This window comes from Bradyrhizobium sp. CB2312 (genome assembly GCF_029714425.1).
GTDB lineage: Bacteria > Pseudomonadota > Alphaproteobacteria > Rhizobiales > Xanthobacteraceae > Bradyrhizobium.
On the sequence record NZ_CP121668.1, the window covers coordinates 5,472,126 to 5,528,850 of the forward strand.

The 56,725-nt window shown below is 63.7% G+C and carries 55 protein-coding genes and 1 pseudogene (2 of these 56 only partly in view); 22 read left to right on the forward strand and 34 right to left on the reverse strand.

Annotated elements, in window-relative coordinates; all coding sequences use genetic code 11:
- From QA642_RS26940 to QA642_RS26975, 8 genes are all read right to left on the reverse strand, one after another.
- Positions 1-1,741, reverse strand: the 5' portion of a protein-coding gene (locus tag QA642_RS26940; RefSeq protein ID WP_283079555.1) for a CusA/CzcA family heavy metal efflux RND transporter. The gene continues 1,451 nt to the left of window position 1, outside the view; 1,741 of the gene's 3,192 nt are visible here — the first part of the coding sequence; the start codon lies at positions 1,739-1,741; the stop codon falls past the left edge of the window.
- A complete protein-coding gene (locus QA642_RS26945; RefSeq protein WP_283079556.1) occupies positions 1,738-3,195 on the reverse strand; it encodes an efflux RND transporter periplasmic adaptor subunit in 1,458 nt (485 codons plus the stop codon). Before QA642_RS26945 ends, QA642_RS26940 begins: the two co-directional genes overlap by 4 nt.
- Positions 3,192-3,599: a FixH family protein gene (locus tag QA642_RS26950; RefSeq protein WP_283079557.1), complete on the reverse strand. Its 408-nt coding sequence runs from the start codon at positions 3,597-3,599 to the stop codon at positions 3,192-3,194. Before QA642_RS26950 ends, QA642_RS26945 begins: the two co-directional genes overlap by 4 nt.
- Positions 3,600-3,699: 100 nt before the next feature.
- A complete protein-coding gene (locus QA642_RS26955) occupies positions 3,700-4,059 on the reverse strand; it encodes a hypothetical protein (protein ID WP_283079558.1) in 360 nt (119 codons plus the stop codon).
- 535 nt (positions 4,060-4,594) lie between these two features.
- Complete coding sequence (ada, locus tag QA642_RS26960) at positions 4,595-5,686, reverse strand: bifunctional DNA-binding transcriptional regulator/O6-methylguanine-DNA methyltransferase Ada (protein ID WP_283079559.1); 1,092 nt, start codon at positions 5,684-5,686, stop codon at positions 4,595-4,597.
- Positions 5,687-5,844: 158 nt separating this feature from the next.
- On the reverse strand, positions 5,845-6,297 hold the full coding sequence (locus QA642_RS26965) for an ester cyclase (RefSeq protein ID WP_283079560.1): 453 nt from the start codon (positions 6,295-6,297) through the stop codon (positions 5,845-5,847).
- A 147-nt stretch (positions 6,298-6,444) separates the two neighbouring features.
- Entirely contained in the window at positions 6,445-7,644 is a 1,200-nt protein-coding gene (locus tag QA642_RS26970; RefSeq protein WP_283079561.1) for an FAD-dependent monooxygenase, read from the reverse strand.
- A 45-nt stretch (positions 7,645-7,689) separates the two neighbouring features.
- Positions 7,690-8,889, reverse strand: coding sequence for an ABC transporter substrate-binding protein (locus QA642_RS26975; protein WP_283079562.1), 1,200 nt, complete (start codon positions 8,887-8,889; stop codon positions 7,690-7,692).
- 129 nt (positions 8,890-9,018) lie between these two features.
- On the opposite strand from QA642_RS26975, the gene QA642_RS26980 reads away from it, so the two are divergent.
- Entirely contained in the window at positions 9,019-10,611 is a 1,593-nt protein-coding gene (locus QA642_RS26980) for a winged helix-turn-helix domain-containing protein (protein WP_283079563.1), read from the forward strand.
- Positions 10,612-10,825: 214 nt separating this feature from the next.
- Entirely contained in the window at positions 10,826-12,271 is a 1,446-nt protein-coding gene (locus tag QA642_RS26985; RefSeq protein WP_283079231.1) for an IS1182 family transposase, read from the forward strand.
- 213 nt (positions 12,272-12,484) lie between these two features.
- On the opposite strand, the gene QA642_RS26990 is transcribed toward QA642_RS26985, so the two are convergent.
- The 3 genes from QA642_RS26990 to QA642_RS27000 form a co-directional block, all read right to left on the reverse strand.
- Positions 12,485-12,814 (reverse strand): hypothetical protein, encoded by a 330-nt coding sequence (locus tag QA642_RS26990; RefSeq protein ID WP_283079564.1) that lies wholly within the window; start codon positions 12,812-12,814, stop codon positions 12,485-12,487.
- A gap of 590 nt (positions 12,815-13,404) precedes the next feature.
- A complete protein-coding gene (locus tag QA642_RS26995) occupies positions 13,405-14,448 on the reverse strand; it encodes an HlyD family efflux transporter periplasmic adaptor subunit (protein WP_283079565.1) in 1,044 nt (347 codons plus the stop codon).
- Positions 14,449-14,460: 12 nt separating this feature from the next.
- Positions 14,461-15,711: a glycosyltransferase gene (locus QA642_RS27000; RefSeq protein ID WP_283079566.1), complete on the reverse strand. Its 1,251-nt coding sequence runs from the start codon at positions 15,709-15,711 to the stop codon at positions 14,461-14,463.
- A 49-nt stretch (positions 15,712-15,760) separates the two neighbouring features.
- On the opposite strand from QA642_RS27000, the gene QA642_RS27005 reads away from it, so the two are divergent.
- The 4 genes from QA642_RS27005 (at position 15,761) to QA642_RS27020 (ending at position 21,862) form a co-directional block, all read left to right on the forward strand.
- Positions 15,761-15,889, forward strand: coding sequence for a hypothetical protein (locus tag QA642_RS27005; protein WP_283079567.1), 129 nt, complete (start codon positions 15,761-15,763; stop codon positions 15,887-15,889).
- 380 nt (positions 15,890-16,269) lie between these two features.
- Positions 16,270-18,021, forward strand: a complete 1,752-nt coding sequence (gene sulP / locus QA642_RS27010) for a sulfate permease (RefSeq protein WP_283079568.1) — start codon at positions 16,270-16,272, stop codon at positions 18,019-18,021.
- A 395-nt stretch (positions 18,022-18,416) separates the two neighbouring features.
- Positions 18,417-19,862 (forward strand): IS1182 family transposase, encoded by a 1,446-nt coding sequence (locus QA642_RS27015; RefSeq protein WP_283079231.1) that lies wholly within the window; start codon positions 18,417-18,419, stop codon positions 19,860-19,862.
- A 326-nt stretch (positions 19,863-20,188) separates the two neighbouring features.
- Positions 20,189-21,862: an arylsulfatase gene (locus QA642_RS27020; RefSeq protein ID WP_283079569.1), complete on the forward strand. Its 1,674-nt coding sequence runs from the start codon at positions 20,189-20,191 to the stop codon at positions 21,860-21,862.
- Positions 21,863-22,070: 208 nt separating this feature from the next.
- Here QA642_RS27020 and QA642_RS27025 read toward each other — a convergent pair whose 3' ends face one another.
- The gene (locus QA642_RS27025; protein WP_283079570.1) at positions 22,071-22,775 is read right to left on the reverse strand and encodes a GrlR family regulatory protein; all 705 of its coding nucleotides are present in this window, start codon (positions 22,773-22,775) and stop codon (positions 22,071-22,073) included.
- Between the two features lie 244 nt (positions 22,776-23,019).
- On the reverse strand, positions 23,020-23,169 hold the full coding sequence (locus QA642_RS27030; RefSeq protein WP_007609497.1) for a hypothetical protein: 150 nt from the start codon (positions 23,167-23,169) through the stop codon (positions 23,020-23,022).
- 105 nt (positions 23,170-23,274) lie between these two features.
- Between QA642_RS27030 and QA642_RS27035 the strand changes: the two genes are divergently transcribed.
- Positions 23,275-23,733 carry a hypothetical protein gene (locus QA642_RS27035; RefSeq protein ID WP_283079571.1) on the forward strand — a complete coding sequence of 153 codons (459 nt, stop codon included), beginning with the start codon at positions 23,275-23,277 and terminating at the stop codon, positions 23,731-23,733.
- A 1-nt stretch (position 23,734) separates the two neighbouring features.
- Here the strand turns inward: QA642_RS27035 and QA642_RS27040 are convergent, their stop codons facing one another.
- The 4 genes from QA642_RS27040 to QA642_RS27055 all read right to left on the reverse strand — a co-directional run bounded on the left by QA642_RS27040 (position 23,735) and on the right by QA642_RS27055 (position 27,228).
- Entirely contained in the window at positions 23,735-24,556 is an 822-nt protein-coding gene (locus tag QA642_RS27040; RefSeq protein ID WP_283079572.1) for a tetratricopeptide repeat protein, read from the reverse strand.
- Between the two features lie 32 nt (positions 24,557-24,588).
- On the reverse strand, positions 24,589-25,272 hold the full coding sequence (locus tag QA642_RS27045) for a substrate-binding domain-containing protein (RefSeq protein ID WP_283079573.1): 684 nt from the start codon (positions 25,270-25,272) through the stop codon (positions 24,589-24,591).
- Positions 25,273-25,293: 21 nt separating this feature from the next.
- Positions 25,294-25,995, reverse strand: coding sequence for a GrlR family regulatory protein (locus QA642_RS27050; protein WP_283079574.1), 702 nt, complete (start codon positions 25,993-25,995; stop codon positions 25,294-25,296).
- A 198-nt stretch (positions 25,996-26,193) separates the two neighbouring features.
- Positions 26,194-27,228 (reverse strand): glutamine synthetase beta-grasp domain-containing protein, encoded by a 1,035-nt coding sequence (locus QA642_RS27055; protein ID WP_283079575.1) that lies wholly within the window; start codon positions 27,226-27,228, stop codon positions 26,194-26,196.
- Between the two features lie 536 nt (positions 27,229-27,764).
- Here QA642_RS27055 and QA642_RS27060 point away from each other — a divergent pair.
- Entirely contained in the window at positions 27,765-27,968 is a 204-nt protein-coding gene (locus QA642_RS27060; RefSeq protein ID WP_027557666.1) for a DUF2735 domain-containing protein, read from the forward strand.
- A 111-nt stretch (positions 27,969-28,079) separates the two neighbouring features.
- On the opposite strand, the gene QA642_RS27065 is transcribed toward QA642_RS27060, so the two are convergent.
- Entirely contained in the window at positions 28,080-28,406 is a 327-nt protein-coding gene (locus QA642_RS27065; protein WP_283079576.1) for an MliC family protein, read from the reverse strand.
- 85 nt (positions 28,407-28,491) lie between these two features.
- Here QA642_RS27065 and QA642_RS27070 point away from each other — a divergent pair, with 85 nt between their 5' ends.
- Entirely contained in the window at positions 28,492-29,235 is a 744-nt protein-coding gene (locus QA642_RS27070) for a tyrosine-protein phosphatase (RefSeq protein ID WP_283086986.1), read from the forward strand.
- A 15-nt stretch (positions 29,236-29,250) separates the two neighbouring features.
- Here the strand turns inward: QA642_RS27070 and QA642_RS27075 are convergent, their stop codons facing one another.
- Entirely contained in the window at positions 29,251-29,970 is a 720-nt protein-coding gene (locus QA642_RS27075; protein WP_283079577.1) for an SGNH/GDSL hydrolase family protein, read from the reverse strand.
- Positions 29,971-30,089: 119 nt separating this feature from the next.
- Here QA642_RS27075 and QA642_RS27080 point away from each other — a divergent pair, with 119 nt between their 5' ends.
- Positions 30,090-30,770 carry an SDR family oxidoreductase gene (locus QA642_RS27080; RefSeq protein WP_283079578.1) on the forward strand — a complete coding sequence of 227 codons (681 nt, stop codon included), beginning with the start codon at positions 30,090-30,092 and terminating at the stop codon, positions 30,768-30,770.
- Here QA642_RS27080 and QA642_RS27085 read toward each other — a convergent pair whose 3' ends face one another.
- On the reverse strand, positions 30,771-31,118 hold the full coding sequence (locus tag QA642_RS27085) for a GrlR family regulatory protein (RefSeq protein WP_283079579.1): 348 nt from the start codon (positions 31,116-31,118) through the stop codon (positions 30,771-30,773).
- Between the two features lie 126 nt (positions 31,119-31,244).
- Between QA642_RS27085 and QA642_RS27090 the strand changes: the two genes are divergently transcribed.
- Both QA642_RS27090 and QA642_RS27095 read left to right on the forward strand, forming a co-directional pair.
- Positions 31,245-31,931: a DUF2161 family putative PD-(D/E)XK-type phosphodiesterase gene (locus QA642_RS27090; protein ID WP_283079580.1), complete on the forward strand. Its 687-nt coding sequence runs from the start codon at positions 31,245-31,247 to the stop codon at positions 31,929-31,931.
- A 95-nt stretch (positions 31,932-32,026) separates the two neighbouring features.
- Positions 32,027-32,332 (forward strand): hypothetical protein, encoded by a 306-nt coding sequence (locus QA642_RS27095; RefSeq protein WP_200468134.1) that lies wholly within the window; start codon positions 32,027-32,029, stop codon positions 32,330-32,332.
- Between the two features lie 77 nt (positions 32,333-32,409).
- Here the strand turns inward: QA642_RS27095 and QA642_RS27100 are convergent, their stop codons facing one another.
- Both QA642_RS27100 and QA642_RS27105 read right to left on the reverse strand, forming a co-directional pair.
- Positions 32,410-33,021, reverse strand: coding sequence for a GNAT family N-acetyltransferase (locus QA642_RS27100; RefSeq protein ID WP_283079581.1), 612 nt, complete (start codon positions 33,019-33,021; stop codon positions 32,410-32,412).
- 152 nt (positions 33,022-33,173) lie between these two features.
- Positions 33,174-33,572 carry a PaaI family thioesterase gene (locus tag QA642_RS27105; RefSeq protein ID WP_283079582.1) on the reverse strand — a complete coding sequence of 133 codons (399 nt, stop codon included), beginning with the start codon at positions 33,570-33,572 and terminating at the stop codon, positions 33,174-33,176.
- A gap of 119 nt (positions 33,573-33,691) precedes the next feature.
- On the opposite strand from QA642_RS27105, the gene QA642_RS27110 reads away from it, so the two are divergent.
- Entirely contained in the window at positions 33,692-34,480 is a 789-nt protein-coding gene (locus tag QA642_RS27110) for a cobalamin-binding protein (protein WP_283079583.1), read from the forward strand.
- 115 nt (positions 34,481-34,595) lie between these two features.
- Here the strand turns inward: QA642_RS27110 and kynU are convergent, their stop codons facing one another.
- From kynU to QA642_RS27135, 5 genes are all read right to left on the reverse strand, one after another.
- Positions 34,596-35,798 carry a kynureninase gene (gene kynU / locus QA642_RS27115; RefSeq protein WP_283079584.1) on the reverse strand — a complete coding sequence of 401 codons (1,203 nt, stop codon included), beginning with the start codon at positions 35,796-35,798 and terminating at the stop codon, positions 34,596-34,598.
- 8 nt (positions 35,799-35,806) lie between these two features.
- Complete coding sequence (gene kynA, locus QA642_RS27120) at positions 35,807-36,646, reverse strand: tryptophan 2,3-dioxygenase (protein ID WP_283079585.1); 840 nt, start codon at positions 36,644-36,646, stop codon at positions 35,807-35,809.
- 35 nt (positions 36,647-36,681) lie between these two features.
- A complete protein-coding gene (locus QA642_RS27125; RefSeq protein ID WP_283079586.1) occupies positions 36,682-37,491 on the reverse strand; it encodes an alpha/beta hydrolase in 810 nt (269 codons plus the stop codon).
- A gap of 250 nt (positions 37,492-37,741) precedes the next feature.
- Positions 37,742-39,019: an ArgE/DapE family deacylase gene (locus tag QA642_RS27130; protein ID WP_283079587.1), complete on the reverse strand. Its 1,278-nt coding sequence runs from the start codon at positions 39,017-39,019 to the stop codon at positions 37,742-37,744.
- A gap of 51 nt (positions 39,020-39,070) precedes the next feature.
- Positions 39,071-39,796 (reverse strand): pyridoxamine 5'-phosphate oxidase family protein, encoded by a 726-nt coding sequence (locus tag QA642_RS27135; RefSeq protein ID WP_283079588.1) that lies wholly within the window; start codon positions 39,794-39,796, stop codon positions 39,071-39,073.
- A 75-nt stretch (positions 39,797-39,871) separates the two neighbouring features.
- Between QA642_RS27135 and QA642_RS27140 the strand changes: the two are divergent.
- Both QA642_RS27140 and QA642_RS27145 read left to right on the forward strand, forming a co-directional pair.
- Positions 39,872-41,244, forward strand: a pseudogene (locus QA642_RS27140) (PLP-dependent aminotransferase family protein).
- A gap of 67 nt (positions 41,245-41,311) precedes the next feature.
- On the forward strand, positions 41,312-41,557 hold the full coding sequence (locus QA642_RS27145) for a DUF6719 family protein (protein ID WP_283079589.1): 246 nt from the start codon (positions 41,312-41,314) through the stop codon (positions 41,555-41,557).
- A gap of 4 nt (positions 41,558-41,561) precedes the next feature.
- On the opposite strand, the gene QA642_RS27150 is transcribed toward QA642_RS27145, so the two are convergent.
- Positions 41,562-41,927, reverse strand: coding sequence for a hypothetical protein (locus QA642_RS27150; protein ID WP_283086987.1), 366 nt, complete (start codon positions 41,925-41,927; stop codon positions 41,562-41,564).
- Between the two features lie 34 nt (positions 41,928-41,961).
- Positions 41,962-42,123 carry a hypothetical protein gene (locus tag QA642_RS27155; protein ID WP_283079590.1) on the reverse strand — a complete coding sequence of 54 codons (162 nt, stop codon included), beginning with the start codon at positions 42,121-42,123 and terminating at the stop codon, positions 41,962-41,964.
- A gap of 415 nt (positions 42,124-42,538) precedes the next feature.
- Here QA642_RS27155 and QA642_RS27160 point away from each other — a divergent pair, with 415 nt between their 5' ends.
- On the forward strand, positions 42,539-42,736 hold the full coding sequence (locus QA642_RS27160) for a hypothetical protein (protein ID WP_283079591.1): 198 nt from the start codon (positions 42,539-42,541) through the stop codon (positions 42,734-42,736).
- A gap of 11 nt (positions 42,737-42,747) precedes the next feature.
- Here QA642_RS27160 and QA642_RS27165 read toward each other — a convergent pair whose 3' ends face one another.
- Positions 42,748-43,296: a CreA family protein gene (locus QA642_RS27165; RefSeq protein ID WP_283079592.1), complete on the reverse strand. Its 549-nt coding sequence runs from the start codon at positions 43,294-43,296 to the stop codon at positions 42,748-42,750.
- Positions 43,297-43,504: 208 nt separating this feature from the next.
- Here QA642_RS27165 and QA642_RS27170 point away from each other — a divergent pair, with 208 nt between their 5' ends.
- From QA642_RS27170 to QA642_RS27185, 4 genes are all read left to right on the forward strand, one after another.
- Entirely contained in the window at positions 43,505-45,130 is a 1,626-nt protein-coding gene (locus QA642_RS27170) for a L,D-transpeptidase family protein (protein WP_283079593.1), read from the forward strand.
- A gap of 93 nt (positions 45,131-45,223) precedes the next feature.
- Complete coding sequence (locus QA642_RS27175) at positions 45,224-45,802, forward strand: glutathione peroxidase (protein ID WP_283079594.1); 579 nt, start codon at positions 45,224-45,226, stop codon at positions 45,800-45,802.
- Between the two features lie 165 nt (positions 45,803-45,967).
- Positions 45,968-46,972, forward strand: a complete 1,005-nt coding sequence (locus QA642_RS27180; RefSeq protein WP_283086988.1) for a polysaccharide deacetylase family protein — start codon at positions 45,968-45,970, stop codon at positions 46,970-46,972.
- Between the two features lie 3 nt (positions 46,973-46,975).
- Complete coding sequence (locus tag QA642_RS27185) at positions 46,976-47,539, forward strand: dihydrofolate reductase (RefSeq protein ID WP_283079595.1); 564 nt, start codon at positions 46,976-46,978, stop codon at positions 47,537-47,539.
- 93 nt (positions 47,540-47,632) lie between these two features.
- Here the strand turns inward: QA642_RS27185 and QA642_RS27190 are convergent, their stop codons facing one another.
- Positions 47,633-48,814 carry a tetratricopeptide repeat-containing glycosyltransferase family protein gene (locus QA642_RS27190; protein ID WP_283086989.1) on the reverse strand — a complete coding sequence of 394 codons (1,182 nt, stop codon included), beginning with the start codon at positions 48,812-48,814 and terminating at the stop codon, positions 47,633-47,635.
- Here QA642_RS27190 and QA642_RS27195 point away from each other — a divergent pair.
- Positions 48,704-49,624: a hypothetical protein gene (locus QA642_RS27195; protein ID WP_283087151.1), complete on the forward strand. Its 921-nt coding sequence runs from the start codon at positions 48,704-48,706 to the stop codon at positions 49,622-49,624. The two genes, QA642_RS27190 and QA642_RS27195, sit on opposite strands and share 111 nt — an antisense overlap.
- A gap of 195 nt (positions 49,625-49,819) precedes the next feature.
- Here the strand turns inward: QA642_RS27195 and QA642_RS27200 are convergent, their stop codons facing one another.
- Positions 49,820-50,272 carry a DoxX family membrane protein gene (locus QA642_RS27200; protein ID WP_283079596.1) on the reverse strand — a complete coding sequence of 151 codons (453 nt, stop codon included), beginning with the start codon at positions 50,270-50,272 and terminating at the stop codon, positions 49,820-49,822.
- A 323-nt stretch (positions 50,273-50,595) separates the two neighbouring features.
- Positions 50,596-52,905: an NADP-dependent malic enzyme gene (locus tag QA642_RS27205; RefSeq protein WP_283079597.1), complete on the reverse strand. Its 2,310-nt coding sequence runs from the start codon at positions 52,903-52,905 to the stop codon at positions 50,596-50,598.
- Positions 52,906-53,151: 246 nt separating this feature from the next.
- Here QA642_RS27205 and QA642_RS27210 point away from each other — a divergent pair, with 246 nt between their 5' ends.
- Entirely contained in the window at positions 53,152-55,122 is a 1,971-nt protein-coding gene (locus tag QA642_RS27210) for a hypothetical protein (RefSeq protein ID WP_283079598.1), read from the forward strand.
- Positions 55,123-55,283: 161 nt separating this feature from the next.
- Here the strand turns inward: QA642_RS27210 and aspS are convergent, their stop codons facing one another.
- Positions 55,284-56,725: the 3' portion of an aspartate--tRNA ligase gene (gene aspS / locus QA642_RS27215; protein ID WP_283079599.1), read on the reverse strand. The gene runs 331 nt beyond the window's last position; 1,442 of the gene's 1,773 nt are visible here — the last part of the coding sequence; its start codon lies off the right edge, out of view — the gene reads right to left on this strand; its stop codon occupies positions 55,284-55,286.

The window sequence follows — 56,725 nt, forward strand, 5'->3', positions numbered from 1 at the left end:
GCGTCTGTATCAGCTCGGCCGCCTTGGTGACCGAGATGCCCGGCAGCGTCGTCGGCATGTAGAGCAACGTGCCCTCGTTGAGATTAGGCATGAATTCGGTGCCGAGCTGGCGCGCGGGCCAGATCGTCACCGCGAGCGCCGCAATGGCGAGCAGCACGACGAGTGTTTTCGCCCGCAGCACGCCCTTGATGACGGGGCGATAGATCCAAATCAGGACGCGGTTGATCGGGTTTCGGTGCTCCGGAACGATCCGCCCCCGCACGAAGATCACCATCAGCGCCGGCACCAGGGTCACCGAGAGCAGCGCGGCGGCCGCCATGGCGAAGGTCTTGGTGAAGGCAAGCGGGCTGAACAGCCGCCCTTCCTGCGATTCCAGCGTGAAGATCGGCATGAACGAAACAGTGATGATCAGCAGGCTGAAGAACAGTGCCGGCCCGACTTCCGAAGCCGCCTCGATCAGGATGGCGATGCGAGACTTGCCCGGCCCCGCGCGTTCGAGGTGCTTGTGGGCGTTCTCGATCATCACGATCGCCGCGTCCACCATGGCACCGATCGCGATGGCGATGCCGCCGAGGCTCATGATGTTGGAGCCGATCCCGAGCAGCTTCATCGCCCCGAACGCCATCAGCACGCCGACCGGCAGCATCAGGATGGCGACGAGCGCGCTGCGGACATGCAGCAGGAACACGACGCACACCAGCGCGACGACGAGACTTTCCTCGACCAACGTGTGCTTGAGCGTGTCGATGGCCGCGTAGATCAGGTTCGACCGGTCGTAGACCGGAACGATCTCGACCGACTTCGGCAGGCTGGTCGCGATCTCCTTGAACCGCTTCTTGACGTTCTCGATGACGTCGAGCGCATTCATGCCGAAGCGTTGGAGCACGATGCCGCTGGCGACCTCTCCCTCGCCGTTCAGCTCGGTGATGCCGCGCCGCTCGTCGGGGCCCAGCTCGACCCGCGAGACGTCCCGCAACAGCACTGGCGTGCCCTTGTCCGTCTTCAGGACGATGTTGCCGAGATCGTCGATGCTTTTGAGATAGCCGCGCCCCCTGATCACGTATTCGAACTCGGACAGCTCGACGGTCCGCCCGCCGACGTCGGCATTGCTGGCGCGGATCGCATCCCGCACCTTCTGCATGGTGATGCCAAGGTCGCGCATCCGCTGCGCATCGAGAACGACGTTGTACTGCTTCACGAAACCGCCGACGCTCGCCACCTCCGCGACGCCCTCCGCCTTGGCGAGCGCGAATTTGAGATTCCAGTCCTGAATGGTCCGCGTGTCGGCGAGATTGAGCTCCTTGGAGATCACCGCGTATTGGTAGACCCATCCCACGCCGGTCGCATCCGGACCGATGCCGGGGGTCACGCCTGCCGGCAGCCGCGACGCCGCGCCGTTCAGGAACTCGAGCACCCGCGAGCGCGCCCAGTAGATGTCGGTGCCGTCCTCGAAGATCACGTAGACGAACGAGACCCCGAAGAAGGAGAAGCCGCGGACGACCTTGGATTTCGGGACCGTCAGCATCGCGGTCGCGAGCGGATATGTGACCTGATCTTCGATCACCTGCGGCGCCTGCCCCGGATATTCGGTGTAGACGATCACCTGTGTGTCGGAGAGGTCCGGAATGGCATCGAGCGGCAGGTGGACCAGCGCGTAGAGTCCGGCCGCAGCCGCGAAGCCCGTGCCGAACAGCACCAGCAGCAGGTTGCGCGCCGACCAGGCGATGATGCGGGCGATCATGGGCGCGCTCCCATGCCGCCGGCCGCCGGCTCGGTCGATTGCGCCCCCTGAGCCTCGGCAAAACCCTTCAAAGCCGCTTTCAAGTTGCTTTCGGCATCGATCAGGAAGTTGGCGGAGGTCACGACCGCGTCGCCTTCCGCAAGGCCGTCCCTGATCTCGACGTAGCCGGCACCACGGCGGCCGAGCTTCACTTGCCGCGGCTCGTAGCGGCCGTCGCCCCTATCGATCAGGACCGCCTGCCGGCTGCCGGTGTCGAGCACGGAGCTGTCGGGAACGGCGAGCACGGCGGCGGAACCGCCCGTGTCGATTTCGGCATCGACATACATGTCCGGCAGTAGCGCCAGATCGGGATTGGCAAGTTCGACGCGGACGCGCGCGGTGCGCGTCTCGCGGTTCACCTGCGGATAGATCACGGCAATGACGCCCGTGAAGCTGCGGCCCGGAAAACCGCGGGCACGGATGGTGACGCTCTGGCCCAGCGCGATATTGCCGAGGTCGCGCTCGGCGACATCGACCAGCGCCCAGACCAGCGATATGTCAGCGATGCGGAACAAGACGTCGCCGGGATTGGCGCGCATGCCTTCGATGGCATTGCGCTCGAGCACGAAGCCGTCGCGCGGCGCCGACCACTGCACCGTAACGGGCGCGATGCGCGAGCTCTCCATCGCCGCGAGCACGCCTTCCGGAACGGCGAGGTTGACGAGCCGCTGGCGCGAACCGCGGCCGTAGACCTCGTTGCTGCCGATCGTCTTCGAGCTGATGGTCGCGAGATAGTCCGCCGCCGCGGATGCGATCGCGGAGCTGTAGATCTCCATCAGCGGCTGACCGGCCTTCACGCGCGTGCCGGTGGTGACGTCGGCGACCTTCTGCACGAAGCTTTCGGCGCGCATCGCGATCACCGAGACGCGGCGCTCGTCGAGCTGGATCGTGCCCGGCGCCTTCACGGTCACGCTAATGGCGCGGCGTTCGGCCGGCTCGGACCTGACACCGGTACGCTGGATCTTGCCCGGCGACAGTTTGATGCTGCCGTCGTCGCTGTCCTCACCCTCGTAGACTGGGATGTAGTCCATCCCCATGGAGTCTTTCTTCGACACAGGCGAGGTGTCTGGCAGCCCCATCGGGTTGCGGTAGTATTTGATCTTCCGGTCGGCCTTCGCGTCGGCAGCCCCGGTTTCCGCCGGCGCGTCCTCGGGATCGTCGAAGCTGACGTCCGCTCCCGCCGGCACAGCGCGCCAGGCGCGGCCGTCGGCCGTCGTCTTCGGCGTGAGCGAGTAGAATGGTTTCCCGTCCGGATCCTGGTAATAGATCGGCTCGCCGCGCTCGGCGGCTGCCGCGGCTGATACGACTGGCTGGGCGGCGAACGAGCCCCCTCGCGGCATTCCGCCGACGAGAAAGGCGGCGCCGGCCGCTGCGCAAATCGCAGCGGCCGCGCCCGTCGCGATGGCACGGTTCATTTCTGCGCCGTGACGACGAGTTTGCTTTCGACCGTGCCGGTCTCGCCCTGCACCTTGGCGCCAAGCGAGAGCTGCCAGCGACCCGCCATGCCAAAGGTGGCCTTGAAGCGGTACATCCCCGGCTCCGTGCCCGGCATGGCGGTCACCTTGGTGGCCATCTCCTGCATGCCGTCCGGCGCCATGTCGAGGCGGGAGGCGAAGATGACGGCGTCCGGCACCGCCTTCCCCGTCGTCTTGTTCACCAGCCTGACCGTGACGATCCTGTCGGCGCCGGCCTGGACGGACGGCTCAACGAGCTGGAATTCGTAGTCCTTGATGTTGGCAAAGGCGAGCTGCGGCGCTCCCATGATGGTGAGGCCGAGCAGCGCGGCGGCAAACGCACGCGCAGCAGTGGTAGTCTTCATGATGTCATGTCCTCGAAACGTCTGATGGACCGCCGAAGCGGCGAGCTTCGACGCGCGTCCTCAACGGCCGCGCGTCAAGACTCCGGCGCAGGGGCGCCGGTCAGACGTTGGTTCGAGGTGGGTGATCCGGAGGATGTTCGCCGAGCCCATCGATCAGCAGATCGTCGGGCAGAGCGAAAGTGCCTCGCGAGACCATGCGATCGACCTGTGCGCCGCCTTCGCGAGGCGGCATGGTGATCGTCAGCATGCAAAGGGCGACGAAGGGACAGGACCCGCAGTCCTTCGCCTTCTGGTCCTGCTGGTCGGCGCAGCACGGCATATCGTCCGCCATCGCCTGCATCTCGTCGGCGACGGCCGCCATCTGCGATGCGGCCATCGCCGGCACCGACAGGGGCGCCACAAGGAGCCCTGCCGCCACGGCGAATGCGATCAGCCAGTTGAAGACCTTCCTCGGATGCATAGCCCCTTTTCTCACAGCAACAGCAACCGTGCAAATCGTCCGGCCATCACGATTGCGCCAGATTCGAGGGGGGATGTCGGCAATTTATTTCCACGGCAGGCCGTGGGCGCGGGTTTCCGCAAGTGCACGGTCCCGGATGACCTGATCTGCACCCCGAACTCGCCCTCACCTCGCGCGGGTAGCGAGGTGCTGCTGGAGCGTGGCCACAACCGCCGACATTCTCTCCAACTCCCCGCATCCCGGATTGGGGCCCGACTGGAGCATCCCATCAGGCCGCACGACCAACTCGGAATGTGGTGACACGGCAGATCGCTCGAGCAGCTCGCGCAGCTTCGGATCCAGGCCATCGCCCCGCGCGGCCGCAATCGCATTGAAATCTCTCAGCGACATCGGTCCTCGACTCCTTTGCTGGATGTCATGAGGTTCATGGTGTCGCTCCTTATCTGTCCTCATGATCGACGCTACGCGCACGCGCTCCTGCTCAAACTCCGATGCTTGCTTTCAAATTGAGAAAAGCTCTGGCCGCGCGGCAGGTTCAGCTGGCGCGCGAGGCTTCCCTGTCGAGCAGGGCCTGCTTGCGCTCCACGCCCCAGGCATATCCGGAGGTCGACCCGTCGTTGCGGATCACGCGGTGGCACGGAATGGCAACCGCGATCTTGTTGGCTGCACAGGCGCCGGCAACGGCCCGCACAGCGTTGGACGCCCCGATCCGCCGTGCGAGCTCCGCATAACAGAGCGTGCCACCTGCAGGAATCTCCCGAAGCGCCTGCCAAACTCGCTGCTGGAACGCGGTGCCCCGGATGTCGAGCGGCAGATCGAGACCGATCTCCGGCGCTTCCACGAGGCCGACCACGCGCGCGACCATCGCCTCATAGTCCCGGTCGGCGCCGATCAGGCGCGCCTTGGGGAAGCGATCTTGGAGATCGCGGACCAGCTCCTCCGCGTCATGACCAAGAAGAATCGCAACGACGCCCTTCCTGCTCGACGCGACCAGGATAGGCCCGAGAGAACTCTGGCCGACCGCGAACCTGATCTCCTCGTTCGCCCCTCCGGCGCGATATTGCGACGGCGTCATGCCGAGTATCCCCGTCGACTTTTCGTAGAACCTCCCGCTCGAATTGAAGCCGGCGTCGTACATCGCCTCGGTGACGGAATTGCACGACACCAGACCGTCACGAAACTTCCGGGCGCGGAATTCAGCGGCGTAGGTCTTCGGGGTCAGTCCGGTGGCGGCCTTGAAGATTCGATGAAAATAACCAGAGCTCAAGCCGGCTGCCGCCGCGAGATCCTCCAGCGACGGCTCCTCCTCGCTCGTCTCGATGATGCGGCAAACCCTGGCGACCAGCGCGGCATTCCCGGCTTCGACCGAAGGCCCGTCCGGATTGCAACGCCTGCACGGCCGAAATCCGGTCGCCTTGGCATCCGCCAGGCTGTCGTGAAGCTGGACATTCTCAGGGTTCGCCGCGCGCGAGGGGCAGGACGGCCGGCAATAGACCGCCGTCGTCGAAACCGAATACCAGAAATGACCATCTGCGGCCTTGTCTCGCGCAAGGACGCGGGCCCATCGCGGATCATCCGCGACCAGTACGGGCGACTGCTTTCGGAACTGAACGGGCGCTGCGGTCATCGGCTTTAGTTTCCACGATACCGGAGACGTCGCCACCCGATTTCCGACGATGTGAAAGACATCATATGCGCCCGGCGCGTAAGAGCAGACGAGGCCCGCACAACGTGCGAGCCTCGTTCAACGACATCGGGTCTGCCGATGGTGCGGAAGCGCTCCGATCAGGCCGCCGCCTTGAGCAACCCGAGCTGGGTCAGTGCGGTGACGCCGTCATCGAGACCGATCTCCTCGACGATCTTGCCGTCGATGACCTTGAGCACCGTGGTACCCGTGAAGCGCATCTTGCGGCCGGTCGCAGCCGGAAGGCCGCCGACGAGGAAATCGTTGAAGGCCGGGCCGGTGTGGGTACCACCGCCCTCCCATTGACCGACGACATAGTCGCCCTCGGCGATCAGCTCCGCGGTGCCCCAGAAGTTGAGATCGGGGAACGCGGCGCGGAAGTCGGTCATGAACGCCTTGATGTCGGCGCGGCCACGCCTCGGCTCATGCAGCGAATATTTGAGCAGCATGTCGGGAGCCGCGATCTCGTCGATGACGCCGAGATTGACGGACTCGCCCCAGAACTCGGTGAACCAACGGCCAACGACGGCCTTGTTATCATCTAGCTTGCTCATCGAAAAACACCCTTCATTTGCAGGACTCATGATTTGCAGGACTCATGGATCGACTGGCGATCGCCGCAATGTCTAGGCCTCGCCTCCGTGCATCAAACTCCGGTTCTTGTCCTGAAATTGGAGAAATGCTCGATCAAGCCCGCAGCATCAGCTTGAGCGAGGCCACGAGGCGCAGGCTGCGCTTGCGGTTCCCCGAATGACGGCCAAAGCAGCCTTCTCCGCGTCGTAGGGAAAGATCCACTCCGCGGCCGACATCCAGCTGCGCATCCTCTGCGCCTGCTCCGCGGGATCGCCGCCGGCGGATCGGTAGAATCGGCCGGCAAGGCGTGAGGCTGCCTGCGCGCGGCTGGTCCGCTCCAGCCTCAGATCCTGGTAAGCCTTCAGTCGCGCCGGGATCTCGCCGCGTCCGGCGTGCTCCAGCAGGACGGCAAGTGCGAAGCCGTCCTCGATGGCTTGTCCCGCGCCTTGGCCGAAATGCGGCACCATCGGATGGGCGGCGTCACCGAGCAGCGTGACATGCCCGCGCGACCAATACGGCAATTGCGGCCGATCGTAGATGCCCCAGCGAAAGGTGTGATCGAGCGCCGTGATCAGGTCCTGGACCGGCGCATCCCAGCCCTCGTACTCACCCGCGAGCGCCCTGACATCGCCCGGCGCAAACCAGGTCTCCTCCATGTCACGCATGCTCGGGACGAACGCGACGATGTTGATCAATCGCCCTTGCGACACTGGAAAGCAGATGAAGCTGCGACCATCCCCCATCCACATGTTGAGGCCTCGCAGCTCCAGGCCCGACGCGAGTTTTTCCGCTGGCACCAGGCCGCGATACGCCACGACGCCTTCGCTGGTCGGGCGCGCCACGAGGCCGACCTGCCGCTGGACCACCGAATGAATGCCGTCAGCACCGATGACCACGTCCGCATCGCAGACCACGCCATTGGCAAACGTCAATCGCGCTCCGCGCTCGGTGTCAGCGACGGCCATGCAACGATGTCCGAACCGGACCGGTCCTTTGACCGCACCGAGCAGCATTTCGAGCAGCTCGACGCGGTGAATCTGATAGCTCAGCGCCATGGGCGCACCCGGCCTCGACACGGGCTGTCCCTGCGACGTTCGCAGCGTCAGCCCCTGGCTCCTCGTGGTGATCTGCTCGATCGCCTCGCAAAGCGAGGTACGCTTGAGCAAGGCCAGCGCGTTCGGAGGGATGGAGAGCCCTGCCCCGGCCTCACGCGGCGACTCCGCTCCCTCGAAGACGGTGACGTTCAGGCCCCGCGCGCTCAGCGTGAGCGCCGCACACAATCCGCCGATCCCCGCGCCGACAATCGCGACATTCAGCCGGCCGGTCATGGCCGGATCCCGTCGAACAGTGTCATTTCAGGATTCGATCTGTGGTCAGTTGCCGACGAAATCATCCAGCAGCACCCATCGGGTGCCGTTGAAACGCGCCATCCTGGCCTTTGTCCAGCCGATCCGGCTCGACGGCGTGACGTTGATGGTCAGGCCGGGCAGAAATGTCGGTAGTTGGAGCCCTTGGATGCTGGTGGCCTGCCTGATGAGATTTTCCCGCGACAGGTCGTCGCCGCACCTTTTCAGGATCTCGACGATCATTTGAGCGGTCGCATACGGGAAGATCGATTCCTCGATGTCGTCGTTCGGTGCCCACTGCTTCATGAAGGCCCGAAACTCCCGCATGCCGGCATCGTCATCCCACATGGGATCCTCTGACGTCTTCAGCCAGAACGCGCTGACCGCCCCCGTCGATGCTGTAAGTCCGGCCGGACGCAGGACGGCCGAAATGCTGCTGACGCCAGACAGCAGCACATGCTGGACCTTCCAGTTGAGCTCATGCGCCTTGCGGATCGCTTGCGCGGCGAAGCGTGCATTGGAGGCATGGAACAAGGTATCGGCGCCGGACGCCTTGAGGACCACCACTTGTGAATCGACCGTGGGCTCCATGATGTCGTAGGCCGCCTCTGCCACCACCATGGTCGAGGCTCTCGATCCCAGGGCAGCCTTGAAGCCAGCCAAATTGCCTTTCCCGAGATCGTCGTTCTGATAGATCACGGCGACCTTCGCGTCAGGCTTGGTCTTCAGCAAATAGTCGGCATAGATCCTGGTCTCGACCGGCTGTGGCATCATGAACGTGGTCGTCCACGGCAGGTTCTCGGGATCGTCGAGCTTCGGAGTGCTGGCGAGCACCAATATCTGCGGAACCTGCTTGCTGTTGAGATATTTCGTCACGGCGAGATTGGTCGGCGTGCCGATCGATCCAACGATCGCGAGCACATTGTCGTCCTCGACGAGCTTTCGCGTCTGCTGCACCGTCTTGGTCGGCGAAAAGGCGTCGTCGAGCGAAACGAGCGTTACGTTGCGGCCGTTGATCCCGCCAGCCGCGTTGATCATGTTGAGATAGGCGGCTTCGATCCGGCCGAATCGGCTCAGCGACGAGAGCGGGCCGCTGTAGGGAGCGGTCTGCCCGATCCTGATCTCGGTGTCGCTGACGCCGGGGCCGTATTTCTTGTCGGCCGCCGTGACGGGGGAAAGGCCGACGATCGAGAAGCTTAACGCAGCAAGGATCAGAGGCCGGATCATGGGTACCTCGTACTGACGGCCGTGAGGGCGGCGTTTTGCCACCCCGAGCTGCAACATAATGCTGTACAATCGTCCGAGCGTCCCGAAACTCCGCCGAAATTTTCCGAAAGCAAGTTCCACGAGGCGTTCTTGTTGAGATCGTCGCAGCCCCCGATCCTCGTCGGCGACCGGATGGTGGATCTGGCCCGTGAAACCTTGCGCGACGGACGCGGCGACATCGTCCCCTTGCGGCCACGCGCCTGGGCGGTGCTGCGGCTGCTTGCGACACGGCCTGGGCAACTGATCAGCAAGGACGAAATCATGGACGAGGTCTGGTCGGACTGCGAGGTCACGGAGGATTCTCTCGTCCAGGCGATCGGCGACGTCCGGCGCGCTTTGGGAGACGCCGGCCGCTCGGCTCTGAAGACGATGCCTCGCCGCGGCTACATGCTGGTCGTCGATGAAAAGCCAATCGATGCCACCGTCGTTTCCGGCGACACACCGCGGCCATCCGATACCGCAGAGCCGCCGGCGGCTTCGATGCCGCATTTGTCGATCGTCGTTCTGCCTTTCGCCAACATCGGCGGCGATCCCGCGCAGGACTATTTCGTCGATGGTGTGACCGAAAGCCTGACGACGGACTTGTCGCGCATCGCCGGCTCGTTCGTGATCGGCCGCAACACCGCGTTCACCTTCAAGGGAAAGGCCGTCGACGCCAGGCAAATCGGCCGCGATCTCAACGTGCGCTACGTGCTGGAAGGCTCGGTGCAACGCGGCGGCAACCGCTTTCGGCTGAATGCGCAGCTGACCGACACCGAGACCGGAAGCCATGTCTGGGCCGACCGCTTCGACAAGCCCGCGGCCGAACTGCTGGACATGCAGGACGAGATCGTCTCGCGCCTCGCCAACACCTTGAATGCCGAGCTCATTGCCGCCGAAGCGCGACGCGCGGAACGATCGCCCCGTCCGGACGCGATGGATCTGTATTTCCAGGGCCGAGCGCTCCAGAACAGAGGCGTCACTCGCACGCTCCTGACGCAGGCGAGGGATTTCTTCGCGCGATCCCTGGCGCTCGATTCCGGCAACATCGAAGCAGCGGTCGCTGCGGCCCAGGTCGAGGTGTCCGTGGGATCGGCGTTCATGGCCGACGACGTCAACACTCATTTTCAAGCTGCGGAGACGGCCTTGAACGGCGTGTTGCTCCATGCCCCCGATCACCCCAGAGCCCACATGCTGCTCGGCGCCGTGCAGATTCAGACGAACCGTATCGAGAACGGCATCGCCCAATGCCGCAGATCTCTGGCGCTCGACCGGAATCTGGCCGATGCCCACGGGTTCATCGGCCTCGGCAAATATCAGTCCGCCCGTTGCGAGGAAGTCGAGGGTCACATTCAGGAGGCGCTTCGGCTGTCCCCGCGCGATACGCGTGCCTTTCTGTGGTACATGTTTGTCGGGCTGGCCAAGCTGGGTATCAAGCAAGACCATGAAGCCATCGGCTGGTTTCGCCGCAGCCTCGAACTCAACCGCAATCACGCGCTCTCGCACTTCCACTTTGCGACCGCCCTGGCGCTGGTGGGCGAATTGAACGAGGCGCGATCGATCGCCGAAGCGGGACTTGCCCTCGATCCCGGCTTCACGATCCGCCGCTACCGCATCAACGCCAAGGGTGACAATCCGGTCTATCTCGCCCGGCGCCAACGCTACTTCGAAGGCTTGCGCCTCGCCGGCGTGCCGGAGGGATGACCCGAAGCGCGCGACAGGATCGGCGCCGACGTGGACGGCTCAACGGTTGCCTTGGGGTCACGTGTTAGCTTAACCGCGCCGATCCCAATGCGGTCCACCAATGCGGCCATAACGGACATGCCACTGCGGACCGTCAAGCGTCGGCTTTTGACCCTGGCTGTGTGAAAAGTCACGAGTCGGCTAGGATTCTTCCGTTTCCTGATGGGGGATACGGATGGGACGCTTCGTTGAAGGCGCGGACAGATCCCAGCTGACGCTCTTGCCGGAATGTCTGGAGGATTGGGTAGGCGAGGACAACGCGGTCCACGTGATCGATGTGTTCGTCGAGGCGCTCGACCTGCATGGAATGGGGTTTGAGCGTGTGATCGCCAAGGAGACGGGCCGGCCCTCCTATCATCCGGCAGTCCTTCTGAAGCTTTACATCTACGGTTATCTCAATCGGCTGCAATCCAGTCGCCGCCTGGAACGTGAGACGTGCCGCAATGTCGAGGTAATGTGGCTGATTGGGCGCCTGGCTCCCGATCACAAGACGATCGCCGATTTCCGGAAGGATAACGGCGCGGCGATCCGGAAGGTTTGCGCGAAGTTCGTTGCACTATGCCGGCAAATGGGCCTGTTGCAGACCGCAAGCGTCGCAATCGACGGCAGCAAGTTCAAGGCGGTGAACAACCGCGACCGCAACTTCACGCATGCCAAGATGGCAAGGCGGATGGCGCAGATCGAGGAAAGCGTCGGTCGATATCTGCGTCAACTCGATAGCGCCGATCGGCAGGAGCCATCGGAAGCGATCAGCATCAAGACGACGAGGATCAAGGAAAAGATCGCTCGGCTGAAGCAGGAGATGAGCCGCCTGGAAGTGCTTGATGCGCAGATGCGCAACACGCCGGATCAACAGATATCGCTGACCGATCCGGATGCCCGTTCGATGGCCACCAGCGGACGCGGATCGGGTGTCGTCGGCTACAACGTCCAGGTCGCGGTGGACACCGAACACCATCTGATTGTGACGCACGAGGTCATAAACGTCGGCAACGACCGTGGGCAGCTTGCTCGGATGTCGAAGCAGGCCAAAGAAGTGCTCGCAGTGGACAAACTCGATGCGGTCGCCGATCGTGGCTACTTCGACGGAGAGGAGATATTGGCCTGCGAAGAGGCTGGCGTTGCAGTCACCTTGCCCAAGCCCATGACGTCGAACGCCAAGGCGGAGGGCCGGTTCGGCAAACAGGACTTCGCCTACCTGCCTGATGAGGATGTCTACCGCTGCCCATCGGGCCAGCTGCTGCCCTATCACTTCACCAACATCGAGCATGGAATGACGCTGCGCCGTTACTGGTCGACGGCGGCATGCCAAGGCTGCGCGATCAAGAGCCAATGTACGCCGTCCAAGGAGCGCCGGATCACGCGCTGGGAGCATGAGCATGTGGTCGAGGAGGTCCAGCGACGGCTCGATTCCAATCCTGACGCCATGCGGACGCGACGTGAGACAGTCGAGCATCCCTTCGGCACGATCAAAGCCCGTATGGGTGCGACCCACTTCCTGATGAAGCGCCTACGGAATGTCGCCGCTGAGATGGCGCTGCATGTTCTCGCCTATAACCTCACACGGGTGATGAACATCGTCGGCAAACCGCGCCTGATTGCAGCCATCCGCGCCGCCTGAAGGCCGGAAAGCGCGTCCAAAACCGCAATACCCCGTCGCGATACCCACTTTGGCCGGTCATTGGACGATCCGATGCGTCAGCACCGGCCGCCTGCAATGATTGGCGACCACGCCGCGTCCGACCTATCCGTTTGCACACAACCAAGACCCGAAGCGGCCCTTGGCACTCCTTTATATGACGAGTCGCGCAAGGTGAGCGCGAGACCAAAGCGATTACTGTCGGCCTTGTTTCGAAGGGCCAGTCTGGCTGCCAGAACCAGTCGTCTGCTCACTCCCCGGTTGGCCCGGGGGATGCGCAGAGGCGCCCGGCTTGTCTTGGTCGGCAACGTATCCGGACGCGCCTGAATTGCGTGTCTTGGCCCCTTTATCTGCCTCGCGCTGCATCTCCTCATTGGGCTCGCTCGTCTTGAGCCCTTTATCTACGTCAGTGCGCATCTCGTCTTTGGTCTGCTCGCTAGGCGCGGCCTTTTGCTGTTGCGCCGTTGCTTGGAAGGCAACCGCGCTTGCGGCAACTACAATCATCGCGAGAGTTACGGTTCGCATGCTTCTTCTCCAGTGCGGTGCCCCATCCCGCTAAACGCGCCACTTTTCCCAACGTTCGTGGTCCCGATCGCTATTTTCGAAGGAGCTGGCGATCAGACAGGAATGGGCTCCTGACATGCCTGACCTAACGATTAAACGTCAGCTTTTGGGCCCAAGACCGACGGATGCACGACTTCAACGTCGCCTCGTGACAGCACAGCTGACACGACGAGACTACCTCCTCTACTGGTCCGCCCGGGCTCGAAGGCGGCCTCCGCGACCGGCCGAAGCTCTCGTCAATCGTTCCTTCCCGCAGATACCTGTCGAGCGGCTGACGACACCACCATCTCCCTCCGACACTGCGGGCAGCGCGCGCTCACCCCCACAATCTCGCAAGTGGCATCACTTGAGGCGATGTTCCGGCGGCATTTGGGGCAAGAATATCCATTGGGCTGCAGCCCGAAGTCGTACTCCGGTCCGACATAGGCGCAGATCATGTGATGCATCACTGGAAAAGTCTGCAAACCTTCGGCACCACACGCCGGACACACCGTTTGGCTGCTTTCGATCTGCATGCTTTGCCGCTTTGGTTGCTGGGCGGGGTTTTCCGTTCAGTAAAGTCCAAAGACACGGACCAGCGCGCTGGCCACCCAAGCAGCGAGCCTGCTGTAATGCATGTGTACATAGACGGTGGAGTTGAGCGGCGGCGCCGAAGTGCCTGGATCAAACCGGATGCGCGCAATCTGCGTCGCAGGCCGGTCTCTTAGTTGCATTTGCGTTCCGGCGTACACGGCCGAGACCGGGAGTATCTGCGCGATCTTCCCGGGGATGCGCCGGTTCCCGAACACGACAAAGACATCTTTGCCGACCTTCGGCTCGATCAGGCGCTCGTTCGGGATGTACCAGTCAACGAAGGTGTCGGCCGGATCGAGGATTTCGGCGATCGAAACGCCTGCCGTCAAGGACTGACCGACTTGCGCGATTCCGGTCGAAACGACGCCGGCGGTGGGGGCGAAGACTTTCCCTTGGCCGAAGTGGCGCTGTACCTCGTCCAGGCGGCCGCGCAGCTGCTGAATGAAATCATCCAGCGAAGCGAGTTGCACGGCCGATTCCGCCACTTCGGCCTCATGGGAGACCACGGCTTTGCCGGCAGAAGCGCGTTCTCGCAGAACTTCCATACGGAACGTTACCGTTGCGGAGGTCATGGCGTTCACTTGCTTCGCTGCCTCTTCGGTCACTTGCAAATATGCGCGCGCTGCGGTGAGCGATTCTTGCGCAATGCGAGCCTTGATCCGCAACTCCGCCGTGCGGCCGTTGATGTCCGCCAGCGCGCGCATATAGGTTGCGACAATGCTGTCTTGTTCCGGCGAAACCACCTCCGCAATCTCCTCGCCTGCCTTCACGACCGCGCCAGGCTCCATGTCGATTTTGGTGACCTGCACGGTATAAGGCAGTGACACGAGTTGGCGCGGCGAGGTGACGGTGCCGGGCCCACCGAGATAGACAACGGGCGCGCCAAAATAGATGACGAAGAATGCGAGGACGCCGAACACGATCGCAGCATAGACGAACCGTACCACTCGTCCCGCCGCGCGCCGGCGGCTTTCGACAGGATCGGGTACGCTGGGATCGAGGCGGTTGATTTTGATGTCCATTGCGCGGTGCCCTCAAACCGGGGTTTCCAGCAGGGCTCGACGAACACGCGGTGGCACGAAGTCGTCGTGGCGCGACGTGGCGAAGATGATCTCCGACGAGTAGGAGAAGAACCGGGCGCATTTCAGATACACACCCTGATAGAAGGGGAAGATTAGCGACGCACCAAGAGCAAAGAAGCCAATAGTTCGATTGAACATGACGAACGCAAGCGCCATGTTGAAAAAAGAGATCCAGAGCAGCAACACGTAGATCGCACCGAGAAATGAGGCCGCGCTCGAGCCGAACAGCAGAACGACGTAAGCCAGGTAGAACGGCAATGCTAGCGTCGGGACGAGGTCAAAGACGATGAAGTCCAGCCTCTGTAGCGTGTCCGGCAAGCGTTCGAACGGATGAAAGAAGCTCAATTCACCGTACATCATGAATCGGATTCTCAACGCATCGCGATCCCAGCGCGCGCGCTGGCGCAACAAGCCTATGCCGCTTGCCGGGCCGTCCGTTTCCGCCCAGGCGTCGGGAACGAAGCGAATGAGATAACCGAGGCGGCGCAGCCGCAAACTGTACTCCAAGTCCTCGCCGGGCCCGACATCGAGTCCGCCGTGCCGCAGGAACGCATCGCGACGATACATTGAGCAGGCGCCAGACAGGCACGCGATCGCGCCGGCGACGTCCAATATGGAACGGCCGGCGCTGATCGACATCAGGTACTCGACGCTTTGCAGTCCGGTCCAGAGCGAGTCGCGTTCGTTGCTGAGCGCGATATTGCCGCTCGCGCCTGCAACGCGTGGATCACGGAACACGGCCGCAAGCCGCGCTACCGCGGTAGGCTCGAAAACCGTATCCGCATCGACGGTCAGAATGAGATCGCCGCTGGCAAATCGGGCGCCGGCATTGATCGCCGGGCTGCGGCCGCAACGCGTGCCATGACAGATGAGCATATCCACCAGGCCGAGCGCGCGTGCCCGCTCCGCTACGGCACGAGTCTGATCGGTCGAGCCATCGTCCACGACGATAATTTCGACCGGCCGCAATGTCTGCCGGTGAAGTGATGCAATTGTTGGTTCGAGACCGGCCCCGCCGTTGAAGGTCGGAATGATGACGCTGACCGTGGCGCCCTCGGCAGGCAGCTCGGCGCTCGATCGACGCATGCCGAAGAATGCCAGCGACAACAGCGACAGCGTGAAACGGGGAATGTCGAATATCAGCACCGCCAGGAAGAGCTGCAACGGGTCGGTCCGGGCGACGAGTTGCAACATCTCGAACATGGAGCCTCCCATAAGCGGCTGACCAGACGCTTGGGCGAGAGGTAGCCCGATGGACTCACCGATGTTTGAGCTGGATCAATGCCCCGTCATGTCCGGCGCATGGATGTCATCGGCGGACTGGCTCCTTGAAGCCGACCTTGTTGTTGATTCAATTCTTATCGTTTGGCTGAACCTGTGACCGACCTGGTGGGTGTCGCCGACGACCCTCTTGACCCTTCGCAATATCCGGCCGGTTCAAACCAGTTCCGCCAAGGTCGAACCACCTATCCAATGCACAAGGTGCATTCACGAACCGCTCAGGGTCCTTACGCCCCCTCGCATCAGCGAGACAGAGGCCGCAAGGCGCAGGCTGCGCTTGTCGGCGAGCGCGCGATCAATCACGCTGAAGAGGCCGGCCCGACTTCAAGAAGGCCGTGCGCAGTATTGATCTTGATCAATGGCCTGCCAGGCGATCGCTGAACTCGATGACTTTCCAACCCATGAAGTCCTGTTGCGGCGCAGCAGGTTTGCAGCGAACGTCACAGCGGATGCAACGTGGCCTGCCGGGAGGGAGCATTGATGAAGCACTGGCTGCCCGGACTCGAGACACTTCGCCGGTATCAGGCAGCCTGGCTTCCACACGACGTCTTCGCAGGTCTCGTCCTTGCAACAATGCTGGTCCCGGTCGGCATTGCCTATGCAACCGCATCGGGCCTGCCCGGCATCTATGGCCTTTACGCAACCATCGTGCCGCTGCTGGCCTACGCGTTGTTCGGCCCAAGCCGCATTCTTGTCCTCGGACCGGACTCGGCACTGGCAGCAATCCTCCTGGGCGTCATTGCTCCGCTGGCTCAGGGCGATCCTATGCGCGCCGTGACGCTCGCCGGCATGATGGCGATCGTCTCGGGCACGGTTTGCATCCTGGCAGGCATCGCGCGTCTCGGCTTCGTCACCGAGCTTCTCTCCAAGCCGATCCGCTACGGGTACATGAACGGAATTGCGTTGACGGTATTGATCAGCCAACTGCCGAAGCTACTCGGCTTTTCCATCGACAGCGAAGGACCGCTGCGGAGCCTGTGGGCGATCGCCAGCGCGATCCTTGCCGGAGAGATAAACTGGGTCGCGTTCGCAATCGGGTTCGCCACGTTGATCGTGATCCTGCTTCTCAAGAACAGCAAGCTGCCGGGCATCCTGATTGCGGTCGTCGGGGCCACGATCATCGTTGGGACGCTGGATCTCGGAACGCTGCATGCCGTCAAGGTGCTGGGCCCTCTTCCTCAGGGGCTGCCGGCCTTCGTCATCCCGTGGATCACCACAAGCGACATCGTTTCAGTGGTGCTCGGCGGCTGCGCAATAGCGATGGTCTCGTTTGCCGATACCAGCGTGCTTTCACGTGCTTACGCCGCGCGATTGGGAGACCGGGTCGATTCCAACCAGGAAATGGTCGGGCTTGGTGCCGCCAATCTGGCGGCCGGATTTTTCCAGGGGTTTCCGATCAGCAGCAGCAGTTCGCGGACCCCTGTCGCCGAAGCCGCCGGCGCCCGTACGCAACTCACCAGCGTCGTAGGCGCACTTGCCATCGCCTTGCTGCTTTTGCTCGCGCCAAATCTCCTCCAGCATTTGCCGACCGCCGCATTGGCCGCCGTCGTCATTGCGGCGGCGCTTAGCCTTTTTGAGATTGCCGACCTCAGGCGGATCTATCGCATCCAACGCTGGGAATTCTGGCTGGCGGTCGTCTGCTTTGTCGGTGTCGCCGTGTTCGGAGTGATCCAGGGAATTGGTCTTGCGATCGTCCTCGCGATTATCGAATTCCTGTGGGATGGTTGGCGCCCTCATTCCGCAATATTGGGGCGCGCCCAGGGCGTGAAGGGTTATCACGACATCACGCGATATCCGGATGCACGGCGGATCCCGGGGCTCGTGCTGTTCCGCTGGGATGCGCCGTTGTTTTTCGCCAACGCCGAGTTCTTCAGGGAACGCATCCTGCATGCCGTGGCGACCTCACCGACGCCGGTGCGCTGGCTGGTCGTCGCCGCAGAGCCGGTGACCAGCGTCGATGTAACCGCCTGCGACGTGGTGGCCGAGTTGGACCAGACGTTAAACGCGGATGGTATCGAGCTCTGCTTCGCCGAGCTGAAGGATCCCGTGAAGGACAAACTGAAGAGATTTGGCTTGTTCGCACAATTGGGAGAGCATTACTTCTTCCCAACCATCGGCGTCGCCGTCTCCCGCTATCTCGAGATCAACAACGTGGAGTGGGAGGACTGGGAAGACCATGCTGTGCAAGCCTCGGAGCCAGTGGCGAGCCGAAATGCCAAATCCGGCTCTTAGCCGAGATTTGAGCCCTTTCGTGCGGCGATGTGCAGACGAATGGGTTTCGAAATCGTCCTCCAAAAACAAGGCGGACGCGACGAGTCCATCCGTACACCCCCTACGCCCGTCGCATCAGCTTGAGCGAGGGGAAGCCCGACGAAGCACCGATTCGCCCGCCAGCCACGCTGGCCGGATGCCAGCTCGCTATCGGCTGTTGCCTCGAAAACGCGTAACGAGGCGTAACGTTCGCCAATGCGGCCGTAGCGGACTTGCGGCTGCGGACCGTCAAGCGTCGGCTTGTGGGCCCTTAGCGGACCAATCGAGGCAGTGTGCCCGACGGTAGCTTTTGATCCTGGCTGTGTGAAAAGTCACGAGTCGGCTAGGATTCTTCCGTTTCCTGATGGGGGATACGGATGGGACGCTTCGTTGAAGGCGCGGACAGATCCCAGCTGACGCTCTTGCCGGAATGTCTGGAGGATTGGGTAGGCGAGGACAACGCGGTCCACGTGATCGATGTGTTCGTCGAGGCGCTCGACCTGCATGGAATGGGGTTTGAGCGTGTGATCGCCAAGGAGACGGGCCGGCCCTCCTATCATCCGGCAGTCCTTCTGAAGCTTTACATCTACGGTTATCTCAATCGGCTGCAATCCAGTCGCCGCCTGGAACGTGAGACGTGCCGCAATGTCGAGGTAATGTGGCTGATTGGGCGCCTGGCTCCCGATCACAAGACGATCGCCGATTTCCGGAAGGATAACGGCGCGGCGATCCGGAAGGTTTGCGCGAAGTTCGTTGCACTATGCCGGCAAATGGGCCTGTTGCAGACCGCAAGCGTCGCAATCGACGGCAGCAAGTTCAAGGCGGTGAACAACCGCGACCGCAACTTCACGCATGCCAAGATGGCAAGGCGGATGGCGCAGATCGAGGAAAGCGTCGGTCGATATCTGCGTCAACTCGATAGCGCCGATCGGCAGGAGCCATCGGAAGCGATCAGCATCAAGACGACGAGGATCAAGGAAAAGATCGCTCGGCTGAAGCAGGAGATGAGCCGCCTGGAAGTGCTTGATGCGCAGATGCGCAACACGCCGGATCAACAGATATCGCTGACCGATCCGGATGCCCGTTCGATGGCCACCAGCGGACGCGGATCGGGTGTCGTCGGCTACAACGTCCAGGTCGCGGTGGACACCGAACACCATCTGATTGTGACGCACGAGGTCATAAACGTCGGCAACGACCGTGGGCAGCTTGCTCGGATGTCGAAGCAGGCCAAAGAAGTGCTCGCAGTGGACAAACTCGATGCGGTCGCCGATCGTGGCTACTTCGACGGAGAGGAGATATTGGCCTGCGAAGAGGCTGGCGTTGCAGTCACCTTGCCCAAGCCCATGACGTCGAACGCCAAGGCGGAGGGCCGGTTCGGCAAACAGGACTTCGCCTACCTGCCTGATGAGGATGTCTACCGCTGCCCATCGGGCCAGCTGCTGCCCTATCACTTCACCAACATCGAGCATGGAATGACGCTGCGCCGTTACTGGTCGACGGCGGCATGCCAAGGCTGCGCGATCAAGAGCCAATGTACGCCGTCCAAGGAGCGCCGGATCACGCGCTGGGAGCATGAGCATGTGGTCGAGGAGGTCCAGCGACGGCTCGATTCCAATCCTGACGCCATGCGGACGCGACGTGAGACAGTCGAGCATCCCTTCGGCACGATCAAAGCCCGTATGGGTGCGACCCACTTCCTGATGAAGCGCCTACGGAATGTCGCCGCTGAGATGGCGCTGCATGTTCTCGCCTATAACCTCACACGGGTGATGAACATCGTCGGCAAACCGCGCCTGATTGCAGCCATCCGCGCCGCCTGAAGGCCGGAAAGCGCGTCCAAAACCGCAATACCCCGTCGCGATACCCACTTTGGCCGGTCATTGGACGATCCGATGCGCCAGCACCGGCCGCCTGCAATGATTGGCGACCACGCCGCGTCCGACCTATCCGTTTGCACACAACCAAGACCCGCAACGGACGTCGTGGAGGGACGCCTAGCAAGCGGCATAGGCCCGTCACAATCGGTGTCTTGATCCAAATCAAACAACTGCGCGTTGAAGACGCTCTGGCGTAGAGCTAAAACACGACTGCGACGTAACCATCGTTTGGCACACGTGACCGACCTTTGAAATCGGAGGAAGCAGTCATGAGTATCCGAAAGAGTGTTGCGCACGGCATGTTCGCGCTGCTCGGCGCGATGGTGGTTGCGGCCCCTCAAGCGACCGCGCAGCAGCAGAAGGGGCCGAATGTCGTCGTGCTAATGACGGATGACACTGGATGGAATGATTTCGGCGCCTATAGCGGGGGTGGCGCCGCGCTCGGCCATCCAACGCCAAACATCGACCGGATCGCTAAGGAAGGCGCGACGTTCACGAACTGGTATGGGCAAGCAAGCTGCACGGCAGGCCGCGCCTCGTTTATTACCGGACGCATTCCGATCCGTTCGGCGCTCTCCATCGTGGTCGCTCCGGGCGATGAGAATGCGCTCAAAAAGGAGACGCCGACCATAGCCGAATTTTTTCAAAAGAACGGCTACTCCACCTACTTTTCCGGCAAGTGGCATCTCGGTGATAAGCCGGAGTCCTATCCGATTGAGCACGGGTTCGACGAGATGAAGGCGTTCGCCGCATACTATCCGGGCGTCTACACCTATGCCGACACGTCCAAGTGGTTTCATCCATGGTTTCCCTCGTACAACCCAGAGATCGCGAAGGCCTATTTTGAAGTCGTAAACATGTACGAGTGGGAGGGAGTTGCCGGACAACCGGCGAAGAGAGGCGAGTACATTACGTACGATTACCTCGCCAACTTTGACGTCCGGCAGGCTGATTACGCAATCGACTACATCAAGAAGCACGCCAAGGACGCTAAGCCGTTCTTCATGGACGTCAATTTCATGAAGATGCACAACCCGACCAACGCATCATCAAAATTCGCCGGGAAGTCCCGGTTGGGAGATTACTCGGATTCGGTGATGGAACTCGATGACGACATCGGCCGGATCATGGACGCGATCCGTGCCGAAGCGCCGAATACGATTGTGATCGTAACGGCAGACAACGGTGCGTGGCAGGATGCTTATCCTGATGCGGGCACCACGCCTTTCCGCGGCGAAAAGGGTTCAGCATTTGAAGGAGGCTGGCGCGTACCCGGGTTAATGTGGTGGCCCGAACACATTCCCGCCGGTGCAAACTACCATGAAATGATGTCCCATATCGACTGCTGGGCAACGCTCGCCAAGATGGTCGGCCTGACCCCGCCGCCGCACGGCGCATGGACCGACGATAATGGCAGGCCAATCTACTTCGACAGCATCGACAACAGCGAGTACATCCTCGGCCGTACGAAGCACTCGGCACGAAGGTCGTGGATCTACATCGACGGCGAAAACTTCATGGGAGCGCGGGCGGATGTCGGCGGTGATTCAACTAACGCCGATCTCAGCATCGCGTGGAAGTATCTCTGGACGGCCAAGGACACTTGGCTCGGTCCGGAACAAAATCTCGGCTCGATTGGCTCGGTCTACAATCTGACGATGGATCCATTCGAGAAATACGACATGGTTTTCAACGGCGCGATGTCGGCACGTATGCCATTACAGTCGCCGGGCAAGTACACCGGACAGGACAACGGCTGGGTCTTGGCGCTGATCTTCCCCGTCGTGATGGAGTTCAACAAATCGATCGTGGATTATCCAAGCATCAAGCGTAAGCCGGGCGGAGCCTCGAACGATTGGAGACCGGATCTACAGCGCCCGGAAAACCCGGTCCCGATGCTGGATATGAAGCACCTGCCGAATATCAAGGGGAGCGGTGGATAATATCGCTACGTCCCGTGAAGCCATTGGATGACGGGCTGTATCAAGCGGCATACGGCGGGTCGGCCTTCAGGAGCGGCCCGCCGTCGTGCATCGAGTGCTAGCGCGGCGAGAGCCAACGTCGCCTATTGGCCCAAAGACCGACATCCGGATGCACGACTTCAACGTCGCCTTGTGACAGCACAGCGGACGCGACGAAACCACCCGTAGCCTACGCCCTTCGCATCAGCTTGAGCGAGGCGGCAAGGCGCAGGCTGCGCTTGCCGGCGAGCGCGATGCCTTCGAGCTCGCCGCTGTCGGCGGTGCAGGTCCCGGAGAAGCCGATCCCGACCTCAAGACCGCCAAACACCGGGTTGTCGTCTTTCGCCGGTGTGTGCTCCTGGTTTAGCATCTCGCCTTTCCAGCGGCCGTCCGCCGACGAGTAAGAGCCGAGATAGTAGAAGAACGCATCGCCGCCGAGGATGCGGCCGTCCATCAGCAGCATCACGCCGGAGAGCCCGGCATCGACGCCGTCGAGCGCGCGGATGTGGATGGCGTAAAGCCCGTTGACGATGCCGTCGGGACCGACCGTGCCGCGCGGCGGCAGCGCCTCGTCATCGAGCGGCGCGAGATTGGCCCAGAACACGTTGCCCGGCATCGGTTCCGCCTCGCCCTCGAACAGGATCGTCGATCCTTCCGTCCGGCCGCGCACCTTGATCGCGGCAAAGTCGGTGCCCATCAGCGGCTTGTAATTGGGATCATCGTTGTGGCGCTCGGTGATGACCTCGCCTTCGATCACGCCGTCCCTGACCTCGTAGGAGCCGAGATGGGCGAAGGCGGAATTGCCGCCGAGCAGCTTGCCCTTGTGCATGCACATGATGCTGCGGCCGAAGGCGCCGCCAACGCCGTATTCAACCTTGTAGAGCCCGTCCAGCAACGTCGTCGACCCGCAAAATCAGAAAAGAATCGCAGGCTACCTAGCATCGTCGCCGGACCAAGGCCATCCGGCTTTTCCGCGCAGGGCCGCTCGCGCAACCCATCCGTGCATGGTGCCATCATGCCCCTGTTTTGCCCGACGGGTCAAGCTCTACTTCGGTAAATCAGCATCACGCGATTTCAACCACTTGGCTACTGTGCATGGGGTTGTTTTTCGACTTTTTGTTTGCGCGGCTGGTCGCGCCTCAATGACGCTTGAAATATTGCACCTCACGCTCGTGCTTCTCGGCCGCCGCGCGGCTCTTGAACGTGCCGAGGTTGCGGCGCTTGCCGGTCTTGGGATTCACCTTGCGTGAATAGAGGCGATATTCGCCGGATGCGAGTTTGCGGATCATGGCTGCACCTCCCGCTCGTTGCGACGTCAACGGCCCGCACCGGTGCTGGTTCCTCCCGTTCGAGGCTCGTTCGAACCGGTTGGCGCAAGCGTGCGACGAAGAGGCATGAACCAGGCAGAACCATCGGCCGAACAGCAGATCGCGGAATTCATCGACAGCGCGGCGAAGCAACCGCTGCTCGATGCCGCCTTCGAACTCTGGCGCTGGCGCTACCGGTTGAACTCGATCGAGGGGCGCCCGACCGCCGAAGAGGTCCGCATCAATCGTACCCTCACGCCGCAGCAGATGGCCGAGAAATACCGCTACGACCGCGACCACGCCCATGAAGGGCCGATGTTCGGCTATCTCAAGCGTGCCCATCCGCGCGCCGCTGACGACGCGATCCGGCAAGCCATCATCACCGCCGTCAAGTTCGAGGGCGCGACCGAAGCGCATTTTAAATGGGACGGCGATTTCTGGGACTGCGTCGTGCGCGCGGTGGCGCAGGCCGCAGCGGAGTATCCCGATTTCCTCGAGACCACCTATCGCGACGCCCGCAACAATCTCGCCTACTACATGAAGTGAGTCAGAAGCACAGGGTGGTGACGAGCTTGCCCTGCTTGTCCTTGATCGCATAGGGACAGCGCAGCCGCTCCAGCGCCTTCTTGGCGTCCTCGTCGCCGAGGGCTGCGGCGCGCTCGTAATAGGCCTTTGCGGCGTCCTTGTCCTTCGGCCCGCCGCGGCCTTCCTGCGCGAAGGCGCCCATCCGCTCCAGCGCGCCGGGATGGTTTTGCGCGGCCGCCTTCTCGAACAGCGCGCGTGCCGCAACGTCGTCCTTCTCACCGCCATTGCCGTTGGCGAGCATCAGGCCGAGCTGGTACTGCGCCTCCGCGTTGGTCTCGGCGGCCTTGCCGAGCAGCGCGCGGGCCTGGGCGGGGTCGGCCGGCGCCGCGCCACCTGCGCCGCCGAGCGCGGCAAGGTTAGAGACGCCGCGGGGATTGCCTGATTGCGCCGCCTTCTCGAACAGCCTTCGTGCCTGCGCCTCGTCCTTGGCGACGCCCGAGCCGGTGCCATAGGCGACGCCAAGCTCGACCATCGCTGCGCTCGATCCCTTCTCGGCCGCCTTGCGCCAGGCGGCGATCGCCTCGTTCGTCTGCCGGTTGGCCGCATAGGCGCGGCCGAGCGCGAACATCGCGCGCCGCGAGGATGACGCCGCCTGCTTGCAGAACTTGATCGCTGTCGCGACGTCGGCGGCCGCGATGTCACTCACGCCCTTCACGTCAGCCGGCTTGTCGGGATCGCTGGGATCGGCGGCGACCCTGTCGCACAGGACGAGATCGGCCGATTGCGCATGCGCCGCCAGCGGCGCGGCGAGCGTGAAGAGGATGGCAAGGAGATAGGTTCGCATGAATGCCACGTTGCGTTGTCGCCCGGGCAAATTCAAGGCTCAAGTCCCGATTGGCGTAGCGCAGGAACGACCTCCGGCGATGACAGGTAGCGGAGCAGTCGATCCGCGGCCTCGGCATGCTTCGCGCTGGCGATGCGGCCGGCGGAAAACACGGCCGGCGTTTGCAGCTCGTGCGGGATCGGGCCGACCACCTCGATGCCGTCAACTTGCTTGAGCTCGCTGATCTGCTGCACGGCGAGATCCGCCTCGCCGCTGACGAGCCGCTCCGCCGTAAAGCCCTGCTCGACGATGGTGGCCTTGCCATTGATTTCGGCCGCGATCCCCATCCGCACGATGAGCTGGGCGAAGTACACGCCGCTCGCACCCAGCCGCGAATAGGCGACGGACCGCGCCGCGAGCAGCGTCGTGCGCAGCGCGGCTTCGGTCGCGATGTCGGGATGCGCCTGCCCTGCCCGCACCGCGATGCCGACGAAAGAGCGCGCCAGATCGGCTGCGGTCTCGGCGACCACACGGCCCTCGCTGATCATCTCGTCGAGCCCTTCGCGCGTGAGGATCACGAGATCGGCGGCCTCGCCGTCACGCAGTCGCTTGAGCAGCGCCAGCGTTGGCGCGAAGTCGGCATCGACATGGATGGCGTGAGCTGCCTCGAAGGCGGAGGACAGGCTGCGCATCGCGCCCATCAGGCCGAGCGTCGAGAGCATGCGAATTGTTTCCATGGGTACTTCCTGGGGGAGCGATCAGGCGCGGTGCATCAGCTTGAGCGCGGCGGTGAGGCGCAGGCTGCGCTTGCCGGCAAGGGCGGTCGCCTCCAGCACCGCCTCTTGGCCATCATAGCGGCCGGAGAAGCCGATGCCGACCTCGTGGCCGCCGAAGATCGGATCGTCCTTCGCCGGCGTATGCTCCTGATTGAGGATCTGGCCCTTCCAGCGGCCATTCGCGGCGGTGTAGCTGCCGAGATAATAGAACGCGGCATCGCCGCCGAGGATGCGGCCCCCCTTGAGCAGCATCACGCCGGTGAGGCCGCCGTCGACGCCGTCGAGCATGCGCAGATGCACCGAATAGAGCCCGTCGATGATGCCGCCCTCCCCGACGCCGCCGGCGATCGGCACCTCGTCCTCGGTGATTGGCGTCATCACCGACTGGAACGGCACGCCGGGCAGCTCCTTGAGCTCGCCCTTGAAGCGGTAGAGATCGCCATCGGCCCAGCCCTTCGCGAGCAAGGTCGCATCGTCGGTGCCGGCCATGGCGCGGTAATTGGGATCGGGGTTGTGACGGACGGTCTTGATCACGACGTCGACGCCGCCTTCGGTCTTCTCGTAGGTGCCGATATGGGCGAAGGCCGAATTGCCGCCGAGCATCTTGCCGTTGCCGGCATGCATCACGCTCCGGCCGACCGAGTCGCCGAGCTGAAACCGAACCTTGTAGAAGCCTTCAAACACCAGCCGTGTCCCCGGCTCTCGCGCGCATCCCGCCGGTACTCTATCCCGGTTTCGGCGGAGGTAGACAGATTTCGAGCCGGCATGGCCGGCAGACCGCAAATGATGGACGTCATCAAAACGAAAAATCCGCCGGAGCGTACCTGCTCCGGCGGATTGAGGACCAATCCGGGCCAGCCCCTAGCCCGGGCCGGGAGGATGTTAGGCCGCGGCCTTCTTGTCGGTCGGCACGGACGAGATCGTCTTCAGGATCTGCGAAGCGATCTGGTAGGGGTCGCCTTGCGAGTTCGGACGGCGGTCTTCCAGATAGCCCTTGTAGCCGTTGTTGACGAAGGAGTGCGGAACGCGGATCGAGGCGCCGCGGTCGGCCACGCCGTAGCTGAACTTGTTCCAGGGCGCGGTCTCGTGCTTGCCGGTCAGACGCTTGTCGTTGTCCGGGCCGTAGACGGCGATGTGGTCCATCAGGTTCTTCTCGAACGCGCCCATCAGCGCCTCGAAATACTCCTTGCCGCCGACTTCGCGCATATAGGCGGTCGAGAAGTTGGCGTGCATGCCCGAGCCGTTCCAGTCGGTGTCACCGAGCGGCTTGCAGTGGAACTCGATGTCGATGCCGTACTTCTCGGTGAGGCGCAGCATCAGGTAGCGGGCCATCCACATCTGGTCGGCAGCCGTCTTGGAGCCCTTGCCGAAGATCTGGAATTCCCACTGGCCCTTGGCGACTTCCGCGTTGATGCCCTCATGGTTGATGCCGGCGGCCAGGCAGAGGTCGAGATGCTCCTCGACGATCTTGCGGGCGACGTCGCCGACGTTCGAAAAGCCGACGCCGGTGTAGTACGGGCCCTGCGGCGCCGGATAGCCGGCGGTCGGGAAGCCGAGCGGACGGCCGTCCTTGTAGAAGAAGTACTCCTGCTCGAAGCCGAACCAGGCGCCGGCGTCATCGAGGATCGTGGCGCGCTTGTTGGACGCATGCGGGGTCTTGCCATCGGGCATCATGACTTCGCACATCACGAGCACGCCGTTGGTGCGCGCGGCATCCGGGAAGACGGCGACCGGCTTCAGCACGCAATCGGAGCTGTGGCCTTCGGCCTGCTGGGTGGAGGAGCCATCGAAGCCCCAGAGCGGAAGCTGCTCGAGCGTCGGGAACGACGCAAATTCCTTGATCTGGGTTTTGCCGCGCAAGTTCGGAGTCGGCGTATATCCGTCGAGCCAGATGTACTCGAGCTTATACTTGGTCATTGAGCCTCTCTGTAGATGATGCGAAAGGTGGGGTTGAGAGCCCCCGCACGTTTGTACCCGGCCATCATCGGCCGCCGCCTTATAAGCACGTTGCGTGCCAAATGGCCGTAGCCCGGGAGGTTATCCACCACCGTCGGGCTCCACCCGCCGGCGCCGGACTGTCCACAGCGACGTGCGTCATAGGCGCGCACCTTCGCGTGAAGCTGCACTGCAAAAATCCCGCGGAAAACGCCCGTTTCTGAAGCATGCCGGCTGTTGCCGGAGGTTGCCGATCAAACGCGCATCAACGTCCGGCAATTTTCGTAAAGCCACCGGCCCCTGCCTAGCAACCTTTGGAATGGCACAGGCGTTGGTCATCCCGACGGTGCCTTAGGAGATGCAGAGGGTCTCCTGCCCATAAATTAGGCTGCAACTGATTTCCTCTTGAGCACTTTTCATTTCGGGGAGCGCGGCCGATATGGGGATTCCAGTAACCACAATCGAACGAGTCGGGCGCACGATGGAGGCCAAGGCGCTTTGACCAAGGAGAAATCGCAATGATGAACAATGGTCTGAGTCAGGGATCTGCAAAGATCTACCAGTTTCCCGTCGGGGGCCGCGCAGCTCTCGCCGGACGCCGCTATGGCGAGACCCGCCTTCCCGCCGATCAGGCTTCGCTTCCCGCGAACGTCTCGATCTGCAGCGACAGCTGGTATCACCAGGACGCGGTCGACGAAGCCAAGCCAAAATGGGACCGCTAATGCCTGTGGCAGGGTTGATACCGCCGCGCTCTCTCAAGCGGCCGGCGGCAGTTTGAAAAAGGGTCGAAACAACGGTGTTTCGGCCCTTTTTGATTCCGGCTGGCCTCTCGACTAGAGCGCGGGCTTTTCGACGACCACGCAGGCCGTGACTGGCCGCTTCAAATGCTTGACCGTGGTCGCTCCGGTCTTGCCAATCCTCAGCGTGATCCCCGCCCCCGAATAGCGCGCGCCAGACAGCGTCAGCCGCTTCGCCAGCGTGACTGGTTCGCCGCCGATCTGGAGGAAGGCGCGCTTGTCGTGGTCATAAAACCCCACGATGAATTGCGTACCATCGGCGCAACGGTAGGTCCGGAACGTCTGCGCGTCGGCCTGCCGCGCGCCGGAAATTCCGCCCGCCAGCATGGTGATCGCCAAAACAATGGCCTTGTGCCGGTCCATGATCGCCCCCGTAATAGACTTGAAGGACGCCAGCCGTGCGTCCAGTGGAACCATAACCCAAGCTGATCTTATGCAAGACTCCTCCATAACGGACTCCCCTGCCCGTCACCTCGCCTTGCAAGGAGCGAGCAATTTCCGCGATCTCGGCGGCTATCCGACCACCGACGGCCGCACCACGCGCTGGCGCCACATCTTCCGCTCGAACCATCTCGGCCAGCTCACGGCCGCCGACGTCGAGATCGTCCGCGCGCTGGGCGTGCGCAGCGCGTTCGACTTTCGCGGCGTCGAGGAGCGCGCGGCCGGCATCTGTGTGGTGGAGGAGATCGCCGTGCATTCGCTGCCGATCGAGCCGACGGTGGTCGCCGCGCTCCGCGCCGAACTCGTCGCAGGCAGACTGACCGCGCCGGTCGCCAGCGAGATCATGCGCGACTCCTACCGCAACTATGTCCGCCACAACACGCACAGCTTCCGCACGCTGTTCGGCCATCTCCTGGAAGACCGGGCGCCGCTCGTCATCCACTGCACCGCCGGCAAGGATCGCACCGGCTTTGCCAGCGCGCTGATCCTGCATGCGCTGGGCGTGTCCGATGACGTCATTGCCGAGGACTACTTGCTGACCAACCAGCACTACAAGCGCGATGCGCTGGCTGCCATCGACCTGCCCGAGGACGTGCGCAACGCGATCGGCAGCGTCGAGGCGTCGTATCTTGCTGCGGCTTTCGAAGCCGTCGGCAAGGAATATGGCGACCTCGAAACCTATTTGCACGAGGGGCTCAAGCTCGGCACGGCCGAGCGTGATGCGCTGAAGGAGCGCTATCTGCAAGCGTGATCCACACTAGGCGCGTCAAGCGGTCAGCCCGATCGCCTTTATGATGGTGTTCTTGAGAGCCAAGGAGATCTGTTGGGTGCTCCAATCGTTCTGGTGCAGCTTGTCAGGATCACTCGTATCTATCAATTGCTCGAGCGGCACGTTGTTTTGCACGTGCCAATGCCGCATCAGCGCCCAGCGCTGAAACAGATTCACTTCGGCTTCATTGGCAGCATCGCGGATCAGCCGGACCATCTTGTCCGAGAGCTCGGCACGATCGTCCCAGAGCATCTTGGTCACATACTGGGGATCAATCACCAGAACCTCGAAGCCGCGAGCGCGCAACTGCGCCAACCCCTTCCTGACGTTTCCGGCAACAACGTCCACGTCGTACTTGTCGTTGTGAAAGACTGCGTTCGTTCCAACCTGCCAGATGACCAGCGCCGGATCGTCGTGAAAAATATCTGCCTCGAAGCGCGCGAGCTCTTCGTTCGCCTCTTCTCCGCCCCTGCCCCGATTCAGCACGTCAATGCGGACGTCCGGCCGGTGGACAACGTCCTTGAAGTATTGCCGCAGATACATCTCCAAACGATAGGGATACGGCACGACATCGCCTCGCCCCGCCGTTGACGACGACCCCATGGCCACGATGCGCACCGGTCCCTTTCCGTCCAACGCCTGTCGGAGCCGCATCAATGGGTATTTCAGGTCAACGATAGCAGCGGGAAACTCGATGGTCGGCAAATTGTCGGTCATGAGACAACCTCCTCAACGATCTAGAGTTGTATCTATAAGTCAGCCTTGAAGCGGCCGCCATTGCAAGTCCAATTCGAGCGGAGCAATAGTCGGCATGACGCGAAACGACGGAGAGTCTCGTGCAGGGAAAAGTCATTGTCGTGACCGGCGCGCTCGGCGCGCTCGGCAAGGTGGTCGCCGAGACCGCGCAGTCGCGCGGCGCGCGCATTGCCGGCATCGACTATGCGCCCTCGCAAGTCCCGGCAACGCCTGAGCGCATCGAGATCGGCGGCGTCGACCTGTCCGACGCGGCCCAGGCGAAGACGGCGATCGAGGCCGCAGCGGAACATTTCGGCCGGCTGGACGCGCTGATCAACATCGCCGGCGGCTTCGCCTTCGAGACGGTCGGCAACGGCGACATCAAGACCTGGCAGCGCATGCACGCGCTCAACGTGCTGACGGCGCTGAACGCCTCGCACGCGGCGCTGCCGCATCTTGCCGCCTCGAAGGCCGGCCGCATCGTCAACATCGGCGCGATGGGCGCGCTCCAGGCCGGCTCCGGCATGGGCCCCTACGCCGCGTCGAAGGCCGGCGTGCATCGCCTGACCGAGGCGCTGGCGAACGAATGGAAGGGCAAGGTCACCGTGAACGCGGTGCTGCCCTCGATCATCGACACCAAAGCAAACCGCGCCGACATGCCCAAAGCGGACTTTTCGAAATGGGTGACGCCGCAGGAACTCGCCGAGGTAATCCTGTTCCTCGCCAGCGACGCGGCGAGCGGCGTTACGGGTGCGCTGATCCCGGTCGGCGGTCGGGTCTGATCAATCCGGCACCAGCAGCCGCAGATCGCCCTTGAAGCGGATGCTTTGCTTGCCGGCGAGCGCGATGCCCTCGCCATAAGCGGTCTCGTCGGTATAGGTGCCGCTGAAGCCGATGGTGACGACCTTGCGGCCCCACACCGGGCGCTCGTCGAACGAGGGTGAATGCTCCTCGTTGGTCAGCTCGCCCTTCCACTTGCCGTTGGCCGAGGTGTAGCTGCCAAAGGCGAAGAAGAATGAATCGCCGCCGCGCATGGTGCCGTCGCGCAGCACCATGACGCCCTGATTGCCGCCCTCGACGCTATCGAGGAATTTGATCCGGATGTGATAGAGCCCGTTCCTGATCGTCATGTCGCAAGCCGCCCACCTGTCCCTGTCCGCAGCATAATCGCACCTTCTGTTCCCGATCAAATGACGCGGAGGGCGAGTCTGATCCGGGCTAGACTGCCCGCAACTGATTCTCCGATCGGACGTCCTGTGGAAACCGCGCTCTATCTCCCCGTCAAACGCTTCCTCGAGGAGCTCGGCTTCACCGTGAAGGGCGAGATCGGCGGCTGCGATCTCGTGGGCCTCAGCGCCGGCGATCCGCCCGTCGTCGTGATCGGCGAGCTCAAGCTCGCGTTCAATCTCGAGCTGATCCTGCAAGCGGTCGATCGTGCATCGGCGGCCGATGAGGTCTGGATCGCCGCCAAGATGTCGATCCGTGGCAAGGGACGCGAGAGCGATGCGCGCTATCGCAATCTCTGCCGCCGGCTCGGCTTCGGCATGCTCGGGGTGACCGATCGCGGCCAGGTCGAGGTGCTGGTGAAGCCGCCGACGGCGGCGCCGCGCCGCGAACCGAAGGTACGCTCACGTCTCGTCGCCGAGCATCAGCGCCGCCAGGGCGATCCCGTGCTCGGCGGCAGCACGCGCGCGCCGATCATGACAGCCTATCGCCAGCAGGCGCTCGCCTGCGCCACGGCGCTCGCCGATGGTCCGCGGCGCGTGCGCGAATTGCGCGAGCGCTGTCCCGACGCCGGCAAGATATTGCTTAACAATGTGTATGGCTGGTTCGAACGTGCCGACCGGGGAATCTACGGGCTGACCGAGGCCGGGCACGCAGCGCTGAAACGCTGGCCGCAGCAGCGTGTTGGGGCCGACGCCGGTGCCGCGTCACCGCCCTGACACCCGACCGGCGCATAGCTGTGATGCCACACGGATTCCATATTGCAATGCAACATCGGTGGCACTAGGTATCCCGGCATCAAGATGAGGCCGTTATGAGCGCAGACTGGAATACCAAATATGGCACGCGGCGCGTGCGCCACGATCCGCCTACCCTGGACGAGGCGATCTTCGCCGCCGTCGGCATTACCGACGACCAGGAGCAGCAGGCCGAGATCGCCGCAGCGCTGATGGGCATGCCGCTCGAAATCGTCCAGGCCGAAGTGAAGAAGCAGGCCCGCACCAACAGCCGCATCACCGCCACGCGCGTGATCGCCGGCGAACAGGGTGCGCAGCGCTCCGTCGTGGTCGAGCGCCGCGTCGTTCGCCGCTTCGGCAACGACAAGCGCACCGGCACCTAGGCGCTTATTTCACATCCCCAAATACAAAAGCGGACCGGTTTTGCCGGTCCGCTTTTGATTCGTGTCCGCTGTTCGAGCTAGGCGGCGCGATTGCCGTACATGCTGGAGATGATCTTCCAGCAGGTCGAGTTGAAGCTGAGAAGCGCGCGCCCGGCCTTGAATGGCGCGGCGGCGAGATCGGCGAGTTCGTCTTCGGTCGTCTTGGTGAGATCGATCGTCCCGGTCGATTCACCATGGCGGAATTGCAGATGCGCGCCGAACTTCCGGGCGAGAGCTCGCATCGCGTGATTCTCGGCGCCGGTCGTGATGCGCAGGCGCTTAAAGCCCTTCCAGCGCGCTTCGGCGATCAGGCGGCTGAACAGGATGGTGCCGACGTTCTGGCGGCGCACCGATGCTTCCACGCTGAACGCCACTTCGGGCAGCGAATCACCTTCCGGCGGATGCAGTTCGGCCGCGCCGCGCACCACGCCATCGACGATATAGGCGACGATCACAGTGCCGTCCTCGGCGCAGCGGGCGGCGTAACGCTCGATGAAGCTGTCGTCGAGAAAACCGTTGAAGCGGTCGTGCCGACTTGCGGCATCGAGCCTGAGCAGGTGATCGCGCAGAAGCGGCAATTCTTCCTGCTGGCTCAGGGTCCGCACATAGCCCGGAACGGACGTCGTGCGGGCGGTGTCTTCAAGTACCACGTCAAAACTCCTCTTGGTGTCCCTCGAGGAGGCGTTCGAATCCCTAGGCCTCCAATATTGTGCGTCGCAACAAATTTTTCAAGACGGGAACCTGCCCAACTTAAAGGCATCGGAAACGACTAATTCGTTAACAAAATCAAGGCCCCGTAATCTTACAGGACCAGCTGGGTCTGGGTCACGATCGCGACCAGTTTGCCGTCCTCGGTCTCCAGCCGGGTGGTCCAAACCTGGGTTCGCCGGCCCCGGTGCACGGGGGTCGCCGTGGCGATAACCGTGGTTCCCTCCTTGGCGCCACCGATGAAGTTGGTCTTGCTCTCCAGCGTGGTCGTGCCCTTGGCGTCCTCGGGCAGGTTGATCACGGTCGCGGCCGCGCCGACGGAATCGGCCAGCGCCATAACCGCCCCGCCGTGGATGGTGTGGTGAAGCGTGCAGAGATCGGGCCGGACCGTCATCCGCGCCACCACGCGATCCTTCTCGGCCTCGACGAACTCGACGCCCTTGAGCTCGGCGAACGGCATCTTCATCGCTTTAAGTTTCTCGAGCGGCGTCATCGGATCCCCTCCCAATTCATTGTTGTCTCAACGTGAATGGCTTCGCGCGGCAAAGCAATGACGTCCGAGGTAATGGCCGCCGTGACATCGGAGCCCGCATTTGCGCATATGCTCCTCCCATGCGCGACTTCCCGCCCCGCCGCATCGTCTGCCTGACCGAAGAGACGGTCGAAACGCTGTACCTGCTCGGCGAGCAGGACCGCATCGTCGGCGTCTCCGGCTACGCCGTCCGCCCGCCCCAGGTGCGGCGGGAGAAGCCGCGGGTGTCGGCCTTCATCTCCGCGGACATCCCAAAGGTCCTCGCACTGGAACCGGACCTCGTGCTGGCATTCTCCGACCTCCAGGCCGGCATCGTCGCCGACCTCGTGCGCGCCGGCATCAATGTCCACGTCTTCAATCAGCGCGACATCGCCGGAATTCTCGCGATGATCCGCACGCTCGGCGCGCTGGTCGGCGCGGCCGCGCGCGCAGAGGACCTCGCGCAAGGTTTCGAGCGCCGCCTCGCCGCGATCGCCGCAACGCCCCGCCCTTCGCCGCGACCAAAAGTCTATTTCGAGGAGTGGGACGATCCGCTGATCTCGGGCATCGGCTGGGTCTCCGAGTTGATCGAGGTCGCCGGCGGCGTGGACGTGTTTCCAGAGCTGCGGCATCGGCAGGCCGCGAAGGATCGGATCGTGACGGCCGAGGCAGTGCGCGAGGCCGCGCCCGACGTAATCCTTGCTTCTTGGTGCGGCAAGAAGGTTGTCCCTGCCCGCATCAGGCAGCGCGATGGCTGGAGCGAAATTCCAGCGGTACGAGACGACCGCATCGTCGAGATCAAGTCGCCGATCATCCTGCAGCCGGGTCCGGCGGCTCTGACGGATGGGCTGGATGCGATCGTGGCGGCGTTGTGGCGTAAGTGCCCTTGATCTCTCCACCGTCATTGCGAGCGAAGCGAAGCAATCCAGACTGCCCCTGCGGAAAAATTCTGGATTGCTTCGTCGCAAGAGCTCCTCGCAATGACGGCGGGATAGACGCCCGTCTTCACGTCACCGCGTTGACGACCTGGTACTCCGGCCGCCGCCACACCTCGCCTGCGATCACCTCCTCGATGATCTCGGCTGCGCGGATGATCTCGCTTTCGCCGATATAGAGCGGCGTAATCCCGAACCGCATGATGTCGGGCGCGCGGAAGTCTCCGATCACACCACGGGCAATCAGGGCCTGCATCGCGGCGTAGCCGCCGTCGAAGGCAAACGACACCTGTGAGCCGCGGTCCGCATGCGCGCGCGGCGTCACCAGCTTCAGAGATGGGCAGCGGCGCTCGACTTCGGCAATCAGCAAATCACCGAGCGCCAGCGAACGCGCGCGGACCTGGTCAATATCAACCCGATCCCAGATATCGAGCGAAGCCTCCAGCGCCGCCATCGCCAGCACCGGCGGCGTGCCGACGCGCATACGCTCGACGCCGCCGGCGGCCGCATAGCCAAGCTCGAATGCAAAGGGTTTTGCGTGCCCCATCCAGCCCGACAGCGCAGCGCGTGCGTCGTCGGCATGGCGCGGCGCGACATAAAGGAAGGCCGGCGCGCCGGGCCCGGCGTTGATGTACTTGTAGGTACAGCCTGCGGCGAAGTCGGCGCCGCAGCCAGCGAGATCAACCGCCAGCGCGCCGGCCGAGTGCGCGAGGTCCCACACCGTGACGATGCCGAGCGCATGCGCCTTCGCGGTCAGCCCGGCCATGTCATGGCGGCGGCCGGTGCGATAATCGACCTCGGTGATGTAGAGCACCGCGATGTCCTCCGACAGCGCGGCCTCGATCTGCTCCGGCGTCACCAGGCGCAATTGATGGCCGCGTCCGAGCGTCGCGATCAGGCCCTCGGCCATGTAGAGATCGGTCGGAAAATTGCCGGTGTCTGACAGGACGATTTTGCGCGACGCGTTCAGATCGAGCGCGGCCGCGAGCGCCTGATAGACCTTCAGCGACAGCGTGTCGCCGACCATCACCGAGCCGGCCTCCGCGCCGATCAGCCGCGCGATGCGATCGCCAACATGGCGCGGCTGGGCATACCAGCCCGCCGTGTTCCAGGCGCGGATCAGCTCATGGCCCCACTCGTCCGTGATGACACGATTGACGCGCTCGGCGACGCCCAGCGGCAGCGCGCCGAGCGAGTTGCCGTCGAGATAGATCACGCCGTCGGGCAGATGAAACAGGGCTTTGGTATCGTCATAGACGCGATATCTGGTCATGGGGATTTCTACAGAATGGTACGGACACGCCAGAGTTCGGGAAACAGCTCGACCTCCAGCATGCGCTTGAGGTAGCTGACGCCGCCGGTACCGCCGGTGCCGCGCTTGAAGCCGATGACGCGCTCGACCGTCGTGACATGGTTGAAGCGCCAGCGGCGAAAGTAATCCTCGAAGTCGACTAGCTTTTCGGCGAGCTCGTAGAGCATCCAGTGCGTCTCTGGCGCCTGATAGACGATACGCCAGGCCTGCAGCACGCCTTCGTTGAAGCTGTGGGTCTCGCGGACGTCGCGGGCCAGCACGGCCACCGGCATTTTCAGCCCGTGGCGGTCGGCGAGCCGCAGCACCTCGTCATAGAGGCTGGGCGTGGCGAGCTCCGCCTCCAGGAGTTTCGTCGTCTCGGCATCGTGCGCGTGCGGCTTCAGCATGGCGTGATTGCGGTTGCCGAGCAGATATTCGATCAGCCGGTACTGGCGCGACTGAAAGCCCGAGGACTGGCCGAGCTGGGAGCGGAAGCGCGTGTACTCGCTCGGTGTCATCGTGCGCAGCACGTCCCAGGCGTTGTTGAGCTGCTCGAAGATGCGCGACATCCGCGCCAGCATCTTCATCGCGGGCTGCACCTCGTCTTTGGCGATGGCGCGGCGCGCGGCGCTGAGCTCGTGGATGGCAAGGCGCATCCACAGCTCGGTGGTCTGATGCTGGATGATGAACAGCATCTCGTCATGCGCTTCCGAGAGCGGATGCTGCGCACCGAGGATCGCATCCAGCGCCAGATAGTCGCCGTAAGACATGCGCCGGGCGAAATCGGTCTCGGCGCCTTCGTTTGTGGGATCGTAATCGCTGGACGTCATGGCAGTCCCTCCCGATCGATCATCCCTGCCCTTGCTCAGTCGAGCCCAATCAGGCGCGCGGTGATCGGCGACGACGGATCCTTCAATCCGTCGATCACGGTGAAATGGTTCAGCCCGGGATCGACGACGAGGCGGGTCGGCACGTCGAACCCGGTCCAGACATTGGCCATCAGATCGGACTGGCGGATGAACTCCGGCCGCTCGCCGCCGCCAACCCAGGCAGTCACGGGCGAATGTCCGCGCGGCAGATGCAGCGCGGCGCTTTCGAGGCTCGCCTCCTCCATGGTCATGCGCAGCGTCTCGTTCATCTTGGTCTTCAGCAACGGACGCAGATCGTGCAGGCCGCTGATCGAGAGCGTGCCGGCGATGCGGTTGTAGATTGCGCCTTCGAGCCGGCTGTCGTCGCACAGCATGCGGGTGACGAGATGGCCGCCGGCGGAATGGCCGGCGAGCCGGATCGGGCCGGCGACAAGCGAAGCCGCTTTCGCAATCGCAGCGGTGATTTCCGCGGTGATGTCGGAGATGCGTGCCGCCGGCGTCAGCGTGTAGCTCGGCAAGCAGACCGTCCAACCGTGGTGCCGTGCGCCTTCGGCCAGATCCGTCCAGGTCGATTTGTCGAAGCGCATCCAGTAGCCGCCATGGACGAACACGACGAGGCCCTTGCTGTCGCCGTCGGGCAGGATCAGGTCGAGGTGCTGGCGCTCGCCGGAGCCGTAAGCGATGTCAGGGCGAAAATGCTTGAGCCCGGCGCGGTAGGCCGCCGCCCGCTCCGCCCATTGCGCCGGCATTTTGTGCGAGCCCGGGATATGGGCCGAATTGGCGTAAGCGTCATCCCAATCGCGCATCGTGTCTCCCGAGGACTCGTTCAGCGAACAGGGCCGCAGTCTGCCACTGGTCAGTGCGGCATCCTAGTCTTTCTTTTAAGCTTAAAGGATTTGGTGCGCCATTGTTTCGGGCAAGTGGGCGCTCCAGCCAAGATGTCGTAGGGTGGGCAAAGCGAAGCGTGCCCACGTCCTGATCGTGTCGGATACAACTCGTGGGCACGGCGCAAGTGCGCCTTTGCCCATCCTACGAGAGCTGTGCCTGAGGCAACGGCTACGCCTTCTCCACCCCGCACCATTCCGCGATGAATAACGCCATCGCCTTGGTGGTCTTCTTCAGCGAGTCCAGATCGACGAATTCGTTGAAGCCGTGCATTTCGCCGCCGCTGGCGCCAAAGCACAGGCTGGGAATGCCGTAGTTGAGGCCGTAGAAGCGCGTGTCGGTGAGCGCGGTGAAGACGAGGTCTTCGACGGCGCCGCCATAGACCTTGTTGAAGGCCTTGCCGAACGCGGCCTCCGGCGCGGCGGCGTCGGTCAGCTCATAGCCTTCCGACAGGAAGCCCGACCATTGGACCTCCGGCGGATTGTTGGCAAGGAAGCGGTGATTGCGCGCCGCGGCGGCGACGCAGGCCATGATCTCCTTCTGGTGATCGGCGACCGACCAGCCCGGCAGGATGGCGATGCGGCAGTCGACATCGCACCAGGCCGGCACGCTGGAGGCCCAATCGCCGCCCTTGATGATGCCGGGGTTGAAGTTGATGGGATGGTTGAGCGTCTTGAAGTGCCGATCGGCCTTGGCGCGCTCGTTCCATTCGATCTCGAGCTTTTGCAGCGCCTGGACCAGGTGATAGGCCGCCATGATCGCGTTCGAGCCCGAGCCGGCAAAGGCGACATGGGTCGGATGCCCCTTCACGCGCAGGCGAAACCAGATCACGCCGACCTGGGAGCGCACCATCTTGCCGCTGGTCGGCTCCGGGATGAAGCAGGCATCGGCGCGATAGCCACGCTGCAATGTCGAGAGCGCGCCGACGCCGGTGCTCTCCTCCTCGATCACCGACTGGAAATGGATTCGCGCCGTCGGCTTGAAGCCTGCAGCCTTGATCGCATCCAGCGCATAGAGCGCGCCAATCGTGCCGGACTTCATGTCGCAAGCGCCGCGGCCGAACATCTTGCCGTCCTTGATGACCGGCGAGAATGGCGGGGTGTCCCACAGTTCTAGGGGGCCAGCCGGCACCACGTCGCAATGGCCCTGGAGGATCAGCGATTTGCCGGCCTCGGTCGTGGGACGATAGGTGCCGACCACGCTCCGCGCCTTGGAAAAATCATGCTCGATCGGGCCGAAGCCGCGCAGATCCTTGAGATCGTCGACATTGATGTGCCAATCATCGACCTCATAGCCGCGCGCGCGCAGGAGGTCGCCGATCATGTCCTGGCACGGCCCCTCCGCCCCGCGGGTCGAAGGGATCGCGACGAAATCGCGGGTGGTCGCAAGCTGGGCTTCGAAGCCGGCGTCGACGGCATCGAGAATCCTCTGCTGCGTTTCGGCATTCATCAGGCAACTCCGGGCATCCAATGGTCCATGCTGCGCGCAAGCTAGCCGATTTCAGCCGTTCGGGTACTCCACAAAATAAGCATCCCGCAATGCATCTCCGAGCAAGCGGCCTTCCGAATAGCCGTTGAGCGTCGCAGGCCGGCTCACGCCATCGAGGAGGCGCGGGCAAGGTTCCGGCGCGCCGAGCACGGTGCGGACCGGAATGCGCTCGGCATAGATCGGCAATTCGTAGTCCTCATCGTCGTCGGCCACACCCTTGGCGCGGATCTTGGCCGAGGCTTCCTCGATCTCCATCGCGATGAAAGACGTCGCCTTGATCTCCTGGGTGTTGCTCGCCCTGAGGCTCGCGGTGCGATCGGGGAAGAAGCGATCGACCATGGCGACCACCGCCTGCTCCTTCTCATCAGGGTCGGTGACGAGATAAGCGGTGCCGAACGCCATCACCGCGCGATAGTCGGCGGAATGGTTGAAGCCGCAGCGCGCCAGCACGAGGCTGTCGAGATGGGCGACCGTGAGGCAGACGCGCTCGCCTTTGGTCTGGTTGCGCAGCATGCGGCTGGCGCTCGAGCCGTGCCAATAGAGCTTCGTGCCCTCGCGCCAGAAGAAGGTCGGCGTGCAATAGGGCTGGCCGTCGATGACGTAGGAGACGTGGCACAGCATCGAGGAATCCAGGATGCGGTGAACCGTCTCGTGATCGTAGAAGCCGCGGTCGTGACGGCGCTTGACCTGGTTGCGCGCCGACGTCGGGTAGGAATTTTGGCTTTCGGTCTGGCTCACAGCCGCTCCTGTCGGGATTGGAACAATTCCAGGAGAGTTGTAGCGGCCAATTTGGTCTGCGATAGTGCCAATTCCATGCGAAAGATTCCGACCAATTCTCTGCCGCCCGCCAAGGCGGAGCTACCGCTCGACCTCACCGGGCCACACATCACGCCAGGTGCCTCCGCCGCGCACCGGCTGTATCAGGCGCTTTGCGAGATGATCGTCTCCGGTCTGGTCAAGCCCGGCGAGCCGTTGCCGCCGTCGCGCACGCTGGCCAAGCAGACGGGCTTTCGCCGCAACGCCGTCGTCACTGCCTATGAGCGCCTGATCGCCGACGGCTTTGCCGACGCGACCGTCGGCTCCGGCACCTTCGTTGCGGCGCGCATTCCCGCGCGCGCGACTGAACCGAACAAGCCGAAGATCGTGGTCGAGGCGCCCCGGCAAGGCGCGTTCGCGCTCGGCTGCACCCATATCGACGAGCGCGCGGTGCAGCGTTTTCGCGCCTTCGTCGGCCGGCGCATGCGCGCCTTCGGATCCGAGCATCTGCACTATGGCGATCCCCGCGGCAGCCGCGAGCTGCGCGCGGCGATCGCCGATCATCTGCTGTCGGCGCGCGGGCTGCGCTGCGACCCTGATCAGATCATGCTCACGTCAGGCACGCTGCATGCGCTCCGCATCGTGCTGAGCGCGATCCTGAAGGCGGGCGATCAGGTGTGGTGCGAGGACCCCGGCTACCCGGCGGCGCGAAAGACCATCGCGCATTGCGGCTATCGCGCCGTGCCCGTCCCCGTCGACGAGCATGGGATGCGTGTCGCCAAGGGCCGCACCGCGGCGCCGTCTGCGCGCGCGGCCTATGTGACGCCGTCGCACCAGTTTCCGCTGGGCGTGCAGATGTCGATGCCGCGGCGGCTTGAGCTGCTGGATTGGGCGAAGCAGGCCGGCTCCTTCGTGCTGGAGGACGATTACGACAGCGAGTTCCGGTATGACGGCGCGCCGCTGATGTCGCTCGCCGGCATCGATCACCTTCAGCCGCACGCGCGGCACTCGACCGCTTTCCCGGCACGCTGATGGAAGGCGCCGTCGCAGACATGCTCAATTCCGGCGCCTTCGCCGCGAACCTGAAGCGGGTCCGGAAACTCTATCGCGAAGCGCGCGACGCGCTGGCCGAGACGCTGGAAGCCGCATCCGAGGGCGCGCTGTCGGTGCCGGTGCCCTCGCAAGGGCTGCACCTTGTCGCCCGGTTCGATCCGGCGGTCGACCTGTCGGTCGCTGCAGAGGCCAAGCAGACCGCAAGTGCGGAAGGCTGGCTCCTCGCCGACACCTATTCTCGCGCGCGTCCCCTGCCCGGCTTCGTGCTGGGATTTTCGGGGCATGCGGTTCCTGAGCTCGTGGCCTCCGCCCGGCGGCTCGCGCGGGAATCGCGCGCAGCCCTGCGCACCAGAACCAAATCGGCCCAGCGGGCGTGACGAAGGTTCACTATCAGAATCGCCGGCCCGTCCCTACATTGCGGCTTCAATGCCGGGACCTCTCATCATGCTTCTGCGCCGTGCAGCCTGCCTCTCGCTCCTGATCTCCGCCGCGCTCGTGACGACGGCGCATGCCGTCACCGTCGGACGCGAGCAGGACATCCCCGATCTCAAGCTCGGTCAGCGCGTGCAGGTGGACGACGGAACCTGCCCCGCCGGACAGGTCAAGGAGGTGCGGGGCTCGAAGATGACCGACAAGGGCGTGGCGCGGACCGCCACCTGCGTGCCGCGCTACGGTCCGAAATCGAAATAGCGGATCAGGATTTCGCGGGATCGAACATGCACTGAAGGGTCGGCTTGGCGATCTTGGTGAAGGTCGGGCCGATCTCGCTCTGCTTGGACGCCGGCACCCAGTCGGTTTCGATGGTCGGCACGCCGGTTTCGCTGATGCCGCGCAGCAGCGCCTCACGCAAATCGCGGTCCTCGACGGCGGCGGCGGCGTGATCATGCAGGCAGCCGCACACCTCCTCCGGATGCTCCCAGCGTCCGAGCATGCGCGGCGCGCACTGGCGCACGAATTCGCTGCGAGGATCCGGTAGCCGCGAGGGAGCGCGGACCTGTGCCTGGGCGGCGCTGATCATCAGAACAGCTACGAATGCGGCGACACAGAAGCGAACGATCATGACGGCCTTCATCGGCTGATGTTCTTGAAGGCGATCAGAAGCGCGCAGCGACCACGATCGGCTGCTGCGCTGGAGTAACGGGTGAGCCGCTGTACTGGAAGGTGCCGACGCCGGGGATATTGCCGTCCGGCGTGCCCGCAAACGAGGAACCCGCGAGCACGAAACCGAAAGCAAGGATGAAGCTGAGTGCGCGCATGATCGTGTGTCCCATTCCGTGGCCGGCGATCCGCCGTCGTCGTCGTGACGCTGATAACCATGCGTCGTTTCGCGCGTGATGCGCCAAAAGCCGAAAATGGTTTCGTCTTTGTGAGAATTGTTTCGTCGCAGCCGGAGCGACGAAACATTCGGCGGAAAATCTCAATCTTTTCAGATGGCTCGCCCGGCAGCTCAAAGCCTCTTCGCAAGTGCGTCCAAGCCGGAAGGGATGCCGCGCACGGCACTCCGTCACGCCCGTGCCTTCCACACTTCACATGCATTTTACGTTTTTCTGCTGAAGAAGAGCCCGAACGAAGGCTGGGCCCGATCGAACGCGAGACGCTTCGGCCGCGACCCAAGCCATCGAAACCAGGACGCCCGGCACACCGGGCGCAATCACGTGAGGGATGGCCATCATGATGGCGCAAGATCGCGCAGCGGCGCGCGACGCGGAGACGGGCCGCGCCGAGCAACAACCTGTTCGCAGCCGCGTCGCCTCTGCCGGCGCGATGTCGCTACAGTCGAGCCGCGGCTATGAAGCTTCGCCACAAGCCTTCGTGCGGCTGACCGGCTCGCATCTGGCAAAGCCACGCAGTCGCATCGTGGCTGGGTGAACACAAGTGCGTCACTGAGTGAAGAATTCGCCGCACTTCTGGATGCTGGCGTCTGCCGGTCCCCACGGCATGATCGGCACGGTCGAGGTCGAGTTCTTCGGCGAGCCCTCGATCAGCTTGTCCGAATAAACCATGTAGACCAGCACGTTGCGCTTGGCGTCGCAGCCGCGCACGATTTGCATCTTCTTGAAGAACAGCGAGCGGCGATGGCGAAACATGTCGTCGCCCTGCTCCATCTTGTTCTTGAACTTGATCGGGCCGACCTGGCGGCAGGCCAGCGAGATGTCCGAGACCTCCTCGGCGAGGCCCAGCCAACCCTTGAAGCCGCCCTTCTCCGGCACGGTAAAGTGACAGGCCACGCCCTCGACTTCGGGGTCGTCCAGGCCATAGGTCGCGAGCTTGTCGTTCGGGCTCATCCATTTGAACACGGTGGAGCGGCGGAAGATCAGATCGGGCTCGTCGGCGGCGGATGCGGAAGCTGTCGGCACAGCCAGAGCCAAGAGGAATAAAGCGAGGCCTTTCAAGCGGATGCTGGAAAGACCGGGGAAACGAGATGACATGAAGTTCTCCGGTAACAAGTCCCCGCAATGTAGGGAGGTGCTAGCCGGAGAGGAAGACGACGGGCCGCCAAGCCCGGCTGCCATTTACCGCTCCGTGAGGCTTTTTTGCTACGTCCTGGACAAAAGTAGCGGACCATGGAACCGCCGTGCTGGTGAACGCATGACCCCTCTGCGAGACTAATGTCTGATTTGGATTGTGGATTCGAGGATGAACAGCGTGAACGGGTCCGGTTTCTCTACCAAGCCGGCGCGGCTGTGGCAGGTCGCCATTTTGACGGCGGCGGGTGCGATCGGCACGACCAGCCGGGCCGACGCAGCGTTTTATTATTGGACGGATTATTCCGACGGATCCTATTACGCCCGGCAGGAGCGGCATCCCGAAATCCCGCGCCAGAAGCCGCCAAAGCATGGCCTCTCCGGCAAGAAAAAAGAAGTCGTCGCCGAGAAGGAAGCCGGCACGAAGCCGCAAGGGCCGCTCGTCATCGTCGTCTCGATCGAACGGCAGAAGGTGACGATCTACGACGGCAACGGCGTGTTCGCAGAATCGCCCGTGTCGACCGGCATGAAGGGCCACTCGACGCCGATGGGTGTGTTCAGCGTCATCCAGAAACACAAATTCCACCACTCCAACATCTATAGCGGCGCGCCGATGCCGTACATGCAGCGGATCACCTGGTCCGGTGTCGCCATGCATGCCGGCGTGCTGCCGGGTTATCCGGCCTCGCATGGCTGCATCCGCATGCCGATGGCATTTGCGGTGAAGATGTGGAACTGGACCAAGATGGGCGCGCGCGTCATCGTCGCCCCCGGCCAGATGTCGCCGCAAAGCTTCTCGCATCCGCTGCTCGCCTCCGTGCGCGTGCCGCCGCAGCCCGCCGCCAGCCTCGAGCCGCAGACCAATGTCGGCGACAAGGCCGACAAGGGCGCGGCCGATGTCAAGGCGGCTGAAGCAAAGCCGGTCGAAACGAAGACTGCGAGCGCCGATGGCGTGCTTGAGCTCCGCTCCTCGGTCGGTCACAACGTGATGTCGGACGTGACGACCGGCAATGCGCCGGCACGCGACGAGGCCACCGCGCCGGCCGACAAGATCGAAGGGCCCGCCCCATCCGAGACGAAGATGGCCGAGGCCTCTGATGCGGCCAAGCCAGCGGCCTCCGCCAACGAAAAGCCCGCCGATAAGGTCGAGGCTGCAAAGACCGAGCCGGCGAGCGCACCGAAATCCGAACCGGCGAAGTCCGAAGCGACCAAGGCCGAATCCGCCGACAGCGCCAAGAAGCCCGACGCGGCCGTGACCGCGACGGCGCCCGCGCCGGATGCCAAGAAGGACGAGACCCGGATCGCAGACCCTGCGCCGGCGGCAAAGCCGGAAGCGCCCAAGCGCGCCGGCCAGATCGCGGTCTTCATCAGCCGCAAGGATTCCAAGCTCTACGTGCGGCAGAACTTTGCGCCGCTGTTCGAGGTGCCGATCACGATCGCCGCGAGCGACCGGCCGCTCGGCACCCATGTCTTCACCGCCGAGGTCGACAAGACCGATGCCAATGCACTGCATTGGTCGGTGGTGTCGCTGCCGGTCTCGGTCCGCGCCGCCGCGCGCGAGGACGACGGACGCGTGTCGCGCCGCAAGGGTGGCGCCGTCGTGATCCCGGTCGCCGCCAAGCCCGTGGTCACACCGGACAGCCCGGCGGAAGCGCTCGACCGCATCACGATCCCCGCCGACACCATGGCGAAGATCAACGAGATGCTGACATCGGGCGGCTCGATCATCGTCTCCGACCAGGGCATCAACCAGGGCGAGACCGGCGAAGGCACCGACTTCATCGTTCGCCTGTATTAGCCCGCGCGTCGCCACGTCCGATAACGCGGTGTTGAGCGGCCCGATCGCGCCGGCGGAGTAACATCCACCCCGGATCATTTCGGGGACGCCGTCATGATGAACCGCAGGACCATGCTGATCGCGGCGCTTGCAGGCACGCTCGCGCCGGCGGGCCGCGCGCTCGCCGACGGCGGCATGAGCCGGATCTCGGCCTACGCCTTTTCCTTCCCCGCCTTGTCAGGCGACTCAGGCGACGACATCCGCCTTGCCGCCTTCACCGGCAAACCGCTGCTGGTGGTCAACACCGCCTCGCTGTGCGGCTACACCCCGCAATATGCCGGCCTGCAGGAGCTCTGGAGCGAGTTTCGCGAGCGCGGACTGACCGTGATCGGTGTGCCCTCCAACGACTTCGGCGGTCAGGAGCCTGGCGGCACCAGCGAGATCACGGAGACCGCGCACCACCAATATGGCGTGACCTTCCCGATCACCGCCAAGTCGGTCGTGGTCGGGGCGAAAGCGCACCCGTTCTACAAATGGGCGGCCGAGGCGCGCCCCCGGGAAGTTCCGCGCTGGAACTTCCACAAATACCTGATCGGCCGCGACGGCTATATCGCCGAGGTATTTTCATCCGCGGTCGAGCCGGCCGACACCCGGGTCAAGACGGCCATCGCCAAGGCGCTGGCCGACAGTTGAGGCGCTCAACCGCAATCCGGCTGGGCACAATTGTGGCGGGGCGCCAAACAGCCGTTGCAATGGCGAGGGCCCACCATCTAGGCTAGGATCGTTTGGGGCAGGATGGGTTTTGCCGCAGGCGAAAAGCCGCGGCGGAACAACGGGATCAATCTCGAGGACAACACCATGCGTGTGGCGGCAGGACTGATTTTGGCAAGTGCGATGTCTCTTGCAATGACGGGCGCGGCATGGTCGCAGACCCCGGCCGCGAAGCCCGCAGCCGCGACGCAAGCCGCACCGGCGGCGGCGCCCGCTGCTGCAGCTCCTCCCGCGGCAGCCGCTGCGCCCGCGGGCTTCGTCAATCCGCCCCCGCCGCAACAGGCGCCGCAGCCGGCGCGCGCCGCCTGCAACACGCCGGGCGCGCTGGGCGTTGCCCGCACCGTCGAGATTGACACCACCGGCGGTCCCGGGTTCGGCTTCGAGCACTTCAAGGAGCTCGACTTCCTGCGCGACCACGAGGTGGTCCTGACCTTCGACGACGGCCCCTGGCCGAAGAACACGCCCGCGGTGCTGAAGGCGCTCGCCGATGAATGCACCACCGGCATCTTCTTCTCGATCGGCAAGCACGCGACCTACGAGCCGGAGATTCTCAAGCAGGTCTATGCAGCCGGCCACACCGTGGGCAGCCACACCTGGTCGCACGCCAACCTCAACAACAAGAAGCTCAACGAAGCGCAGCGCAAGGAAGAGATCGAGAAGGGCCTGTCCGCGGTCAAGTGGGCGCTCGGCGGCATCTCGCCCTCGCCCTTCTTCCGCTTCCCGGCGCTGCAGCATCCGCCGGAGATGGTCACCTATCTCGGCAACCGCAACATCGGGATCTTCTCCTGCGACATCGACTCCTTCGACTTCAAGGCATCCAAGCCCGAGAAGGTGATCGAGACCGTGATGAAAAAGCTCGAGAACAAGGGCAAGGGCATCATCCTGATGCACGACTTCCAGAAGCACACCGCGGAAGCCCTGCCCGAGCTGCTCAAGCGCCTGAAGGCCGGCGGTTACAAGGTGGTGGCGATGCGCGCCAAATTCCCGGCCTCGACGCTGCCGGAATACGACCAGGAGTTGCTCAAGGACGTTAAGCTGCCGACGGTGAGCCAGCGTCCGGTGAATTCCGTGGTGACGACAGTTTCCGAATAGAAATTGTCTTTCCGGTTCGAAGGCTACGTCATTGTCTCAGCGGACGGCATGCTCGCCGACGCTGCGCATGTGATGCCGGACAGTCTGAAGTTCGAAGGCGACAAGCTGTTCTTCGAGCAGGCACTCGATCGCGCCGCGCTGATCGTGCACGGCCGCCACTCGCACGAGCAGCAGCCGAACTCGCCGAAGCGAAAGCGCCTGATCCTGACCCGCAAGATCAAGGCACTCACCGTCGATCCGGAGATGCCGCACGCGACGCTGTGGAATCCGGAGCATGCCAGCTTCGAGGAGGCCTGCGCCTTCGCCGACGTCCCTTCCGGTACCGTCGCGATCATCGGCGGCCCCGTCGTGTTCGACAAGTTCATGGACCGCTACGACACCTTCTGGCTGTCGGAGGCTCCGCATGTGCGGCTGCCCGGCGGCGAAGGCTGTTTTGTCGGCGTGCCGGCGCGGACGCCGCATGAGGTGCTCGCCTCGCACGGGATGAAACCCGACGCGCCGTATTTACTCGACGCGGCCCATGAGGTGACCGTGACTCCGTGGCGGCGGGCCGGAGGCGCCAACTAAAACTCAAAAAACAACCCCATGCAAAGTACCGGTATCTTAATACCGGCATCTATTGCACCTTGTTGCCACGCAAATAGGGCTCCGCTCGTGGCGCTACTCGACGCTTGATCGGGTCAAATTGGATTTCTGGAGTTCAGCGCGCACGTCCTTGAGAACGCTGCTCCAATCGCCCGGCTGAGGCTGCCGGAATTGCCGCAGCGTCGGATACCAGGGGCTGTCATCGCGGTTCAGCAGCCAGCGCCAGCACCGGTCGAACCGATTGAGCAGCCAGACAGGGCGGCCAAGCGCGCCTGCAAGATGCACCACGGCGGTGTCGACGCCGATGATGAGGTCGAGTGCCTCGATCAGCGCGGCGGTTTCGCCGAAGTCGTGGAGATCATCCGTCCAATCATACAGGAACAGACCGGTCGGCGGCGACTGGCTGGCCGCCGGCCCCTTCTGCAGCGAGACGAAACTTATCCCCGGCAGATCTGCCAGCTCCGAAAAGCGGTCGAGCGAAATCGATCGGCGCCGGTCGCCGCTCATCGTCTGGTTGCCTGCCCAGACGAGGCCGACCCTGAGGCCATCGAGCTGCCCGACCCGTTGCCGCCAGGCCGCCACGCGTTGCGGATCGGCCCGCAGATAGGGCACCTCTCGCGGGATGGTTTCGAGCGTGGTGCCAAGGGCGCGCGGCAAGCTCAACAGCGGACAATGCAGATCGAACGGCGGCAGCGGATCGCCCAGCGCGACGATGCTCTGAAGTCCCGGCACCTCCGCCAAGAGCGGCGCAAGGAGCGGCAGCAACGCCCGCTGAACCTCGAGGACGACCCGCCGCCCCGCCGCGATCGCCGGCACGAAGCGAACGAACTGGAGCGTGTCGCCCAGGCCCTGCTCGGCATGCAGCAGCAGGACGCGATCACCGATATCTTCTCCACCCCAGAGCGGCTGGCTGAAGCCACGCAGATGCGGCTTTTTCTTCGCCTGCTTCCACCGCCACTCATATTCCCGCCAGCCTTCGTCGAACTGGCCGGCCAGCAACAGTGAGGCCGCCAGGTTGAAATGCGCGTCGGCATAATCCGGCCTTTGCGACACCGCCGTTCGCAGGGTCTGAATGGATTCATCAGGCCGCCCAAGATCGAACAGCACGGCGCCGAGATTGTTGAGCGCCTCCGGCAAGGCCGGATCGTGAGCGAGAGCGACCCGATAGCACGGCTCTGCGTCGTGGAAACGACCGGCCTCGCGAAGGGCATTGCCGAGGGTCAGTTGCGCGGGAAAATAGTCCGGCTCCAGACGCAAAGCTTCCCTGGTGTAGGCTTCCGCCTCTTCCAGCCTCCCCTGGAGTCGCAGCAAGTCACCGAGATTGTTCAAGGCCCCGGCGAAAGCTGGCTTGAGCTTGCAGGCTTCGCGAAGCTTCACCTCCGCCTCGTCGAAACGGCCCAACTTGATGAGAAGACCACCAAGATTGTTATGGACGTCCGCAAATGCCGGGTCGAGGCGCAGGGCCTCGCGATAGCAACGCTCGCATTCCTCGAAAGCGGACAGATTGAACAGCACTACCCCAAGGTTGCAATGGGCCGCCGCAAAATCCGGCCGCTGCCGCAGCACATGGCGAAACTCGCCGATCGCATCGTCGAACTGCTTCCGCCTGGCCAGCAGATTGGCGAGATTGAAACGGGCATCGACTTGAGCGCGGGCGACGTTGAGGTCGAGTCCGGCGGGACGTCGCAGCACGAGCCGATAATGGGCCTCCGCGCCCGTGAGGTCCCCGCACTCACCCAGCAGGGTGCCGAGCTGATTATGCACATCCAGATTGTCGGGTTTGTGCAGCAGCGCTTGCCGGTAGCTCGCGATGGCCTCGTCCCTTCGTCCGAGAGCGCGCAGAGCAGCGGCCATGTTGCCATGATGGACGCTGTTGGAGGGCTGAAGCTTTACGACGCGGGTGATGATATCGAGCGCCCTGTCGGGCTGGTCTGCCTGGAGCAAGGCAACTCCCAGGAGGTGCAGACAGTCGGCATGATCCGGCTGGGATGTCAGTATCTGCCGATAAATCGCCTCCGCTTGCGGCAGGCGGCCTGCGCGATGGTGCGCCAGAGCGGCCTCGAATGATGCGGAACCCGACGACGCTTCAGCATACATTGCGATGGGCCCCCTCATCGATGCGACTACGAGAGGTGCGAGGCGGATGCCCCTTCACGCATTCGAATGCTGAGGACTCCTCGAATCTGCCTCACACCTCGCTCCCCGCCATTCTGCGGCAGCGACCTTGCGCGAAGCTGGGCTCATCCCGTGCGACATATGAGCCTACACGTCCCCGTAGGCGGACTCGGCCGGGCGCGTGGTGCGGCCGTAGCCGATGATCATGCAGAGCGCGCCGATGATCGCGAGATTCTTCAACGCGTCGACCACCATCTTGGCGTTGTCGGGCGCTGCCAGATTCCAGAAATCGGCGAACAGGAAGGTCGAGACCGCGATGTAGATGATCATCAGCATCGCGAAGAAGCGCGCGCCGAAATTCAGCGCGATCATCAGGCCTGCGATGATCTCGAGCCCGCCCACCGCGATCGCCAGCAGTTGTGGCGTGGTCATCGCGGTCGCCGTCTCGATCTGCTTGGCGTAGGGCTCGATCGCTTCAGGCACCACGATCTTGCCGGCGATGAAATCCGCCGTTGCCTGGATAGCAAAGAGCTTGGTCGCGCCCGTGTAGATGAACAGCACGGCGAACAGGATCCGTCCGAAAGTCACGAACGCTGGCATGATCGGCCTCTTGGCTCAGGCTTATTGAAATCGGAATTTGGACGAAAGCGCCCGGCGATTATGAAGAGTCGTGCGCCGGTTTACAAACGGGGAAATGGAAAACTGCAAGTAATTCAAAGTTGGCGGCGCGGGCGACTTCCCCTCTCCCCTTGTGGGAGAGGGTGGCTTGCCGCGAAGCGGCGAGACGGGTGAGGGGTATCCATCGGCACGGACAACTCTCGCGATCTCGACGCGCGGAGAGATACCCCTCATCCGGCGCTTTGCGCCACCTTCTCCCACAAGGGGGGAAGGGATTGCACCTCCCGCGCAGTTACATCGCGCCCTTACGTAAACAACGTCGGCTGCTGGCGCGAGGCGCGCTCCTGCGCTTCCACCACGGCGACCGCGGTCATGTTCAGGATGCCGCGCGCCGTCACCGAGGGGGTGAGGATATGCGCGGGGCGCGCCGGGCCGATCAGGATCGGGCCGACGGGCAGCGCATCCGCCAGCGACTTGATCATCTGATAGGCGACGTTGGCGGTATCCAGGCTCGGCATGATCATGATGTTGGCCTCACCCTCGAGCTTGGAGTGCGGCAGCACCATTTTTCGCGCCGCAGCCGAGAGTGCCGTGTCGCCCTGCATCTCGCCGTCGGCCTCGATCTCCGGATGCTTCTCCTTCAAAAGCTGGGTCGCCCGGCGCATCTTGCGCGAGGAGTCGGTGTCGTAGCTGCCGAAATCCGAGTGCGAGACAAAGGCGATCTTCGGCTTGATGTTGAAGCGCTGGACGTGGACCGCCGCGAGCGAGGCGATCTCGGCCAGCTCCTCCGCGCCCGGATTGGGCCGCACCTGGGTGTCGGCGATGAAGAACGCGCCCTTGGTGGTGATCAGCAGCGCCAGCGCCGCATAGTCGCTGACCCCAGCCGAGAAGCCGACGATCTCACGGACGTGACGCAGATGGTGCATGTAGCGGCCTTCGACGCCGCAGAGCATGGCATCGGCCTCGCCGCGCGTCACCGCGAGCGCGGCGATGACCGTGTTGTTGGTGCGCACCACCGTGCGCGCCGCATCCGGCGTCACGCCGCGGCGGCCGGCGACCTCGACATAGGATTGCACGTAGGAGCGGTAGCGCGGATCGTCCTCGGGATTGACGAGGTCGAAATCCTTGCCGGCCTTGATCGACAGGCCGAAGCGCTTGATGCGCGCCTCCACCACCGAGGGACGTCCGACCAGGATCGGCCGCGCCAGCTTCTCCTCCAGCACCACTTGCGTGGCGCGCAGCACGCGCTCGTCCTCGCCTTCTGCGTAGATCACGCGCACGGGCTGGGTCTTGGCCTTGGCGAACATCGGCTTCATGACGAGGCCGGAGCGGAAAGCGAAGCGCTCGAGCAGCGCGGTGTATTCGTCGAAATTGGTGATGGGGCGCGTCGCGACGCCCGACTCCATCGCCGCCTTCGCCACCGCCGGCGCGATGCGCAGAATCAACCTGGGATCGAAGGGGCTCGGGATCAGCGAGCCCGGGCCGAACCCTTGCGTCTCGCCGGTGTCAAAGCCCTGCGCGACCGCGTCCGACGGCGCCTCGCGCGCCAGCTGCGCGATGGCTTCGACCGCGGCGTGCTTCATCTCCTCGTTGATCGCGCTGGCGCCGACGTCGAGCGCGCCGCGGAAGATGAAGGGAAAGCACAGGACGTTGTTGACCTGATTCGGATAGTCCGAGCGGCCGGTGCAGATCATCGCGTCCGGGCGTACCTTGCGCGCCTCCTCCGGCATGATCTCCGGCGTCGGGTTGGCGAGCGCCATGATCAGCGGCTTGTCGCCCATCGCCTGCGCCATCTCCGGCTTGAGCACGCCGGGCGCCGAGAGGCCGATGAAGATGTCCGCGCCACCGATGACGTCACCCAGCGTGCGCTTGTCGGTCTTCTGGGCATAGACCGCCTTCCAGCGGTCCATCTGCGTGTTGCGGCCGTCATAGACCAGGCCGTCGATGTCGCAGACCCAGATGTTCTTGCGCTGCGCGCCCATCGACACCAGCAGGTTGAGCGTCGCGAGCGCGGCCGCCCCTGCCCCCGATGCCACGATCTTGACGTCGGACAGCTTCTTGCCGTTCAGGCGGAGACCGTTGGTGATGGCGGCGGCGACGATGATGGCGGTGCCGTGCTGGTCGTCATGGAAGACCGGGATCTTCATGCGCTCCTTCAGCCGGCTCTCGATCTCGAAGCATTCCGGTCCGCGGATGTCTTCCAGATTGATGCCGCCGAAGGTCGGCTCGAGCGCGGCCACGGTCTCGACCACGCGGTCGATGGTGTCGGCGGCGATCTCGATGTCGAACACGTCGATGCCGGCGAATTTCTTGAACAGGACCGCCTTGCCTTCCATCACCGGCTTGGAGGCCAGCGGGCCGATATTGCCGAGGCCGAGCACCGCGGTGCCGTTCGAGACCACGGCGACCAGGTTGGCGCGGGTGGTGAGCGAGGCGGCTTCGGCCGGGTTCTTGGCGATCTCGGTGCAGGCGGCAGCGACGCCCGGAGAGTAGGCGAGCGCGAGATCGCGCTGGTTGGCAAGCGGCTTACTTGCCTGGATCTCGAGCTTTCCGGGGCGCGGCAGACGATGGTAGGCGAGCGCCGCCTGGTGGAGATCATCAGAATAGGACGACATGCGGTGTCTCGCCTCGCGTTACCGGCCTCAGAATGCACGATCTGGAGCTGCCGCCCAAGCGGACGATATTTCCGGGCCGTGGAAACGGGATGAAGCACGCCGGGTGGCCCGGTGGCAACATCGGAATGCGCCCCCATCAACAGGCCCCGCTGTCAAATATTTGAAAACCATAGCTTTCCCTGGACCGGGCGACGTTTCGCGAATATGGCAGGTTGCGCGCTGCAACACGAGCAACTGGAGCTGGGAATGAAGCGAATCCTGATCGGCCTGTTCGTGGCAGCCGTGCTCGCGGCGGGCGGATGGTTCGGCTTCAACCTCTATGCCAAGCACCAGGCGACAGCCGAGATCGAGGCGGCGTTCGAGCAGATCCGCGCAAGCGGCGGCAAGGCGAGCCACGGCAAGATCGGGTTCGATCTGATGAGCCGAACGCTGACGATCGAGGACATCGCGGTCGTTCCGGGCAACGAGCCGCAGGCGCAGATCAAGATCGCCGGAATCAAGGGCACCGGCGTCCGACAGATCGACGAGACCCGGTTCTCGGCCGACGGTATCGACATCACGGGTCTCGAAGTCGCGCTGGATCGGATCGGCCCGGCCAAGCTGAAGGCTTCCTACAAGGTCCCGCAACTGACCATGCGCGACTACGCCGGTCCCATTCGCTCCGGCGAGACGCCGGTGAGCGGCTCCCTGGCGGACGTGTACCGCTACGTGCTCGGTCAATATGCGAGCATCACGGCAACCTCGCTCACCGCCCCGACCTTGACGATGGACTTCGATTCCGGCAGCGCCGCGGGCGGCAGCGGCGAGCTCACCTATTCCGGGCTGACGATGCAGAACCTGAAGCATGGCAAGGTCGATGCGATGAAGGCGGACCGCGCCGCGATCTCGATTGACGTGAAGCAGCCAGGCAGGGCGGACAAGCTGACAGGCGAGCTGTCCAACATCATCGTCAACGATTTCGATGCGACCGCGATCATCGCCGCGCTCGATCCAAAGACCAGCAGTGACGAGACCTATCATCGCGTCTACCGGCAAATCTTGGCCGGTCCCTACGCGCTCAAATCGTCGCAGGGGATGCGTATCGATATCGACGGCTTCGTGATGGAGGACATCGACGTGCAACCGTCGAAATTCCGGCTGGCCGAGCGATTTGACGCGCTGCCGCAGGATCAATCGGCTGTTCCGACGCCGGCACAGTCGCGCGAAATGCTGGAGAAGATCGCCGGAATCTATGAGGGTGTTCGCATCGGCAAGGCCGAGGTCAGCAAGATCTCGATCGGCACGCCGCAGGGGACCGGCAAGGTCAACACGATCAGATACCGCGAGAGCGAATTCGCGATCGAGGGCGTCGATACGCCGGCCCCGCAAGGGCAGTTCAAGATGGAGCGCTTCGCGCTGAAGTCGTTCAGCGCTGCACACCTGATGCGCTGGGGGGCGGGCCTCAGCAATCCCGGCGAGGCACCCTCTCCCGACCAGATGCTGGGCCTGTTCCGGGTGTTCGCAGGCGCCGAGATCAAGGGCGTGGTCTCACCGTTCAAGAACACGCGGCAGTTCGTCACCATCGATACGATCAGCCTGGACTGGGGCCAGCTGATCGGATCGATCCCAAGCAAGGCCAACCTGGTCGTGAAGATGGTGACGCCCACCGATCCCACCAGTCCGTCGCAGCGTGCCCTGGTCATTGCCGGCATCGACAAGCTCGCGATCGACCTCGATCTCGGCGCGGCCTGGACGGAGTCCTCCGGCGCGTTTGCGCTGGCACCGGCCACGATCGATCTCGGCAATCTCGCCCGGGCACAGGCGCGCTTCGCGCTCTCCAACGTGCCTCGCGCGGTGTTCACGGCCGATCCGGTGCAGGCCATGAGCGGGGCCCGCCAGATCGAGGCCGGCGCGATCGAGCTCACCTTGCGCGACAGCGGTGTCGTCGACCTGATCGTGGCGCAGTTCTCGCGGATTCAGAATGTCAGCCGCGACGCCGCGCGCAGCGCCATCGTCGAGATGATCAAGGCGCAGGGCGAGAAGTTCGCGGCGTCCAATCTCGATGCCAAGGCGGCGGCAGACGCGCTCGCGGATTTCGTCGCGACCTCGGGGCAGACGCTCACCATCAAGCTGACCCCGCTCGGCAAGGTGCCGCTGGTGCAACTCATGGACGCGCTGAACCACGAGCCGGTCCTCGCGCTGGCACAGTTCAGGATCGAGGCGTCGACGGGATTGTAGGGCGCGGCGGGAACGCACGATCCCACCACCGTCATGGCCGGGCTTGTCCCGGCCATCCACGTTCTTTCCAGCGGCAGCCCAAAAACGTGGATGCCCGGGACAAGCCCGGGCATGACGAATTCGTGGCCCTCTCCCCGCGTGCGGGGAGAGGCGAAGGAGACTCACTTCTGCGGCAAGTTCACCCGCACATGCAGCTCGCGGAGCTGCTTGGTCGTGGCTTCCGAGGGCGCGCCCATCAAGAGATCCATGGCCTGCTGGTTCATCGGGAACAGCGAGATCTCGCGCAGATTGGTGGTGCCGCAGAGCAGCATCACGATGCGGTCGACGCCGGCGGCCATGCCGCCATGCGGCGGCGCGCCGTACTGGAAGGCGCGGTACATGCCGCCGAAGCGGTCGACCACTTCCTGCTCGCCGTAACCTGCGATCTCGAACGCCTTCACCATGGCTTCCGGCACGTGGTTGCGGATGCCGCCCGAGGCGATCTCGTAGCCGTTGCAGGTGATGTCGTACTGGAACGCCTTGATGGTCAGCGGATCCTGGCCCTTCAGCGCGTCGAGACCACCCTGCGGCATCGAGAACGGGTTGTGCGAGAAGTCGACCTTCTTGTCATCCTCGTTGTACTCGTACATCGGGAAGTCGACGATCCAAGCGAGCTCGAACCGCTCCTTGTCGGTGAGATTGAGCTCCTCGCCGACCTTGTTGCGGGCAAGGCCTGAGAACTTCCAGAACTTGTCGGGGTCACCGGCGACGAAGAAGGCGGCATCGCCTTCCTTGGTGCCGAGCTGGGCGCGGATCGCAGCGGTGCGCTCAGGCCCGATGTTGTTGGCAAGGGGACCTGCGCCCTCGCCGCCCTCGCGCCACATGATGTAGCCGAGGCCGGGCTGGCCCTCGCCCTGCGCCCACGAGTTCATGCGGTCGCAGAACGCGCGGCTGCCGCCGCCCGCGGCCGGGATCGCCCAGACCTGGTTCTTGGGGTCTTCGAGCATGCGCGCGAAGACTTTGAAGCCGCTTCCGCGGAAGTGCTCGGAGACGTCCTGCATCTCGATGGGATTGCGCAGGTCCGGCTTGTCGCTGCCGTATTTGCGCAGCGCTTCGGCGAACGGGATGCGGCGCCAGTTCTTGCTGACCGGCTTGCCCTTGGCGAACTCCTCGAATACGCCGGTGATCACAGGCTCCATCGCCGCGAACACGTCTTCCTGCGTGACAAAGCTCATTTCGACGTCGAGCTGGTAGAACTCGCCCGGCAGACGGTCGGCGCGCGGGTCCTCGTCGCGGAAGCAGGGCGCGATCTGGAAGTAACGGTCGAAGCCCGACATCATCAGCAGCTGCTTGTACTGCTGCGGCGCCTGCGGCAGCGCGTAGAATTTTCCCGGATGGATGCGCGAGGGCACCAGGAAGTCGCGCGCGCCTTCCGGCGAGGACGCGGTCAGGATCGGGGTGTTGAACTCGAAGAAGCCCTGCCCCTCCATGCGCCGGCGCATCGACTTGATGATCTCGACGCGCGTCATGATGTTCTGGTGCAGCTTTTCGCGGCGCAGATCGAGGAAGCGGTACTTCAGGCGGATGTCTTCAGGATATTCCTGGTCGCCGAACACCGGCAGCG

Bases quoted from the DNA above. Each gene is read 5' to 3' on its own strand.
- QA642_RS27035 (WP_283079571.1), top strand. From the start codon at position 23,275: ATGAACCAGGCAGAACCATCGGCCGAACAGCAGATCGCGGAATTCATC.
- QA642_RS27065 (WP_283079576.1), bottom strand. From the start codon at position 28,406: ATGGACCGGCACAAGGCCATTGTTTTGGCGATCACCATGCTGGCGGGC.
- QA642_RS27110 (WP_283079583.1), top strand. From the start codon at position 33,692: ATGCGCGACTTCCCGCCCCGCCGCATCGTCTGCCTGACCGAAGAGACG.
- QA642_RS26950 (WP_283079557.1), bottom strand. From the start codon at position 3,599: ATGAAGACTACCACTGCTGCGCGTGCGTTTGCCGCCGCGCTGCTCGGC.
- QA642_RS27085 (WP_283079579.1), bottom strand. From the start codon at position 31,118: ATGACGATCAGGAACGGGCTCTATCACATCCGGATCAAATTCCTCGAT.
- QA642_RS26975 (WP_283079562.1), bottom strand. From the start codon at position 8,889: ATGATCCGGCCTCTGATCCTTGCTGCGTTAAGCTTCTCGATCGTCGGC.
- QA642_RS27175 (WP_283079594.1), top strand. From the start codon at position 45,224: ATGATGAACCGCAGGACCATGCTGATCGCGGCGCTTGCAGGCACGCTC.
- QA642_RS26970 (WP_283079561.1), bottom strand. From the start codon at position 7,644: ATGACCGGCCGGCTGAATGTCGCGATTGTCGGCGCGGGGATCGGCGGA.
- QA642_RS27000 (WP_283079566.1), bottom strand. From the start codon at position 15,711: ATGTTCGAGATGTTGCAACTCGTCGCCCGGACCGACCCGTTGCAGCTC.
- QA642_RS27155 (WP_283079590.1), bottom strand. From the start codon at position 42,123: ATGCGCGCACTCAGCTTCATCCTTGCTTTCGGTTTCGTGCTCGCGGGT.
- QA642_RS26990 (WP_283079564.1), bottom strand. From the start codon at position 12,814: ATGCGAACCGTAACTCTCGCGATGATTGTAGTTGCCGCAAGCGCGGTT.
- sulP (WP_283079568.1), top strand. From the start codon at position 16,270: ATGAAGCACTGGCTGCCCGGACTCGAGACACTTCGCCGGTATCAGGCA.
- QA642_RS27060 (WP_027557666.1), top strand. From the start codon at position 27,765: ATGATGAACAATGGTCTGAGTCAGGGATCTGCAAAGATCTACCAGTTT.
- QA642_RS27055 (WP_283079575.1), bottom strand. From the start codon at position 27,228: ATGACCAAGTATAAGCTCGAGTACATCTGGCTCGACGGATATACGCCG.
- QA642_RS27015 (WP_283079231.1), top strand. From the start codon at position 18,417: ATGGGACGCTTCGTTGAAGGCGCGGACAGATCCCAGCTGACGCTCTTG.
- kynU (WP_283079584.1), bottom strand. From the start codon at position 35,798: ATGACCAGATATCGCGTCTATGACGATACCAAAGCCCTGTTTCATCTG.
- QA642_RS27045 (WP_283079573.1), bottom strand. From the start codon at position 25,272: ATGGAAACAATTCGCATGCTCTCGACGCTCGGCCTGATGGGCGCGATG.
- QA642_RS27170 (WP_283079593.1), top strand. From the start codon at position 43,505: ATGAACAGCGTGAACGGGTCCGGTTTCTCTACCAAGCCGGCGCGGCTG.
- QA642_RS27040 (WP_283079572.1), bottom strand. From the start codon at position 24,556: ATGCGAACCTATCTCCTTGCCATCCTCTTCACGCTCGCCGCGCCGCTG.
- QA642_RS27150 (WP_283086987.1), bottom strand. From the start codon at position 41,927: ATGATCGTTCGCTTCTGTGTCGCCGCATTCGTAGCTGTTCTGATGATC.
- QA642_RS26965 (WP_283079560.1), bottom strand. From the start codon at position 6,297: ATGAGCAAGCTAGATGATAACAAGGCCGTCGTTGGCCGTTGGTTCACC.
- QA642_RS27130 (WP_283079587.1), bottom strand. From the start codon at position 39,019: ATGAATGCCGAAACGCAGCAGAGGATTCTCGATGCCGTCGACGCCGGC.
- QA642_RS27030 (WP_007609497.1), bottom strand. From the start codon at position 23,169: ATGATCCGCAAACTCGCATCCGGCGAATATCGCCTCTATTCACGCAAG.
- QA642_RS26995 (WP_283079565.1), bottom strand. From the start codon at position 14,448: ATGGACATCAAAATCAACCGCCTCGATCCCAGCGTACCCGATCCTGTC.
- ada (WP_283079559.1), bottom strand. From the start codon at position 5,686: ATGACCGCAGCGCCCGTTCAGTTCCGAAAGCAGTCGCCCGTACTGGTC.
- QA642_RS27200 (WP_283079596.1), bottom strand. From the start codon at position 50,272: ATGCCAGCGTTCGTGACTTTCGGACGGATCCTGTTCGCCGTGCTGTTC.
- QA642_RS27075 (WP_283079577.1), bottom strand. From the start codon at position 29,970: ATGACCGACAATTTGCCGACCATCGAGTTTCCCGCTGCTATCGTTGAC.
- QA642_RS27160 (WP_283079591.1), top strand. From the start codon at position 42,539: ATGATGGCGCAAGATCGCGCAGCGGCGCGCGACGCGGAGACGGGCCGC.
- QA642_RS26955 (WP_283079558.1), bottom strand. From the start codon at position 4,059: ATGCATCCGAGGAAGGTCTTCAACTGGCTGATCGCATTCGCCGTGGCG.
- QA642_RS27095 (WP_200468134.1), top strand. From the start codon at position 32,027: ATGAGCGCAGACTGGAATACCAAATATGGCACGCGGCGCGTGCGCCAC.
- QA642_RS27105 (WP_283079582.1), bottom strand. From the start codon at position 33,572: ATGACGCCGCTCGAGAAACTTAAAGCGATGAAGATGCCGTTCGCCGAG.
- QA642_RS27005 (WP_283079567.1), top strand. From the start codon at position 15,761: ATGGACTCACCGATGTTTGAGCTGGATCAATGCCCCGTCATGTCCGGC.
- QA642_RS26985 (WP_283079231.1), top strand. From the start codon at position 10,826: ATGGGACGCTTCGTTGAAGGCGCGGACAGATCCCAGCTGACGCTCTTG.
- QA642_RS26945 (WP_283079556.1), bottom strand. From the start codon at position 3,195: ATGAACCGTGCCATCGCGACGGGCGCGGCCGCTGCGATTTGCGCAGCG.
- QA642_RS27180 (WP_283086988.1), top strand. From the start codon at position 45,968: ATGCGTGTGGCGGCAGGACTGATTTTGGCAAGTGCGATGTCTCTTGCA.
- QA642_RS27125 (WP_283079586.1), bottom strand. From the start codon at position 37,491: ATGCGCGATTGGGATGACGCTTACGCCAATTCGGCCCATATCCCGGGC.
- QA642_RS27145 (WP_283079589.1), top strand. From the start codon at position 41,312: ATGCTTCTGCGCCGTGCAGCCTGCCTCTCGCTCCTGATCTCCGCCGCG.
- QA642_RS27205 (WP_283079597.1), bottom strand. From the start codon at position 52,905: ATGTCGTCCTATTCTGATGATCTCCACCAGGCGGCGCTCGCCTACCAT.
- QA642_RS27020 (WP_283079569.1), top strand. From the start codon at position 20,189: ATGAGTATCCGAAAGAGTGTTGCGCACGGCATGTTCGCGCTGCTCGGC.
- QA642_RS27165 (WP_283079592.1), bottom strand. From the start codon at position 43,296: ATGTCATCTCGTTTCCCCGGTCTTTCCAGCATCCGCTTGAAAGGCCTC.
- QA642_RS27210 (WP_283079598.1), top strand. From the start codon at position 53,152: ATGAAGCGAATCCTGATCGGCCTGTTCGTGGCAGCCGTGCTCGCGGCG.
- kynA (WP_283079585.1), bottom strand. From the start codon at position 36,646: ATGACGTCCAGCGATTACGATCCCACAAACGAAGGCGCCGAGACCGAT.